At 44.7% G+C, this 57,671-nt stretch carries 46 protein-coding genes, 1 tRNA gene and 2 other annotated features (2 of these 49 only partly in view); of the genes, 34 read left to right on the plus strand and 13 right to left on the minus strand.

The features are described from left to right. Positions 1-708: the 3' portion of a DUF2877 domain-containing protein gene (locus IGK61_RS04205; protein ID WP_074534909.1), read on the plus strand. 156 nt of this gene lie to the left of the window's left edge; the window shows 708 of its 864 coding nt (coding positions 157-864); its start codon lies off the left edge, out of view; the stop codon is at positions 706-708. Continuing rightward, on the plus strand, positions 681-1,616 hold the full coding sequence (gene arcC, locus IGK61_RS04210; RefSeq protein WP_074534910.1) for a carbamate kinase: 936 nt from the start codon (positions 681-683) through the stop codon (positions 1,614-1,616). The genes IGK61_RS04205 and arcC (IGK61_RS04210) overlap by 28 nt, the downstream gene beginning before the upstream one ends. Before the next feature lie 30 nt (positions 1,617-1,646). On the opposite strand, the gene IGK61_RS04215 is transcribed toward arcC (IGK61_RS04210), so the two are convergent. Beyond that, a complete protein-coding gene (locus IGK61_RS04215) occupies positions 1,647-3,278 on the minus strand; it encodes a PucR family transcriptional regulator (protein ID WP_060791737.1) in 1,632 nt (543 codons plus the stop codon). A 130-nt stretch (positions 3,279-3,408) separates the two neighbouring features. On the opposite strand from IGK61_RS04215, the gene IGK61_RS04220 reads away from it, so the two are divergent. The 4 genes from IGK61_RS04220 to abc-f all read left to right on the plus strand — a co-directional run bounded on the left by IGK61_RS04220 (position 3,409) and on the right by abc-f (position 9,141). After that, positions 3,409-4,623: a pyridoxal-phosphate-dependent aminotransferase family protein gene (locus IGK61_RS04220; RefSeq protein ID WP_074534911.1), complete on the plus strand. Its 1,215-nt coding sequence runs from the start codon at positions 3,409-3,411 to the stop codon at positions 4,621-4,623. Positions 4,624-4,774: 151 nt separating this feature from the next. After that, positions 4,775-6,025: an MFS transporter gene (locus tag IGK61_RS04225; protein ID WP_074534912.1), complete on the plus strand. Its 1,251-nt coding sequence runs from the start codon at positions 4,775-4,777 to the stop codon at positions 6,023-6,025. A gap of 18 nt (positions 6,026-6,043) precedes the next feature. Then, the gene (locus tag IGK61_RS04230; RefSeq protein WP_074534913.1) at positions 6,044-7,312 is read left to right on the plus strand and encodes a dicarboxylate/amino acid:cation symporter; all 1,269 of its coding nucleotides are present in this window, start codon (positions 6,044-6,046) and stop codon (positions 7,310-7,312) included. A 359-nt stretch (positions 7,313-7,671) separates the two neighbouring features. After that, positions 7,672-9,141, plus strand: a complete 1,470-nt coding sequence (gene abc-f, locus IGK61_RS04235; protein WP_074534914.1) for a ribosomal protection-like ABC-F family protein — start codon at positions 7,672-7,674, stop codon at positions 9,139-9,141. Positions 9,142-9,297: 156 nt separating this feature from the next. Here the strand turns inward: abc-f and IGK61_RS04240 are convergent, their stop codons facing one another. The 3 genes from IGK61_RS04240 to IGK61_RS04250 form a co-directional block, all read right to left on the minus strand. Then, positions 9,298-10,443, minus strand: a complete 1,146-nt coding sequence (locus IGK61_RS04240; RefSeq protein ID WP_060791741.1) for a cation:proton antiporter — start codon at positions 10,441-10,443, stop codon at positions 9,298-9,300. Positions 10,444-10,646: 203 nt separating this feature from the next. Continuing rightward, positions 10,647-11,444, minus strand: coding sequence for an alpha/beta hydrolase (locus IGK61_RS04245; protein WP_016610618.1), 798 nt, complete (start codon positions 11,442-11,444; stop codon positions 10,647-10,649). Further along, the gene (locus IGK61_RS04250) at positions 11,441-13,018 is read right to left on the minus strand and encodes a PucR family transcriptional regulator (protein ID WP_010747680.1); all 1,578 of its coding nucleotides are present in this window, start codon (positions 13,016-13,018) and stop codon (positions 11,441-11,443) included. The genes IGK61_RS04245 and IGK61_RS04250 overlap by 4 nt, the downstream gene beginning before the upstream one ends. A gap of 116 nt (positions 13,019-13,134) precedes the next feature. Here IGK61_RS04250 and fdrA point away from each other — a divergent pair, with 116 nt between their 5' ends. The 11 genes from fdrA to IGK61_RS04305 all read left to right on the plus strand — a co-directional run bounded on the left by fdrA (position 13,135) and on the right by IGK61_RS04305 (position 28,825). After that, positions 13,135-16,143, plus strand: coding sequence for a DUF1116 domain-containing protein (fdrA, locus tag IGK61_RS04255; RefSeq protein WP_015509195.1), 3,009 nt, complete (start codon positions 13,135-13,137; stop codon positions 16,141-16,143). Beyond that, positions 16,133-16,954, plus strand: coding sequence for a DUF2877 domain-containing protein (locus IGK61_RS04260; protein ID WP_074534916.1), 822 nt, complete (start codon positions 16,133-16,135; stop codon positions 16,952-16,954). The genes fdrA and IGK61_RS04260 overlap by 11 nt, the downstream gene beginning before the upstream one ends. Before the next feature lie 15 nt (positions 16,955-16,969). Next, positions 16,970-18,220, plus strand: coding sequence for an MFS transporter (locus tag IGK61_RS04265; protein ID WP_005225376.1), 1,251 nt, complete (start codon positions 16,970-16,972; stop codon positions 18,218-18,220). Next, positions 18,217-19,149: a carbamate kinase gene (gene arcC, locus IGK61_RS04270; protein ID WP_074534917.1), complete on the plus strand. Its 933-nt coding sequence runs from the start codon at positions 18,217-18,219 to the stop codon at positions 19,147-19,149. The genes IGK61_RS04265 and arcC (IGK61_RS04270) overlap by 4 nt, the downstream gene beginning before the upstream one ends. Before the next feature lie 13 nt (positions 19,150-19,162). After that, on the plus strand, positions 19,163-20,380 hold the full coding sequence (locus IGK61_RS04275; RefSeq protein WP_081343838.1) for a dicarboxylate/amino acid:cation symporter: 1,218 nt from the start codon (positions 19,163-19,165) through the stop codon (positions 20,378-20,380). A 48-nt stretch (positions 20,381-20,428) separates the two neighbouring features. After that, a complete protein-coding gene (gene allD, locus IGK61_RS04280; RefSeq protein WP_074534918.1) occupies positions 20,429-21,490 on the plus strand; it encodes an ureidoglycolate dehydrogenase in 1,062 nt (353 codons plus the stop codon). Between the two features lie 228 nt (positions 21,491-21,718). Next, positions 21,719-22,201, plus strand: coding sequence for a single-stranded DNA-binding protein (ssb, locus tag IGK61_RS04285; RefSeq protein WP_074534919.1), 483 nt, complete (start codon positions 21,719-21,721; stop codon positions 22,199-22,201). Between the two features lie 293 nt (positions 22,202-22,494). Beyond that, positions 22,495-23,205 (plus strand): gamma-glutamyl-gamma-aminobutyrate hydrolase family protein, encoded by a 711-nt coding sequence (locus IGK61_RS04290; RefSeq protein WP_074534920.1) that lies wholly within the window; start codon positions 22,495-22,497, stop codon positions 23,203-23,205. Between the two features lie 28 nt (positions 23,206-23,233). After that, positions 23,234-24,877, plus strand: coding sequence for a peptide ABC transporter substrate-binding protein (locus tag IGK61_RS04295; protein ID WP_074534921.1), 1,644 nt, complete (start codon positions 23,234-23,236; stop codon positions 24,875-24,877). 461 nt (positions 24,878-25,338) lie between these two features. Continuing rightward, positions 25,339-27,093, plus strand: a complete 1,755-nt coding sequence (locus IGK61_RS04300) for an ABC transporter ATP-binding protein (protein ID WP_074534922.1) — start codon at positions 25,339-25,341, stop codon at positions 27,091-27,093. Beyond that, positions 27,077-28,825 carry an ABC transporter ATP-binding protein gene (locus tag IGK61_RS04305; protein WP_074534923.1) on the plus strand — a complete coding sequence of 583 codons (1,749 nt, stop codon included), beginning with the start codon at positions 27,077-27,079 and terminating at the stop codon, positions 28,823-28,825. The genes IGK61_RS04300 and IGK61_RS04305 overlap by 17 nt, the downstream gene beginning before the upstream one ends. A 137-nt stretch (positions 28,826-28,962) precedes the next feature. Here the strand turns inward: IGK61_RS04305 and IGK61_RS04310 are convergent, their stop codons facing one another. Then, on the minus strand, positions 28,963-29,874 hold the full coding sequence (locus IGK61_RS04310) for a LysR family transcriptional regulator (protein WP_074534924.1): 912 nt from the start codon (positions 29,872-29,874) through the stop codon (positions 28,963-28,965). Positions 29,875-30,012: 138 nt separating this feature from the next. Continuing rightward, positions 30,013-30,852, minus strand: a complete 840-nt coding sequence (locus IGK61_RS04315) for a MetQ/NlpA family ABC transporter substrate-binding protein (protein WP_074534925.1) — start codon at positions 30,850-30,852, stop codon at positions 30,013-30,015. Between the two features lie 49 nt (positions 30,853-30,901). Further along, positions 30,902-31,133, minus strand: a binding site (T-box leader). A gap of 201 nt (positions 31,134-31,334) precedes the next feature. On the opposite strand from IGK61_RS04315, the gene IGK61_RS04320 reads away from it, so the two are divergent. After that, positions 31,335-31,940: a short chain dehydrogenase gene (locus IGK61_RS04320; protein WP_010747693.1), complete on the plus strand. Its 606-nt coding sequence runs from the start codon at positions 31,335-31,337 to the stop codon at positions 31,938-31,940. A gap of 81 nt (positions 31,941-32,021) precedes the next feature. Here the strand turns inward: IGK61_RS04320 and IGK61_RS04325 are convergent, their stop codons facing one another. Beyond that, positions 32,022-32,606, minus strand: a complete 585-nt coding sequence (locus IGK61_RS04325; RefSeq protein WP_005225388.1) for an SOS response-associated peptidase — start codon at positions 32,604-32,606, stop codon at positions 32,022-32,024. 218 nt (positions 32,607-32,824) lie between these two features. After that, positions 32,825-32,971 (minus strand): hypothetical protein, encoded by a 147-nt coding sequence (locus IGK61_RS04330; protein ID WP_005234527.1) that lies wholly within the window; start codon positions 32,969-32,971, stop codon positions 32,825-32,827. Positions 32,972-33,693: 722 nt separating this feature from the next. Here IGK61_RS04330 and IGK61_RS04335 point away from each other — a divergent pair. From IGK61_RS04335 to IGK61_RS04345, 3 genes are read left to right on the plus strand one after another with little or no spacing between them, the layout of a single operon-like run. Then, complete coding sequence (locus tag IGK61_RS04335) at positions 33,694-34,551, plus strand: PRD domain-containing protein (RefSeq protein WP_074534926.1); 858 nt, start codon at positions 33,694-33,696, stop codon at positions 34,549-34,551. Continuing rightward, positions 34,541-36,412 (plus strand): beta-glucoside-specific PTS transporter subunit IIABC, encoded by a 1,872-nt coding sequence (locus IGK61_RS04340; protein ID WP_074534927.1) that lies wholly within the window; start codon positions 34,541-34,543, stop codon positions 36,410-36,412. Before IGK61_RS04335 ends, IGK61_RS04340 begins: the two co-directional genes overlap by 11 nt. 28 nt (positions 36,413-36,440) lie before the next feature. Then, the gene (locus IGK61_RS04345; RefSeq protein ID WP_081343839.1) at positions 36,441-37,871 is read left to right on the plus strand and encodes a glycoside hydrolase family 1 protein; all 1,431 of its coding nucleotides are present in this window, start codon (positions 36,441-36,443) and stop codon (positions 37,869-37,871) included. Positions 37,872-37,988: 117 nt separating this feature from the next. On the opposite strand, the gene IGK61_RS04350 is transcribed toward IGK61_RS04345, so the two are convergent. Next, positions 37,989-39,593 (minus strand): amidohydrolase, encoded by a 1,605-nt coding sequence (locus tag IGK61_RS04350; protein WP_074534929.1) that lies wholly within the window; start codon positions 39,591-39,593, stop codon positions 37,989-37,991. Further along, the gene (locus IGK61_RS04355) at positions 39,594-40,673 is read right to left on the minus strand and encodes an ABC transporter substrate-binding protein (protein WP_074534930.1); all 1,080 of its coding nucleotides are present in this window, start codon (positions 40,671-40,673) and stop codon (positions 39,594-39,596) included. Positions 40,674-40,940: 267 nt separating this feature from the next. Between IGK61_RS04355 and IGK61_RS04360 the strand changes: the two genes are divergently transcribed. The 4 genes from IGK61_RS04360 (at position 40,941) to IGK61_RS04375 (ending at position 44,209) form a co-directional block, all read left to right on the plus strand. Further along, positions 40,941-41,909 (plus strand): NADP-dependent oxidoreductase, encoded by a 969-nt coding sequence (locus IGK61_RS04360; RefSeq protein ID WP_015509211.1) that lies wholly within the window; start codon positions 40,941-40,943, stop codon positions 41,907-41,909. Between the two features lie 14 nt (positions 41,910-41,923). Beyond that, the gene (locus IGK61_RS04365; protein WP_010747697.1) at positions 41,924-42,286 is read left to right on the plus strand and encodes a TIGR02328 family protein; all 363 of its coding nucleotides are present in this window, start codon (positions 41,924-41,926) and stop codon (positions 42,284-42,286) included. Positions 42,287-42,438: 152 nt separating this feature from the next. After that, entirely contained in the window at positions 42,439-43,500 is a 1,062-nt protein-coding gene (locus IGK61_RS04370; RefSeq protein WP_015509212.1) for an LLM class flavin-dependent oxidoreductase, read from the plus strand. Continuing rightward, on the plus strand, positions 43,493-44,209 hold the full coding sequence (locus tag IGK61_RS04375; protein WP_438844973.1) for an NADPH-dependent F420 reductase: 717 nt from the start codon (positions 43,493-43,495) through the stop codon (positions 44,207-44,209). The genes IGK61_RS04370 and IGK61_RS04375 overlap by 8 nt, the downstream gene beginning before the upstream one ends. A 235-nt stretch (positions 44,210-44,444) precedes the next feature. Here IGK61_RS04375 and IGK61_RS04380 read toward each other — a convergent pair whose 3' ends face one another. Further along, a complete protein-coding gene (locus IGK61_RS04380; protein ID WP_005225396.1) occupies positions 44,445-44,897 on the minus strand; it encodes a DIP1984 family protein in 453 nt (150 codons plus the stop codon). A 562-nt stretch (positions 44,898-45,459) separates the two neighbouring features. Between IGK61_RS04380 and IGK61_RS04385 the strand changes: the two genes are divergently transcribed. Continuing rightward, positions 45,460-47,112: a peptide ABC transporter substrate-binding protein gene (locus IGK61_RS04385; protein ID WP_074534932.1), complete on the plus strand. Its 1,653-nt coding sequence runs from the start codon at positions 45,460-45,462 to the stop codon at positions 47,110-47,112. Between the two features lie 93 nt (positions 47,113-47,205). Here IGK61_RS04385 and IGK61_RS04390 read toward each other — a convergent pair. Further along, positions 47,206-47,287: transfer RNA gene (locus IGK61_RS04390), tRNA-Leu, on the minus strand. Positions 47,288-47,917: 630 nt separating this feature from the next. Further along, positions 47,918-48,157, plus strand: a binding site (T-box leader). A 91-nt stretch (positions 48,158-48,248) separates the two neighbouring features. Between IGK61_RS04390 and IGK61_RS04395 the strand changes: the two genes are divergently transcribed. From IGK61_RS04395 to IGK61_RS04420, 6 genes are all read left to right on the plus strand, one after another. Then, positions 48,249-49,097: an SAM hydrolase/SAM-dependent halogenase family protein gene (locus IGK61_RS04395; RefSeq protein WP_005225399.1), complete on the plus strand. Its 849-nt coding sequence runs from the start codon at positions 48,249-48,251 to the stop codon at positions 49,095-49,097. Continuing rightward, a complete protein-coding gene (locus IGK61_RS04400) occupies positions 49,094-49,648 on the plus strand; it encodes an ECF-type riboflavin transporter substrate-binding protein (protein ID WP_074534933.1) in 555 nt (184 codons plus the stop codon). Before IGK61_RS04395 ends, IGK61_RS04400 begins: the two co-directional genes overlap by 4 nt. 26 nt (positions 49,649-49,674) lie before the next feature. Continuing rightward, positions 49,675-51,384: an ABC transporter ATP-binding protein gene (locus IGK61_RS04405; RefSeq protein ID WP_438844696.1), complete on the plus strand. Its 1,710-nt coding sequence runs from the start codon at positions 49,675-49,677 to the stop codon at positions 51,382-51,384. Then, positions 51,374-52,204: an energy-coupling factor transporter transmembrane component T family protein gene (locus IGK61_RS04410; protein ID WP_438844697.1), complete on the plus strand. Its 831-nt coding sequence runs from the start codon at positions 51,374-51,376 to the stop codon at positions 52,202-52,204. The genes IGK61_RS04405 and IGK61_RS04410 overlap by 11 nt, the downstream gene beginning before the upstream one ends. 444 nt (positions 52,205-52,648) lie before the next feature. Next, positions 52,649-53,533 (plus strand): ABC transporter ATP-binding protein, encoded by an 885-nt coding sequence (locus IGK61_RS04415; protein WP_438844698.1) that lies wholly within the window; start codon positions 52,649-52,651, stop codon positions 53,531-53,533. Next, a complete protein-coding gene (locus tag IGK61_RS04420) occupies positions 53,530-54,345 on the plus strand; it encodes an ABC transporter permease subunit (protein ID WP_074534937.1) in 816 nt (271 codons plus the stop codon). The genes IGK61_RS04415 and IGK61_RS04420 overlap by 4 nt, the downstream gene beginning before the upstream one ends. A gap of 285 nt (positions 54,346-54,630) precedes the next feature. Here the strand turns inward: IGK61_RS04420 and ypfJ are convergent, their stop codons facing one another. Further along, positions 54,631-55,521: a KPN_02809 family neutral zinc metallopeptidase gene (ypfJ, locus tag IGK61_RS04425; RefSeq protein ID WP_010747705.1), complete on the minus strand. Its 891-nt coding sequence runs from the start codon at positions 55,519-55,521 to the stop codon at positions 54,631-54,633. A 201-nt stretch (positions 55,522-55,722) separates the two neighbouring features. Here ypfJ and IGK61_RS04430 point away from each other — a divergent pair, with 201 nt between their 5' ends. Together IGK61_RS04430 and IGK61_RS04435 are read left to right on the plus strand one after the other, a co-directional pair. Then, positions 55,723-57,363: a BglG family transcription antiterminator gene (locus tag IGK61_RS04430; protein WP_074534938.1), complete on the plus strand. Its 1,641-nt coding sequence runs from the start codon at positions 55,723-55,725 to the stop codon at positions 57,361-57,363. Next, positions 57,360-57,671, plus strand: partial view of a PTS sugar transporter subunit IIA gene (locus tag IGK61_RS04435; RefSeq protein ID WP_074534939.1) — the 5' portion only. Its footprint extends 117 nt past the window's final position; only the first 312 of its 429 coding nucleotides appear in the window; the start codon lies at positions 57,360-57,362; its stop codon lies off the right edge, out of view. The genes IGK61_RS04430 and IGK61_RS04435 overlap by 4 nt, the downstream gene beginning before the upstream one ends.

Raw genomic sequence — 57,671 nt, forward strand, 5'->3', positions numbered from 1 at the left:
AAAGGGATGATTTTAGCTGCCGACGATTATGCAACGTTGGCGACAGGCTTAGTTGCTGGTACCACTCTTTTGGTTCAGCAACGGGTGATCCATTTTCCGCATCATCGTCTGTCTTTTCAAAAGGCAGCCAAATTTACAACCACATTTCCAGCTGGCACAGTCCCATTTGATCGAGAACTGTTTTGGTCAACCCTTCAAAACGTCACGGAAAAGACGGGGATTCAAGAAGCTGTTTCAGAAACCATCCGCAGCAATCATCCGTTTTATGACGCAATCGATCAGCTATGCACGCCTTCATTTAAGGAACAACGGCAAGCAGTCGCTTATTTAGTCGGACGGGGTGTCGGATTGACCCCCACAGGCGATGATATGCTAGTTGGTCATTTACTGGCTCGTCGAGTGATGGGGCAAGAAGATACCCGCTTGGTGGCTTATCTACAAAGAAGGCTGTTGACAGTCAATGATTTAACGACTGACGTCAGTAAACACTATCTTCTTCATGCACTGACAGGCGCATTCAATCAATCGGCATTATCCTTGACCAAGTGTACCGATTCAGTGGCTTTTTCCCAAGTAATTAAAGAGATACTAGCGATCGGTCATACCTCGGGGGCCGACTTTTTGGCAGGGTTTGCTCGCAGTATCGATCAATTTCAAAACAATAGAAATGAGGAATTCATATGGCAAAACGAGTGGTCATCGCTCTAGGGGGCAATGCAATTTTAAAACCGAATCAACCAGCGACCGTAGAAACACAGCTTGCAAATATCCAGTTAAGTGCGGAACAAATCGCTAAAATCGAGAAGCTTGACCATCAAATCGTCGTGACGCACGGCAATGGTCCGCAAGTCGGCAATATTTTACGACAAAATGAAGAAGCCAAAGAAGTCGTGCCGCCTTTTCCACTGGATGTCTGCAATGCAGAGTCACAAGGCTTTATCGGTTATTTAATGGAGCAAAGTATCAAAAATAAAATCGAGCAAGAAGAACTGACCAGCAATGTCGTGACCTTATTGACCCAAGTGGAAGTGGCAGCGGATGATCCCGCGTTTGAAAAGCCAACGAAGCCGATCGGCTTGTTCTACTCAGAAGAAGAAGCAAAAAAGATGGCTGAGGAAAAACATTGGGTGATGGAAGAAGATGCTGGACGTGGGTACCGTCGCGTCGTGCCATCTCCACAACCTGTGACGATCCACGGCGTGGAATCAATGGTTCATTTATTGAATCAAAATACCATCGTGATCGCTGGTGGTGGCGGTGGGATTCCAATCGTAAAACAAGCGGAAGGCTTGAAAGGGATCGAAGCAGTCATCGATAAAGATCGAACTGGGAAAAAACTGGCAGAACAAGTGGATGCCGATGTATTTATGATGCTGACCGACGTCAACAACGTTTATATCAATTATGGAACACCGAAACAAGAAAAATTAACGGGCTTATCCGTAAGTGAAGCGCAAGCATATTTTGATGCTGGGCATTTTGCAGAAGGTAGTATGGGGCCGAAAATGGAAGCGGCGATTGCGTTTGCCAAACAAGGAAAGACAGCAATCATCTGCTCATTGGAAGAAGCGGACTTAGCATTGTTAGGTGAAGCAGGCACAAGGATCGCTGGGTAACACCAGCGATCCAACTGCTTGATTCGCCTATTAGTCGCCTTCTTCCGACAGCTCAAGGGCTAAACGCAGATCCAGGCTGATGCTAGGATCATGCACGTTTTTTCCTAGTAGCTTTTGGCACTGTTCGATGCGGTATTTGATCGTGTTGCGATGAACGAACAAGGCTTTGGCGGTGCGGGTGATCTCACATTGATAATCCAAGTAAGCCCGTAAGGTTTTGCGCAATTCGATGGTGGCATCTTCTTGCGGAAACGCCAATTCTTTAAGAATCGTACGGCAGAAATAATGGATATCTTCAGGGCTCATTTTTTCAAATAGACTCCGCATTCCCCGTTGATGGTAGAAAGAGACGATGGAAGAATCATGCTGGCCTCTTCGCTCTTCATACGCAGTCTTTGCTTCGATGTAGGAGCTGGCTAAATCATTGATACTTTCACAGACACTCCCTACCCCAAAGGCCATTCGAAATGGCAACCGATTGGTCAAAGCATTGGCGGTCTCGATCAAATGGTCTTCTAAGGCATCACACTTGTGCTGCACGAAAATCGCAAAGTGATTGCTGCCCTTTAAGCGAAAGAGACAAACATCTTTGATGCGATAAGGCAGTTGTTCACTAAACCACTGATAGACCAGGTCACTTTCTTCTTTTAGGTATTTGTCTTTGCCTTTGGTTTCTTTAGTTGGTTCACAGGCACCATAGATGACACGATAATGGCGGGCTTTGACCAACCCGTAAGTCTTTCCGAGATCTAACCAATCTTTTTGTTCTTGCTTGGTGGATTGCTGGTATTCGATCATCCGTGTTAAAAAGTCACTTTTTAAATCTTCAAAAGATTCTTGCACTTTTTGGTTCTTGTAAAGCATAAACGACAAGACCAAGGCTGCTTGTTCCAGTGCAAAATCCGAGACAGGATAAGGAATCGCCTCAGGATTCAAAATGACTAAATAATGGGGGAAATAAGTGGAGGTTTCAATAGCATAATAAGAAATTTGTGACGTTTTTTCATGAAGATCTTTGATAGGGATCGCCCCGCTTTTTTCACCAGTAAAAACCCCTTTCGTTTGTCCTAATTGGTGGATGTAGTACTCCGCGGGTTTTGACATGCGGGTGAAATGCTTGGAGTGGGCAATCACTTGTTTAAAAGGATTCAACAAAATGATCGGTGTATTGACCATTTGGCCAAAATCAGCGATAAAGCGAGCGATGCTGACATCCTTCATCAAGGAAGCAGAGAACCGTTTTTGAATGTCTAACGCATAACTCAGCTGCTCGGTTTTGGTGTTCCATAGCAAATTCAAAAGCTGGTGCATCAAACGACCTAGCGGCATCGTGGCAGGTACTTCTACGATGGGGAAACCCAAGCTATCGGCGTAGGCGATGACTTCAGGATCGATGACATCCAAAAAACGACCGATCTTGATGCCTAATCCAGCGGCATTTTTGGCTACGAGAGAATCGATCAGCTCTAGAAGCGCTCCTTGATTATCTTTATAAACCATCGCCGTGCTTAAGATAAAGGTATGCTCAGGAATATAGTGGGCGATATCGGGGGTCTCGGTGATTTCGATACTGTCGACGGGAATTTCCGCAGTCAGGGGATCTGTCAATAAACGCAAATTGGAAAAGCGTGGTATAGCAAGCAATTCAGCAACTAACTTCATAGAGAAACTCCTTTTGGAATTGAACAAAACAAACAAAAACATGTCCTTTTTTAGCTTTATTGTACAACAAACTTGGAAACGTTGACAAGGCGTTGGACAGTGAAATCAAAAAGAGAAATGAGGGAAAAAGATGTATAAAGAGTTAACGATCGCACAACGTACGATCATGACACCTGGGCCTGTAGAAGCCCATCCAGCTGTTCTACAAGCAATGACCAATCGTATTTTGGGGCAGTTTGATCCGAATTTCTTGGCGATCATGGATGAGGTCAAAGAAATGATCAAACAACCGTTTGGAACCAAAAACAAAGAGGCATTTGCCATTGATGGGACTTCCCGAGCTGGTTTAGAAGCGGCGCTGATCGCTTTGATCGAACCAGGGGACAAAGTCTTGATCCCAGCCTATGGGCGCTTTGCTTTCTTACTGGGAGAAATCTGTGAACGTGCCCAAGCGCAAGTCAAATATGTAGAAAAAGAATGGACGGCTCCTTTTGCACCCGCAGAGGTCATCAAAGAAATCGACGCATTTCAACCCAAGATCGTGGCGATGGTCCACGGGGAAACTGCCAATGGGCAAATGCAGCCGTTAGCAGAAATCGGGCAGTATTGTCGCGCAAAAGATATTTTCTTTGTCGTTGACATGGTGGCGACTTATGGTGGCGTGGCCCTGTCAGTCGATGATTGGTGTGTCGATTTAGCGATTGCCGGCACTCAGAAGTGTTTAAGTGTGCCGTCTGGTCTTTCATTAGTGACCTACAACGAGCGAGTCGAAGCCGTCCTTAATGCCCGTTACCAAAAAGAATTAGGCTTGAGCAAAACGGATCGAAACAAGCGGCACATTATGAGTAATTACTTGGATATGAGTCAATTGCAACGCTACTGGAACAAAGAGCGAATCAACCATCACACAGAAGCGACGAGTATGATCTATGCGCTTCATGAAGGATTACGGATGTTGCTAAACGAAGGCCTCGATGCAGCCTATCAACGTCATTTGACGAATGAAGGGGCGTTGGTCGTTGGACTGGAGGCAATGGGGCTTTCGATTTATGGCGAAAAAGCAACCAAAATGCCGACAGTTACCCCCATCTTTATTCCAGAAGGTGTTGATGGCGAAGCTGTCCGAGAAGAGATGCTTCACTCCTTTGGTGTAGAGATCGCTAGTTCATTTGGTGATCTAAAAGGAAAAATCTGGCGGATTGGAAATATGGGCTACAGCAGCCGCAAAGAAAATATTTTACATGTCCTAGCCGCGTTAGAAGGGGCACTATTGTACCAGCAAGCACCAATTTCTGCCGGCAAAGCGCTCATCGCTGCGTTAAATTACTACCAAAAAACGACTTAAATTTTTAGCACAAATGCACAACGACTGAAAGCGCTTTGTGAAAAATGACAAATGCAATCTTTGGCAAAAAAACGTACACTAATACTATCTTAAAGCGCTTTCGTTGGCGTGCTTCACAAACTTTACTTGTGTAACTGATGGAGGGAAAAAAATGGAAATCAATAAAGAACGTGGTGGGCTTGCCTACTGGAAACAAATTATTATCTTAATGTGTTCAGGCTGGGTCACTATCTGGATTTATCGCGCTGCGTTATCGCCAGTCTATCCGCAAATCAATGAGTCACTTGGCGGCAATATTTCTGATACAGCGTTAGGATCGATTGCCAGCTTTTACTTTTTTGGCTATGTAATCATGCAGATTCCTGCCGGCTTTTTGGTGGATAAGATTGGGAAGAAAACAGTTCTGCTTCCAGGATTCGTGGTATTTGCACTGGCAGCTTTACTGATTTCACAAGCCTCTTCAATCTCCATGATCTATACCGGTAGCTTTTTAGCAGGGATCGGCTGTGGGTCATTTTACGGCTCAGCGTATTCTTTGACCTCACAGAACATTCCGAAAGAAAAGAAGAGCTTCTCAACAGCGATCGTCAATAGTGGTTCTGCCGTTGGTTCAGGGTTTGGGATGATCTTATCAAGCTTTATCGTTATTCAGATGAACATGCCTTGGCAAACAATGATGTATTTATCCGCTTTCTTGATCGTTTGTATGACGATCGCTTTTGCATTGGTGATCCGCAGTAACAAAGAAGACATGGCTTTCTTGGAGAGCCAAGCAGCAGCTGAAGAAGAAACAACGGATCAGCCGAAAGAAAAAGTTTCCCTTTCGACCTTGTTCTCACTGCGGATGCTCTTTACGTATGTGTTATATTTTGCGACGTGTTATGCCTACTATATGACGGTTACTTGGCTACCAAACTTCTTAGGAACAGAACGAGGCTTCCAAGGAGTCGCGATCGGCTTCTCTTCTTCATTGGTAGCATTTGCTTCGATTCCTGGGGCATTGTTCTTTAGCCGCTTGGCAGACAAATACATGCACAAAAAAGTAACTTTTATCGTTATTTTAGAAGTATTGGCGGCGTTGATGTTACTAGTAACGGTGCAAGCGACAAATTCGACATTCTTAATGATCGCGTTGATCTTGTACGGGTTCCTTGGGAAATTAGCGGTTGAACCAATCATCATTTCTTGGCTAGGGGAAAATGCACCCAAAGTTGGGGTCGGTACGACATTAGGGGTCTTCAACTTTTTCGGCATGATGTCTTCCGTTATCGCACCAACATTGACCGGATCGATCTCGGATGCAACAGGGTCAAAAGTAATGGGCTTTTATATCGCAATTATTTTGTTGATCGGTGGTACATTCTTATTCTTGACTGTAAACTCTAAGAAAACAGCAAAGTAGAAAAGTGAGGCACAAAAGATGAAAAAACGATCCTTAAAAATCAGTTTGACCAACCAAATCATGATTGCAACGGTATTGGGGATTTTTTGGGGCGTTTCCTTTCCCGGTTTAGGTGATCAAATGCAGCTAGTCGGGGACTTTTTCTTGCGACTGATTCAAATGTCTGTGGTCGTACTGGTCATGGGCTCGGTGATTGAAGCGGTGGGGGGACTTGATCCAAAAGAATTAGGTGGGATCGGCGGGAAAGTCTTCCTCTGGTTTACTGGATCGACCCTCGTCGCCGCTATTTTCGGTCTCTTGTTCGCCTTGATCCTCAAGCCTGGCGCAGGCCTTGATCAGTCGCTGCTGCAAAGTACAGAAACTGCATTAAGTACCAGCAGCATGGAAGAAGTCATCTTAAACTTTGTTCCACTGAACATTATTCAAGCCATGGTGGAGCAGAATATGATCCAAGTGATTATTTTTTCGCTCTTCTTTGGCCTTGCCTTGAGCTTGATCAAGCATGAAAAAAAGAATCAGCTGTTTCTAGATATGATCAGTAGTTTTAATCATATTTTGTTAAAAATGGTCAGCATGATCATGAAGTTGGCGCCGATCGGGATTTTCGGCCTTGTTGCTTCCTTAGTAGAAGATACCGGTATTCGTGTTTTGGGAATGTTAGCCAGTTTTTTATTGACGTTAGCAGCAGCATCTTTGCTCTTTTTGTTTCTTTGGTTTCTCTTGACGTCACTCTATTGCAAAGTTTCCTTGTTTCGTTTGATAAAGAACATGTGGCGCCTCTCGGTGATTTCCTTTACGACTACCTCTTCTGCTGTTTCATTACCGTTTCAAATCGAAGATGGCAAAGAACGATTTGGAATCAGTGATCGAATCAATAAGCTCGTGATGCCTCTGGGCATGACCTTAAATAGCAATGGGCTCTCCTTATTTTTAGCCCTGGCAATCGTAACCGTTGCTCAGGCGTACCAGATCCAATTGAGCTGGGGGGATCTTTTGCAAGTGGTCTTGTTGTCCTCGTTGGCATGCTTGGGAACGATCGTCGTTCCAGGTGGCGGATTAGTCACACTGGCCACGGTTTTACCTATGTTAGGACTGCCTAATGAAAGCATCGCCTTACTGGCTGGGATCGATTGGTTTTCTGGGATGTTTCGGACCCTCTTGAATGTTGACCCTGACGTCACAGTGGCGTTGATCGTTGCTCATGATGAAGGAGAACTGGATCATGCAGTCTTCAATGGTGAAAAAGCCTCGGTCAAATTAGCAGAAAAAATCACCGATGGCGTATAAGACCAATCATTCATGTGATGAAACTTTACTCTTTTTTGAAAACGTGCTACGATTGATTCGTTGATAGACTAAGGAAGCTTCCTGAAATACCGTAAACGGTAAACAGTAGCGGCTGATTTTCCGCTTGTCATTCAACAGACAACTACGACAAAAAGAGGAGGAAAAAACATGACAGCATCGATGAAATTGTGGATTGACCTTTTGAATAGCTAACTTAAATCTATTTCAAAAGTCTAGGCAATCGTGATTTCAAGGGATGAGTGTCCTCTTTTTTCCAATTTCTTATTAAAATCAGGGTATAGCGGTAGGCTATGCCCTTTTTTTGTGCTTGCGTTTTCCTAGACGGGAAGGACAGACTGATGGAACAATTAAGTGTAAAAATAAACAATCTAATCAAAAATTATGGGGCCAAAGAAGTACTGAACATTGAAGAACTGAGTGCCTATCAAACGGATCGTATCGGGATCGTGGGCGCAAATGGGCAAGGCAAGTCTACCTTGCTAAAATTGATTGCGGGAGTGATCGATCCTGATTCAGGAACGATCCAAAGAGAAAATTCGTTTCACTATTTCCCGCAAATCGCTGAGGTGACTGAAAAGACGGAGGCCCTTGACTGGGCGCTGTTTGGTCGTTTTTCGATCCCAACAAATGAATTGGCGACACTAAGCGGCGGGGAGGAGACCAAATACCGGTTGGCACAAACGTTATCTTCCTATCGGTTAGGACTTTTGCTCGATGAGCCAACGACCCATTTAGACCAGCAAGGAATTCAATTCTTGATTGAGGAATTGCAGTATTATTATGGCACCCTGATCGTGGTCAGTCATGATCGGTACCTATTGAATCAGCTGGCAACGAAAATCTGGGAAGTCGATCAAGGCAAAGTCACCGAGTATTCTGGCAATTATGACAGTTACCGACAGCAAAAAGAGCAAGCGACACAGCGTGTTGCCTGGGAGGCGACGCAGTATCGGCAACAAAAACAGCAGTTGACCCAAGCAATCCAAAAGAAAAAAGAACAAGCGATCAAGAGCAGTCGTATTTCTGAAAAAAAGCGGCAGCAGAACATCCGACCAGACCGTTTGTCGTCATCAAAACAAAAAGACACGGTGCAAAAGTCATTGCAAAAAACAGTCAAAGCCATGGAAAGCCGCTTGGATCAGTTGGAAGAAGTGAAGGGCGTCGCCCGGCAGCAGGTGATTCGTTTTCCAGTAGTCCCTGCAGTGGAACTGCATAATAAACGACCGATTCGTGGGGAGCAAGTAACCATTCAAAGAGGGGCGAAATGTTTGTTAGACAGCAGCAGTTTCCAGTTTGCTGCCGGGAAGAAAATCGCTATCGTGGGTCCGAATGGTTCGGGAAAGTCGACTTTACTAAAAGAAATCATCGCAGGTGGAGAGGGAATCTATGTATCACCGAAAATCCTCTTTGCGGTCTACGAGCAAATGGGCTATCGAAAAAACAGCACCACCCCGCTTTTGACGGAATTGATGGCTCAAACAGACTATCAGGAACCACTGGTCCGCAGTATTTTACACAATCTGGGATTTAGCCAGATTGACGTGAGGAAGCCAGTCAATGTGCTGAGCGGCGGAGAAGCGACACGGGTCGAGCTCGCACGCATCTTTACTCAACCTGCCAATGTCTTGATACTTGATGAACCGACGAACTTTATTGATCTACCGACAATCACGGTCTTGGAACAATTGATTCGCAGCTATCGAGGCATGGTTTTGTTCACATCGCACGATCAAGCGTTTATCGATGCCGTCGCGGATGACGTGTATCAAATCGATCATGGGAAATTAACATTGGTTTCTAGTAACTAGCAGCATTGTCGCTTTTATACCTGTATAGAGAAAAACAGCGCGGGAAAGGAAATGACCGCCCAACGTTCGATCAACAATCGGCCGTTGAGCGGTCACTACAAAACCCGTGCTGTTTTTTTCGCAATCATCGGTATCGCCTAGCTGTTGCTACATCGCTTAATAAATCTTTTTCGTAAAGTATTTTAAGATCAGGGGAGAGATCAAGGTACTCAACAAGACAACGATCACCAAAGGGGAATACAATGCGGACGAAATCAATTGGTTTTGTTGACCAATCTGCAAAATGATCAACGCCATTTCACCTCGGGAAATCATTCCAGCTCCCACCATCCAAGCACTGTTGTTCGAGAATTTCGCGATTTTCGCCCCGACATAGCCGCCGACCAGTTTGGTCAAGATCGCGACCACGGTAAAGGCAAGAATAAAGAATAATTGCTCATTTAAGCGGGAAAAATCAACTTCTAAGCCAACGCTGACAAAGAACACCGGAATGAAGACGGCGTAACCTAATGCTTCGACACTGTGTTCCACTTCCTCACGAACCTTCGTTTGACTGACAGCGATCCCTGCGAAGAAGGCACCAATGACAGAGCTTAACCCAACGAGGTCAGCAAGATACGCCATTCCTAAGCAGATGATCAGTGACATGATGATCACCGCGGAATTTGCAAATAGCTTTTCTGCAAGCGCCAATAAGAACGGAGCGATCCATTTCACTAATAGAAAAATCAACACAAAATAAATCAATTCTACCAATAAGGTGACCGGCAGTGGTGTTGCTTGGCTGCTTTCGCCGCCTAAAAAGGAAAGGCTAAGACTCAAAACCAACACGACCAAAATATCATCCACGACGGAAGCACCAAGAATCGTCGACCCTTCTTTCGTATTCACCACATTCAACTCTTTCAATACTTCGACAGAAATACTGACTGAGGTGGCAGCTAATACGATCCCGAAAAAGAACGCTTCTGTGGGACTGCTTTGAAAACCGACCCCCGTGGCATACCCGAAGAGCATTGGGAACACGATCCCCAAAAGGGCAACGAGCATCCCAGGACGAAAATAGCGTTTCAATAAAGAAATATCACTTTCCAGTCCCGCTAAAAACATCAGCAAAATAACACCAATCTCTGAAAAATCATGAACCAGAATATCTGGATGGACCCAATTGAGTCCTGCGCCTCCTAATAAAACCCCTGCTAACAACTGCCCGATAACAGCAGGAACGCCCATCCGTCTCGCCAGATGCGAGAAGAGGGTCGTCGTGATTAGGATCAAACACAAAATCCCGACAAAATGCATAAAACCTCATCCTTCTTTCCTATAACATACTCCCTTTTAGTATAGCATTCTCTCTTGAATTGAGCCTGTATCAAGCCTTTTTTATTAAAAGAGTTTCATTAAACCGCACGTTTTTTGAGATAAGGAGGAAGCGAAGGCAATCAGAGTTTTTCTGTGCACTCGTCGAAATAAAAAAACATTATTTTCACTTTACTTGTATCAAATTATTGTTTGAGCCAACGGGCGAGCTGCTGAAACACCATTTGGACTTGCGGCTCCTCGACGTTTTTCAAAAAGTCGTGGGGCAAATCATAGACAGGGACAAATTTGCTTTTAGGCACTTTCTTCAAGCCTTTGCTGTAACGAAAAGGAACTTCCTCATCGGTACTGCTGGCACTGCTGAAAATTGGAGGAAATTGAGCAAGCAGCTCAGGATCAATGGCATAGTCAGAAAGAGCTTCAGCTGTTAGACCATAGATCGTGGTGAGTTCTTGCTGTTGAACCCAATAAACATAAGGCAAATAGCGCTGAAACTGCGGATCATCCCAAACGATCTCGGTTTGATCCAAAGAAGGGACTTGCTCTTTGCTTAAGAGCGGCTGCTGCAAGACTCGTTTGTTTTCAATAAAAGAAAGATCGGTATACCCATAAAAGTTGACCAGTTTTTCAGGCAATCTCTGTTGTTCCTTCAGTAATTGCTGGGTCAGCGCCAGCATCAAATAACCGCCAGCTGAGCGTCCGCAGAAACAAAACGGGTTATCTTTAAGCACAGTTGCTTGCAATTCTTGAAAATTTTGCCAGTTCAGCGCCAAAATCTCCGCTAACGAGGAATTGGGCGCCAGTAAATAATCGACTGTGAGGACGCTGTATTGCTGCTCTTGAAATAGTGCGATCAGTGATGCGGGAATGTCTTGACGGGTTCCATAAACAAAACCGCCGCCGTGAAAGTAAATCAGGTATTTCTCCGAAGCAGGATAAAGGGACACCGAAGCACCGGTGGTCAATTGCCATTCTTTTTTCATTTTGCTTGACTCCTTTTCTGAAGCTCTAATAAATAGGTGCCGATCTCGTAATTGACTAATTGGATCGGACTTGTCAGATCGATCTCTAGTAGCTGTTCGATTTTGCTTAGTCGGTAGCGAATCGTTTTGGCATGAAGAAACAAGGTTTCAGCCGTATTTTTGTAATTGCGATTCGTGATAAAAAAGGTATACAGCGTTTTGAACAGCTCTTCATTTTCTTCCGAAAGTTGATACAGCTTCGGGGGAATGCTTTGCTGCAGCTTTTCTAGTTGGTTCTCCTTGATAAAGGAACTAAAGATACCTAAGTCGCTATAGGCAATGATCGGCGCCAAATAAAACTGCCGATTGAAGCGGATCGCATCCAAACACTCTGGCAGGATCTCTTTGATCTGTTCCTTGCGCAAGACTTCGCTGACCACCAAGCAGCCATGTTCATCGGCTAATAGGGCATTATCAAAATGTGTCTGCAGCATCTGTTTCGTCACCTGATGGGCGATCGATTGGAAATTATAGAGGATCACCAAATAATTGTGGTGTTCGAAAAAGACGTGGGGTGTTTTCAACGCCCGCAGCTTGTGCAAGACGACGGACTTACGCTCCTTATCTTTAAAGCTGTTGGAAGCAAAGGCAATGCCTTGGTAGAAATCGTAGCGATCCAGTTGCGCTTCTTCTAACAAAAGATCCAGCTCAGCCAAATTACTAGGAGTGTTTTGTAAGATCGCATCGGCCAGATTGTTCATGCGATTGTAGCGTTCTTTCTTCAACAAATACTCCATTTGGAGGCGTTCATAAATGACGTCGATCACATTTTCAATGATCATGACTTTTGCCTCAGGGATCTGCGAATCTTTCTGATAAACGATCAAGGTACACAGATCATTGTAAGGATTGATGATCTCTACTTTTATGGCAGTCACATATTGATTGTTCTCATGAGAAAATAATTCCAAATATTCGTAGTGGTTCTTGGTAAACTCGATGGTTTTCATGGGTTCTTGTTTGGTCACCACGAAATTCTTAAAGGATTGACCGACGGACACATGCACATCTAAATGAGGAATGCGCAACGAACAAGGCTTTTCGATCAATTGATAGAACTCCTGCATGATCTGATCGAAAGAAGAGTGGTTGCGCTCAACTTTCATGAAGCGCTGGCGAACTTCGTAATAGGTGCGCAGCAGCTGGGTTTGGTGATTTAGCAATGGTTCGTAAACCGCTAGCATGATGGCTTCATAGCTGACTTCTTGCTGCACTTTGATCAAAGGGATCTGATAAGCAAAGCTAAGCTCGATCACCCAATCTGGGATCATAGGGATCAAGCGATCCACTTTGATCACTAAACCGCTGACACCGATTTGCTGCATTTTTTCAAAAAAAACACGCAGTTCCTCAGGGGATTGGTCTTTGAAGGCATAAAAAGAAGTCAAAATCAATTGATGGGCTTTGCTCCATTTCTCGATGTCCATCGCTTCCAGCACCATGACGGAACCGACGGAATTTGTTAAACCAATGGAGCCAGTCAGGACTTTACTTTTTTCAAAAAGCGGCAGTTCAACCAATTCTTTTAATTTCATAAAATGCTCCTTTTTTCTCTTTTGGATAAAAAGTATAGCATTTTTTTAGAACTTTATCCAATGAAAACGCAAACAAGGCTCGTTAGAATGAGAGTATAAGAAAAGGAGGAGAACAAATGCTGCATACAGTAATCTTAAAGAATAACTACCAAGATTCCATTAACTTAATGCTGCTGACGAATACGATCAATGATCTAGGCGATGTCGAAATGAGTCAAATCATGATGGGGACGGATGCAAACAAAGACATATTAAATAACACTGGCTTGCTTTCTGAAGAGGCTGAAGGTGCTTCACCCAACGATATGATGATCGTAGTCGATAGCCAAAACGAACAGATCATGGATCAAGTAATGCCAGCGATCGATTCATTTTTAGCTGATCTTTCAGCAAAAGATCAAGGCAAAGAAACGCCAGCGGCGGCTTCATGGCAAGAAGCCTTGAGCGCAATGCCGGATGCCAATGTTGCATTATTTAGTATTCCTGGGGAATATGGCGCAGCCGAGATGGAAAAAGCCTTGAAAAATGACTTGCATGTTTTCTCGTTTACGGACAATGTCGCTATCGAAGATGAAGTGCGTTTGAAAAAGCTGGCTCATGAAAAAGGCTTATTGATGATGGGGCCAGACTGTGGGACCGGTATTATTTCCAGCATTCCGATTGCCTTCACGAATGTCGTGGCACCAGGAAACATCGGCGTCGTTGGTGCCTCTGGTACGGGGATTCAAGAAGTGACGACGATCATTGACCGATTAGGCGGTGGTGTCGTTCATGCCATTGGGACCGGCGGACGTGACTTAAGCGACAAAGTTGGGGCGATCACTGTCAAAGATGCCATCGTTGCTTTAGAAAATCATGAACCGACAGATGTGATTTGCGTGATTTCGAAACCACCTGCAAAAGAAGTGCGGGATGAAGTCGTTCAATTGCTGCAAAGTATCAGCAAACCTGTGGTAGCGATTTTCTTAGGAGAAAAACCAGAAGCCCATGAAGGAAAAGTCTATTTGGCACATACTCTGGAAGAAACAGCGCGCATCGCTGTTGATCTTGCCAATGAAGAACCCGTCAAAGCGAACTATTTTGAACGCGTGGCAACCCCAGATGTGCCCAAACTCGCTGAAGACAAAGTGGTCAAAGGTCTTTATTCTGGCGGTACATTAGCTGCCGAAGCAGGAATGCTGATCTCCGAAGCCTTGAATCTAGAAGGCCTTGTAAAACAAGAAGGCTATATCTTGCATTCCCACGGCTATGATGTGATCGACCTTGGTGATGATATCTATACCCAAGGCAAACCGCACCCAATGATCGATCCTGAAGTGCGCATCAAAAAAATCGAAGACTATGCGCAAGATGAGCAAACCGGGGTCATTTTATTTGATGTGGTGTTAGGTTACGGCGCACATGCAGATATGGTAGGAGCTTTGTTACCAGCCATCGAAGCTGCACAGCAAACAGCCCAAGCAGCCGATCGCGCGTTGTACTTTGTTGCTACCGTCTGCGGAACTGAAAAAGATCCGCAAAACTATCAAGAAGCAGTCAACCGTTTGAAAGCAGCTGGCGTCTATGTGGCACCAAGCAATGCTCAAGCAGTGCAATTAGCCCTCGCCTTAAAAGGGGCGACTCTTTCTGAAGCAGACAAAGCGGTCAATGACTATACTGGTAGCAAAGTTGAGGTGCCGACAGTTAGCGAGAAAGTGATGGAGCTGTTGACCACCAAACCACGGATCATCAATGTTGGCTTGCAAAGCTTCAATGAATCGATCCTGCAATATGGCGGGAAAACAGAACAATTTAACTGGCGTCCTCGTGCCAACGGCAACAAGAAAATGATCCGTATTTTAGACGCGTTAGAAGAATTTGACGAAAAAATCACAGCTGAAAACCAAGCAGTGACGGATAAAATCAAAAATGCCCAACCATTCTTGATTGATGTCGTTCCAGCTAAATCAGTGATCGCTGAATTAAACGAAAGCCAGAAAACCTTGCTGCATGCAGGACCGCCGATCCAATGGTCGGAAATGACGGGACCGATGCAAGGGTCTTGTATCGGCGCTGCCTTGTTTGAACGCTGGGCGAAGGATGAAGACGAAGCTCGCCGCTTACTCGAAAGTGGGGAAGTCCGCTTTATGCCATGTCACCATGTCCAGGCAGTTGGACCAATGGGGGGAATCACTTCTGGGAATATGCCTGTCTTTGTGGTTGAAAACCGCCTTGTCGGCAACAAAGCCTACTGTATTTTGAACGAAGGGATCGGTAAAGTCTTACGATTTGGTGCCTATTCACAAGAAGTCATCGATCGTTTGGATTGGATCAAAGACGTCTTAGGACCAACCATTGCCAAGGCATTACAATTAACAGAAGAAGGCATCAACTTGAATGTATTGATTGCCCGGTCGATCACAATGGGGGATGAATTCCATCAACGAAATATTGCAGCATCATTGAACTTTTTGAAAGAAATCGCGCCGTTGATCATCCAAACAGAGATCGATGAAAAGCAAAAATATGAAGTGATCAAGTTCTTAGCAGATACCGATCAGTTCTTCTTGAATATCATGATGGCAACTGGCAAAGCCATCGTTGACGGTGCCCGTGTCGATGCCAAAGGAACGATCGTGACCACCATGACGAGAAACGGTGTTAACTTTGGGGTTCGTGTCGCCCAAACAGAAGACCAATGGCATACTGCACCAGTCAATACGCCGAAAGGTTTGTACTTTACTGGGTTTACCGAAGCAGATGGCAATCCCGATATTGGGGACAGTGCCATTACTGAAACCGTCGGTGTCGGAGCAATGGCAATGGTAGCCGCACCAGGGGTAACACGCTTTGTCGGCGCTGGTGGTTTTGAAGATGCGCTAGAAACTTCCAATGAAATGGCAAAAATCTGTTTCGGTCATAATCCGACCTTCTCGATCCCAACATGGGATTTCCAAGGGACTTGTTTGGGGATCGACATCCGCAAAGTCGTTGAAACAGGCATCACCCCAATCATTAATACTGGGATCGCCCATAAAGAAGCAGGTGTCGGTCAAGTCGGCGCAGGCACGGTGCGTGCACCGTTAGGCTGTTTTGAAAATGCCTTGACGGCTTATGCGAAGGATCTGGGGATCGATGTTGACTGAGAAAATCAAAATCAGTGATTATCTAGACCCACTGCAACGATTCGGTCGTACCGGTCGGGTGCATAGCGTGTTTGATCGTTCATTCAATGTGATGATCGGGCAGCAGCTGGTCAATATCAACAACTATCGCAACTATTTGACTGGCTTCGGGGTCTTTTTACCCAATGCATTGTTTGAACAAGTCTTGCCTTTGATCGAAGTCGGCAATCGCGTGCAAGTCCGAGAGCATGGTCTGACCTTTTACAGCACAAAAGGAACATTTTCTCTTTCATTAGAGGAGAAAGAATTGGTTTCGCTGCAGGTGAAGGAGTTATCCTTCACCTCTGCGGAATTGCAGCTTTTGAAAGAAATACTGCTTCAGCAAGAACTAGAAACCAAGATTGGGTTGCCAGAAGATGAGAAAACCCAAGCAGTGTTTGCGGCATTGCGGCAGCCTGTCTCAGATTGGGAACCAATCATTGACCACCTGATTGGCCGCGGCAAAGGATTGACACCTAGCGGCGATGATCTTCTCGTTGCCTATCAAGCGATGCTCTATGCCTTGCAGCAGCCAGAAGCCGAAACGTTAGCGCAAGCATTGGCAAAACCGCTGTCTACGACGGATGTCAGCCTTGCATATATTCAAAGTGCCAGTCAAGGGTATGTCAATTCGGTAATGCTGCAATTATTCCAAGACGTAAAAAGTAAAAACCCGCAGGTGCTGGAAAACGATGTGCAGCAGCTGATGTCCATCGGTCATTCGTCAGGCAAAGATCTTAGCTTTGGGTTGTTGTTAGCGTTGGAGTCATTGTCACTTGAGGAGAAAGAATAGAAAAGGGGAGAAATCATGGAAATCAGTAACCAGAAAGATGCGGTCAAAGTAAGCAATTCTTACTGGAAAAAAGTCGTTGCTATTTTCTTTGTCGGCTGGATTTTAATGTACGCCACACGGACGATCTTCAATCCAATCATGGGTGTGATCGGTGAAGAATTCAATTTAAGTAACACACAACTAGGACTTGCCAATAGTATTTTCTTTTTGACTTATGCCGTTGCGCAAATTCCTTTTGGGATCATCGGCGACAAAATCGGTCGCAAATTAGTGATCGCTCTAGGCTTTGTTTTATTGGCGGTGACTACGTACTTCAGTGGGCTAGCCACAAGCTTTGTTTTGTTTTTAGTGATTCGTGCCATTGCAGGGATTGGTCAAGGTGCCTATTACGGTCCGCAATACGCATTGTCTACCGAAGCGATTCCCGACAACAAACGAACCGTCGGAAATGCCATTATCAACAGTGGGATGGCGTTTGGAACGTCTGGCGGGTACTTGCTTTCTAGTAAATTAGTCTTGGATAACGGGGGCCATTGGAGCCAACCCTTCTTCCTAATGGCAATTCCGACCTTGATCGTTGGTGTCTTGTTCTATTTTGTTTTGAAAGAAAAAGTGATTCGTCCAGAAGATGAAGGACAAGAAATAAAAGAAGAAGGGCCAAAAGAAAAGATTTCCTTGAAGCAGATTTTTTCAAACCGCAATCTCGTGGCAGCCTTTGTTCTTTGCTTTACCAGCATTTATGCAAACTTTGTAATCATTACTTGGTTGCCGCAATTCTTGATTGCCGAGCGTGGCTTTGAAGGGGCGAGTGTCGGCTTTATTGCTTCCTTAGTCCCATGGGCATCGATTCCAGGTGCGTTGATTTTTGCTCGATTGAATGATAAAACAGGCGCAACGAAAAAATTAGTCTATTTATTGGTCCCATTGGCGACCCTTTCCGTATTTGCCATTGCCTTTGTAACGGATCGTACCTTACTGATCACTGTTTTGATTTTGTATGGATTGACTGGCAAGCTGGCGCTTGATCCAATCGTCGTGACCTTTGTGACGAAAAACGCACCAAAAGGCGCCTTAGGAACGACCTTGAGTGCCTATAACTTTATCGGGATGTCGGGGTCGATCTTAGCACCTTATGTTACTGGCTTTTTAGCCGATTCTTTAGGATCGATGCAGGTCGGGTTTTACCTGTCTTGTCTATTACTGCTGATCGGATTAGGTGTTTTTGCCGTATTAGCAAAGGAAAATCAGAAGGAGAGCATAAAATGAGTTTGAATGTGATCGCGTTAGGCGGTAATGCTATTTTAGATAAAGACCCCAGTGATGAAGGACAAAAAGCAGTTGTTGCGCAAGCAGCACGTTATATTGCCGATTTTGTCGAAAAAGGGGAAAAAGTCATTGTTTGTCACGGCAATGGACCACAAGTCGGCAACTTGCTGTTGCAGCAAAAAGCCGGGGAAAGTGAAAAAAATCCCCAATTGAAATTAGACAGCTGCGTAGCGATGACCCAAGGAAGTATCGGTTATTGGCTGCAAAATGCCTTGATCAATGAGTTTGCCACACGTCAAGCACATCCATCGGTGATCTCATTAGTCACCCAAGTTCGTGTCGATCCAGCAGATCCATCGTTTGAGAGACCTTCCAAACCAGTCGGACCTTTTTATAGTGAAGAGGAATCCAATGCTGCGATGGCAGCCAATGGCGGGGTGTATCAAGAAGACGCTGGGCGTGGTTACCGCAAAGTGGTTCCATCGCCGAAACCGCAAGAAATTGTTGAAAAAGAAGCCATCAAAACATTGGTCGATGCAGGTGTGATCACGATTTGTGCCGGTGGTGGTGGCGTACCTGTCGTTCGCAACGATAATGGGTTTACTGGCGTGGAAGCCGTCAACGACAAAGACTTTACCGCCAGTGTCTTAGCAAAAGATGTGCAGGCCGATCGCCTGATCATTTTGACCGGTGTCGACAATATCTACATCAATTACAATCAGCCGAATCAGCAAGCCTTAGGGGAAATCAGTGTGGCACAAGCCAAGGGCTACATCGAGGAAGGCCATTTTGCAGCGGGAAGTATGTTGCCAAAAATAGAAGCTGCGATTGATTTTGTTGAAGAAGATGCAGCCAGAACCGCGATTATTACCTCAATCGAAAAGTTAGCTGAACTAGATCAGCATACAGGAACCATACTTCGAAAATAAAGAGGGGATCAAAGTGAAAGCAAAAAAACTACCGATGGTGACGCAGATCGTTATTGCCGTTCTTCTAGGGATTCTTTGCGGTTTGTTCTTTGGGCAAGCCGCTTCATTCCTAAAAATCTTGGGCGATCTTTTCTTGCGTCTGATGCAAATGGCGATCCCGTTATTGATCGTTGGACAAATCATTCAAGCAGTTGGGGGGATTGCCCCGAAAGAACTCACTCGTTTGGGTGGAAAAACGATCGCTGTCTTTGGGATTTCCTCCTTATTCGCTGCTGCATGGGGCGTGCTGATGGCGCTCTTCTTTGCTCCAGGCAAAGGGATCGACTTTTCACAAGCTGCCGGCGAACCTCTGCAAGCACAAGAAATTTCTATATCAGAGACAGTGATCAACTTTATTCCCACGAATATTTTCGATGCGTTGAGTAAAGGGTCAATTATTCAAATCATCGTTTTTGGGTTGTTCTTTGGTGTTGCCCTCAATCGCTTTATGCAAAAGAAACCTGAGTCATCTCTTTATGGGCTGATCGTGGATCTGAATGAGGTCGTCATTGCCATCATTCGTTACGTGATGATCGTGGCACCAATCGGTATTTTTGCATTGATCGCTTCAACGATCAGCTCCCTGGGCTTGCAGATCATTTTGCCATTAGGCAGCTATTTGCTCGTCTACGGTCTAGCCACCGTCACGTTCCTTGGGCTGTGGCTAGTCTTATTGACCGTGTATTGTCGGATCAATCCGTTACGATTGATCAAAAATATGAAGAATATGTCGGTCATGGCATTGGCGACAACCTCCTCTGCCATCACGCTGCCGATCGCTATGGAAGAATCCCAGAACAAATTAGGACTCAGTAGCCGCATCACCAATTTGGTATTGCCATTGGGCATGTCTTTGAACAGCAATGGGTCAGCGATGCATATGGCGATTACCGTCATGACAATCGCCCAAATGTATCAAATCAACTTTGACGGGATCCAAATGGTGACGGTAGCTGTAACTGCGACTTTCGTTTCTTTAGCCAATGCAGTTGTTCCCGGAGCGGGGTTAGTTTCCTTGGCAATCATCGTTCCCCAGCTTGGTTTACCAATCGAAAGCATTGCGCTATTTGCTGGTGTCGAATGGTTTGTTGGCATGCTGCGGACAATTTTGAACGTGAACTCAGACGTCTATTCAGCGCTGCTGATCGCTAAGTCAGCCGATGAACTGGATTATCGCGTGTTTAATCAATAAGAGAAGCCGTTGCCAAGCGTGCTTCTCTTTTTCTAAGGAGGAGAAAAGATGGAAGAAATGAGCAGACGTTCTCTGCTGGAATTAGAAGCATTGATGAAAAAGAAACTATTGGCTGCTGGTTTGCCAGAAGCCGCTGCCAGTGAAACAGCGGCGCATTTGACCTTTGCGGATGCTTGCGGGATCCATTCTCATGGTGCCGTGCGGATGGACTACTATGCCGAGCGTTTAGTAAAAGGTGGCATCACGCTGGAACCAAACATGTCTTTTGAAAAAACAGGCGCCGCTACCGGAATTTTCCACGGAGATAACGGCATGGGGCATTATGTGTGCAATGAAGCGATGGCGATCGCCATTCATCTGGCAAAAGAAGCCGGGATCGCTGCAGTAGGAATCGAGCAGACCAGCCATAGCGGGACGATGGCGTATTACGTCAAACAGGCTGCTGAAGCCGACTTAGTAGCGATCGCCATGTGTCAATCGGATCCGATGGCGGTGCCTTTTGGTGGGACCGAAAACTATTTTGGCACCAATCCAATCGCGTTTGCTGCACCACGAGCCAATCATCCACCGGTGGTTTTTGATATGGCGACGACGGTTCAAGCGTGGGGCAAAATTTTGGATGCTCGCTCGAAGAAGCAGCAGATCCCCGATACTTGGGCAGTAGACGAGCATGGCTTGCCTACCACCGATCCCTATGCTGTCCAAGGATTATTGCCAATCGCTGGTGCTAAAGGATATGGCTTGATGATGATGGTGGATATTTTAGCTGGCTCGATGCTAGGCTTGGCTTTTGGTAAACAGGTCACCTCCATGTATGCGGACTTGACGGAAAAACGCCGCTTAGGACAATTCCTTCTTGTGATCGATCCATCTCGTTTTACCAACACCGAAACCTTCAAGCAAAGCATCGATCAGATGGTGACTGAGCTGCATGCAATCCCGCCAGTAGAAGGGCAATCACAAGTCTACTATCCTGGAGAGATCAGCCAAATACACTTTGAAAAAGCCCAGCAAGAAGGGGTCATAATCCCCAAAGCGATCATCGATTATCTCGAAAGCGAAACCCTCCATTTTGATCGCTATGGTAGTCAAGATTCCTTTGCTAAATAAAAATCCGCAAAAGGCAGTTGGTTCAGAGGGGGATTGAACCAATTGTTTTTTTGCTGTGTGGAGCAAAGAGAAGTTTTCAGTCAGAAAATCGCACATTATTGGAAAGATTAGACGAATTCTTTGAGTTGGTTCATTTTGTTCAAAGCATTTCTTAAGCCATTCGACCTTTGATTGCTTGTTTTTTGTAATGTGGTAGAATAGGTCGCATAAGGTAAGATCACTCAAGAAATGAGAGAAAAGCGAGGATGCAACGTGGCAATGAATAAAGTGGTTCTTACTGGGAAAATCGCAGAGATGCCTAGTAAAGAAGCGTTTGATGCGGCGGACGATCAGGGCGTACGTTTTGATCTTGTCATTGTGTCTCAATGGCAAAACAGTGAAGAAGTGCACCATGAATGGTTTGCTTGCGTCATTCATGGAAAACAGGCAGAGACCTTTTTACGGTATACTCAAAAAGGGGCAAGTATCAAAATCAATGGACACTTGCAAGGCTGTCCTTATGAAACACCAGAAGGTCAGAGACTTTGTGCGGCAGAAGTGGTGGTGGATAGCTTCCAAATCATAGAGTTGGCAGAAGAACCAGCGGCGCCTTTTCCTAAAACGCGGCCATCGACACTTGATGAAACGACGCAAACAAAGTCGATCCGTAATGAAAAAGATCCCCTAAAAACACAGATGCTGGAGTTTTTAAAAGACAATCGATTATTTTAATGACGAAACATGCGGAAAGCAACGGCTTCTCGCATGTTTTTTTACGTAGAGAAAGCATTGGCAAAATTCAACTATATCTGACTAGCGGTGTTCTTTATTGCTTATCAAAGAGGGGGTTAAATAGAATGGTGATTGTAATAAATGATCGCGAAAGTGAAAATAGTGTTTCACAAAAAGTGCGGATTGGTTTAGAATAGTTGAAACATATCTTGAGGAAAAGAGCGGCGCTTGCCTTGTTCAACTGCTAGATACCGCTTTTTTCTTAAAAAATCGTTAATCAGGGAGGGAAGTCGATGGGCAAACCAATTATAGGGATCGCTGCGAATGAAGTGCAAGATGCTGGCGATGTGCTGCATCATTTGCCGATCGCCTACACACCATTAGGGTATGTGCGAGCGATCCAGCAAGCGGGCGGACTGCCATTGCTCGTGCCAATCAGTGAGCCAGCTGCAGCCAAGGACTATGTTTCACAGATCGATAAACTGGTATTAGCTGGTGGACAAGATATTTCACCCAAGTTTTATGGGCAGGAGGCCCATCAGGCAACTGGAAGCGGCTTGTTGGCACGGGATGAGTTTGAACTAGCGCTGATCGATGAAGCGCTGCTGCAAAAGAAACCAATTTTTGCGGTTTGTCGGGGAATGCAGCTGGTCAACGTGGCATTCGGTGGCACGCTGCAGCAAGACATCAGTACCTTCAGTGAGATCATTCATATGCAGGCGCCGATTCCGAAAGAAGTGCCGACCCATGCCATCGTGACGGCTGAAAAAAGCATGTTGGCTCGTGTTTACGGTCAAAAAACAAAGGTTAATTCCTTTCATCATCAAGCGGTGGATCGATTGGCTCGTCCATTGCAAAAGACAGCTTGGAGTCCTGATGGCATCATTGAAGGCATTGAACACGTGGGTCAGCGCTTGTTGGCGGTTCAATGGCATCCTGATTTTGCCTATGATGCGCTTATACAAGAACAAGCGGTTTTCAAGTATGTCGTTGACGTATTGTAAGAAAGAGGGTCACGCAAGGAGGAGAAAAATGAAAAAGAAAATGATGGGTATCACTGCTTTCACAGTATTGGTTTTAAGTGCCTGCAGTACCACGAGCCCCACGACGGATTCTGGACAGCAAGAGGAGCAAGGAGCCGTTGCGCAAGAAATTCAAGTGTCAACCGCTGGCGCCTTATCAACCCTTGATAGCGGACAATACACGGATGTCAATAGTTCCGATATGATCGGACAAGTGGCAGAAGGGTTATACCGTCTGGATCAAGAGGGGGATCCTGAGCTTGCGATGGCCGCTGAAGAGCCTACGGTATCAGAAGACGGACTGGTTTATACCTTCACCATTCGTGATGCAAAATGGAGCAATGGCGATCCTGTTACTGCGGATGATTTTGTCTACGCCTTTCAATATGTTGCTAATCCAGAGAATGGTTCTAGTAGCAGTAATCAAATGGATGTGTTGAAAAATGGCAGTCAAGTGCGTCAAGGGGACGCTGAGGTGAGTGAGTTAGGTGCAAAAGCATTGGACCAGCAGACGTTAGAGCTGACATTGGCAAGTCCAATCTCGTATCTGGATCAAATTTTGGTCGGGACACCTTTTGTGCCAAAAAATCAAGCGTTTGCTGAAGAAAAAGGTGCCGATTATGGGTTATCAGCGGAAAATTTTGTTGGCAACGGCCCATTCTTGATCGAAGGGTGGAACGGAACCAATGAATCATGGACGTTAACGAAAAATCCTGATTATTGGGATGCTGAGAATGTCCAATTGACCAAGATCGACGTGCAAGTAGTGAAGGAAACGGCAACTGGTGTCAGCCTTTTTGAAACAGGAGAACTGGACTACACCACCTTAACGGATACGTACGCGCAGCAATACCAAAACTCAGCTCAAGCCAACTATGTGCCAAAGGCGCTGGTGGGGTATTTAAGTGCCAACCAAAAACGAGAAGTCACAGGCAATGTCAAGGTACGTCAGGCGATTTTACAAGCCATCGACAAAGAGGCATTTGCTGAAAATATCTTAGGCGATGGATCCACTGCATTGAACGGCTTTGTGCCAAGCAACTTTGCCAAAGATCCTGAAACAGACCAAGATTTTCGTGAAGAAAATGGCGATTTACTGCCGTATGATCTAACAGCCGCACAAGCGCTTTGGGCACAAGCCAAAGAAGAGTTGGGACAAGACGAGATCACTTTGGAACTGTTGTCAGCAGATACAGCAGCAGCCAAGAAAACCATCGAATTTGTCCAAGGACAGTTAGAAACCAATTTGCCTGGATTAACCATCGATGCCAAGTCGATTCCTTTACAAAACCGCTTGGACTTGCAATCCCAAGGTGAATTTGATCTCGTCTTCGGGACTTGGACACCAGATTACGCGGACCCGATCAACTTCTTAGAATTTTATGATTCGACAGGTGGCTTGAATACCTCTGGGTATGCTAGTGAAAGGTACGACCAAGGGTTACAAGAAGCACGGACGACTTTAGCAAACGACCCAGCTGCCCGTTGGGACTTATTGAAAGAACTCGAGAAACAATTGATCGTTGAAGATACAGCCGTCTTGCCGTTATATCAAGGAGCGGTAGCGTATTTGAAAACAGATCGTTTGCAAGGGGTGCAAGTGTTTCCTTTTGGACGAACAGTATCCTATCGCCTAGCATCTGTCACAGAATAAACAGGCAGTAAGAAAACAGAGGAACTTTTTTCAACCAAGTGTGCTGACCAAACAACGCTTGTTGAAGAGAGGGGCATCTGTTTTTTTATTTTGCCAGATTCCTTGCAACGCTTAGGATAAACCGAGAATTCGTTTTCAAAAAATAGTTGTTAAAAAGCGAAAAATTGAGAAACGCCTTTTTAGAAAAGTCAATCTTTTTGAAAAAAATTAATAAAAGTTGTTGCATTCTCAGAAACTTATCTGTAAAGTGTTAGGTGTAGTCAGCATAATAAAAAAGAGAAGGAGGGATTACGATGCAAAAAGTATTTGATAAAAAAACAACCAAATTGAATAAAGTGAATCCCTCATTCGGTAACCATTAGTGTACAGATAATGTCTATAATAACGACGTTTATGCTCTGTCCTTTTTCCGAAGGGACAGAGCTTTTTTGTGTACTTTTTTAGAATGTGAGGGATAAAACATGAAGTATGTATTAAAACAATTAACAACGTATTTTAAAGAACATAAGGTGCGCTATACCTTTGTATTCGTCTTTATGGTGATCGCTAGTGCGATGTATGTTGCACCGATCTATATTCTGCGCTTGTTCATCGATGCGTTGATTCAAGATAATTTTGATTACTCCGTACTGATCCAATATGTGAGTCTCTTCGCGGGAGCTATCTTGTTAGGATATTTGGCGGAATTTGTTTGGACGTTTAATTTATTTATTGGTTCCTACGATTTGCAAAAACAATTACGGGAACAATTGATGAGCCACTTTCTCAAAATGGGGGCGCCGTTTTACCATCGTTTCCGAACAGGTGATTTAATGACCCGTTCCAGTGACGATGTCCAAGTGATGGGGATGACCGTTGGGTATGGTCTGATGGTTTTCTTAAATACTAGTTTGTATCTAAGCTTTATCGTAGCGATGATGGCTGGGACGGTTTCTTGGTTATTGACCTTGATTGCCTTGATTCCAATGCCGCTTTTAGCCTATTACATTTTCAAATGGGGCTCGCAAGTCGATAAGGCGTTTACGGAAGCGCAGAATTCTGTTTCTGAGATGAACAGTGAAGTGCTGGAGATCATTGATGGCATTCGGGTCGTCCGAGCTTATGGACTAGAAGGAGCCACCACGGAACAGTTTCAAAAGAAAACACTGGAAACACGAGCGAAAAACAATATCGTTTCTGAGATCGATTCCCGTTTTGGGCCGCTGATTACCATCATCTTAGCAATCAGTTTTGTGATGAGCTTTGGTGTCGGGGCGTTTCTTGTTGCCAACCAAACGATCACCATCGGTGCGATGGTCTCTTTCCAAGTGTACTTGACAATGGTCGTTTGGCCGATGATCTCAGCAGGAGATCTTGTGAATGTGATGCAGCAAGGTGCCGCATCCTGGCGTCGAATCAATGAAGTGCTGCAGACGGGGGATGAATTAGAAACGCCAGGTGAAGCCGACCTGCAAGCCATCAATACGATCCGTTTTGAAGCATATCATTTCCAATACCCGCAAGCAGCTCGTTATGTGTTAGAAGGACTGGATTTGACGATCACTCGTGGAGAAGTCTTAGGGATCGTTGGGAAGACCGGCAGCGGAAAAACGACGCTGCTAAGACAATTCGGTCACCGCTATCCATACTCTGATCAAGTCCCCTTGATCAACGAGCAGCCGTTGACGGCCTATCAAACAACAGCAGTGCGCAACCACTTTGCAGAAGTACCGCAAGAACATACCTTGTTTTCACGAACGATTCGCGAGAACTTGTTATTCGGACAACCAGACGCTTCCGAAGAAGTATTGTGGGAAGCACTGGAAGCTGCTTGCTTTAGCGAAGACATCAAGCGGATGCCAGAAGGGCTCGAAACGGTCGTCGGTGAGAAAGGCGTTTCCCTTTCTGGTGGACAAAAACAACGCTTGTCCTTAGCACGGGCGTTTTTACGAAACAGTGAAGTTCTCTTACTGGATGATGCCCTTTCGGCAGTTGATGCCAAAACGGAACAAGCCATCATCACGAATTTGAAAACGATGAAGCAGGCACCGACCTCCATTATCGTGACCCATCGATTGTCCGCCATCACCGAAGCGGATCAAATCATCGTCTTAGAAGACGGACGGATCACACAGCGTGGTACCCATCAGGAGTTGATCGAAACCCCAGGCTGGTACCAAGAACAGTATTACCATCAACAGTTAAAGGAGGACGATACAAGTGTTCTCAACGATTAAGCGCTTGCTCACGTATTTGAGCTATTATAAAAAACAATTTACCGTGGGCGCGATCTTGCTGTTGCTGGCAGCAGCGCTCGAACTGACTTCACCACTGATTGCCAAACAGCTGATCGACCGAGTGATGACACCGGCGGTTGACAGCAGAAACCTAAATACGATGCTTTTGATCCAATTACTCGCTGGGTATTTGCTGGTCAATTTGATTGGTTCCCTCTTTCGTTATATCAGCTTGCTGCAATTGCGAAAAATGTCCAACAGTATCGTCAAAAAAATGCGGGATCAGCTTTTTGACCATATGCACAAATTACCGGTTTCTTACTTTGACCAGATCCCAGCAGGTAAAGTCGTTGCACGAATCACGAATGACACCGAAGTCTTGCGGTCTAATTTCTACGTGATCGTGATCAGTAATTTGTTAAGCAACATCATCCAAATCATTGGTGCGTTTATTGCATTGTTTCTTTTGAACCGTACCTTAGGAGCAGCGATGCTGATTTTGATCCCGATTTTAGGAATCTGGCAGCATTTTTATACCAAATATGCCTCTCGTTACAATTTAGCAATGCGGGAATACATCTCACAAATCAGTGGGCAGTTGAATGAATTTGTCCAAGGAATGGCGATCATCCAAGCCTTCCAACGAGAAAATCAGTTGCAGAAAGAATTTAATGAAACAGTAGAGAAATGGTTCAAAACTGGACGTAAATACCTCTTGCTCGATTCAAGTATCGCTTGGGGATTAGGCAATTTGTTGCGAAATTCAACGATCTTGATTTTGATCACCACCTTGGCCGCCTTTTTCCTTGATGGCCGCTTGGCGATCTCAGCAGGCTTGCTGTATGCCTTTATTGATTACATCAACCGCCTGTATGATCCCATCGAAGGGCTTGTCCAAACCATCACCAATGTGCAGCAATCATTAGCTGCTGGACAGCGGGTCTTTGAGTTTGCTGATCAGCCGGTTGAAAAACAACAAAGTGAGCAGCTGACTGTCACGAATGGCGATGTTTCATTCCAACAAGTGACCTTTGGCTACGACCCTGAGCAAGCGATCTTGCACGATATCAACTTTGACGTTGCCGCAGGAGAGACCATTGCTTTAGTTGGTCATACTGGTTCTGGAAAATCGAGTATTTTGAACCTGTTGTTCCGTTTTTATGATCCGCAGCACGGAAAAATCGTTGTGGATGGACAAGTGATCGCTGATTATGATCGTCATAGTTTAAGAGATTCAATGGCGATCGTCATGCAAGATCCCTATCTATTTACTGGAACGATCGCCAGCAACATCGGGATGAACGATCCAACGATCACCGAAGCGATGATTATCGATGCCTTGAAGCAAGTCGGCGCTGACTACCTTTTGAGCCGCTACGAAAAAGGCATCCATCATCCAGTCGTTGAAAAAGGCAATGAGTTTTCTAGTGGAGAACGCCAGCTGATCAGTTTCGCCCGTGCGCTGGTCTTTGATCCGAAAATCTTGATTCTGGATGAAGCGACGAGCCATGTGGACACTGAAACAGAGTCCATCATTCAAAAGGCGATGACCGTCTTGCAAAAAGGGCGGACGACCTTCATGATCGCTCACCGTTTGTCAACGATCAAACAAGCCGATCAAATCTTGGTCCTAGACCAAGGGAAGATCGTGGAACGGGGAACCCATGCAAGTCTTGTCCAAGGGCAGGGAATCTATCAGCAAATGTATCAAATGCAGGCAGAGCAGCTGTAATCAGCGGTGATTGCCGACAACGTTAACCGTAAAAGAAAATCCTTGAGCCTCCTGCATGGGAAGTGGCTCAAGGATTTTTTATATAATGCGAAGGTGCAGCCAATCATCTATGGGGAGTAGGAAGAGGAGGCCTTCGCTTATATATCAGTAGGAAAAGCGGCAAGGTGTTGTCGTAATTTTGTTAAGAAACGCTCGCCGATCACTGATAACGGGCGAGCGTTCTTTTTAATGAGGATGATCTCACCCTCGGACGCGTCGATCAAAGGAAGAAAAGCCAAGCCTTGGCGTTCTGGTTGGGCAACGATCCCCGAGCCGGTTCCATAAAGATCCGTCTGCTGTAATAGCTGGACCATCGTGCCTCGATCGCTGACATGCACCACTTGAGGGCTTGGAGCAAAGTCGATCAAATCTTCGGAAAAAAACGAATAGCGTTCATCTTCTTGCAAAAAGCGTACTTGTGGATAAGGGGCGAGATCTCTTAAGGAAAGCTGCCTTTTTTCTGTCAAGGGATGAGCTGCTCGCAAAAAGACATGGGGGCGAAACCGTCCCAACGCCTCGAAGGACAATTGGGCGCCTTGCAGCAGTCGTTCCAATCCTGCTTGGTTTTGCTCATTCAAATAAAGGATCCCAAATTCACTTCGATATTGTTGCACGTCCGTGATCACCTTTAAGGTCGTGGTTTCTAATAAGCGAAACTGGCGGTAGTCGGGAAATTCCTGCAGCAGCTCACTGAAAATTCCAGCCGTGAAATCATAGTGCTGGCTTGCGATAGCGAAGGTTTGACTCGCTGCTTGCTTGCTGGAAAAACGCGTTTGCAGCTGCGCCACTTGACTCAAGATCGGCTGGGCATGGTCTAGAAATTCCGAGCCTTCGGCAGTCAAGCGGGCGCCTTGATTCGTACGCTCGAAAAGCTGGACCTCCAATTCTGTTTCCAACTCTTTCACGGCTTGGGAAAGACTTGGCTGCGAAAGATACAGCCGTTTGGCTGCTTCACGAAAACTTCCATGGTCAGCGATCGCTTGCACGATGCGCATTTGTTGAATATTCAATTTTTGACCTCCTTTACAAAGATTCAGACGGGGAATGGTCCGCTAATCAATAGTAGTCATGTCTTTTCCTTCTATAGTAATAGAAGCTTCTTTAAAAAATACGACGATAGTTGCTGCTTATTGCTACTTGTGAAGCGGTTATTGCAATTCTTCAGGAATAAACCAATAGCCCGTTTGATTCTCTTCTGCCAGCAGTTCTTTAAAGGCTTCAGAACGATATGCTGCCACCACTGCCTGTGCCCAATCACTGTCTTGGTTGGCTTCTTTGACCGTTGCCACCAGTTCATACTCTTGCAAAATGTCTTCACTTAATAAGCTTTCCTCTGCAGCAATTCCAGCACTATAAACGATGCTGCCGGGAATCACCGCGTAGTCTAAGTCTGCTAAGCTGCGGGGGATTTGCGCAGAATCCATCTCGACGATATCCAGGTTATAAGGATTGTCAGTAATGGTTCTTAACGTCGCGTCAATGGGCGCCACTTCGGGGTCAAGTTCGATCCAGCCAGCTTTTTGCAGCAGCAACAGGGCCCGGGCGCTATTTGACGGATCATTGGGAATCCCGATGGTATCGTTTGCTTCAATCGCTGCTAAATTGTCCTTTCTGCCAGGATACAAGCCAGCTGGAACGGTAGGGATCGGTGTGATACCCACCAAATCGGCACCCGTGTTTTCATTAAAGTTCTCTAAATAGGCGGTATGCTGATCGACGTTTAAGTCGATTTCGCCATCGTTCAGTGCAATGTCTGCTTCCAATACCCCAGTAAAGCCAATATCAGTCACGGTATAGCCTGCTTCTTCTAAAATCGGTTTGATTCCCTGAAGAAACAGTTCGCTGTAAGGTCCTGGTGTCGTACCAACTCTGATTTCTGTCTGCTGCTCTTCGGCATTTCCGGTCACTTCTTCTTGGTTGCCGCAGCCAGAAAATAAGACCAAGGACAACAGACCAATGCCCATACCTAATCGAATCCATCGTTTCATACCTCTTCCTCCTTTTTTATAAAAAAAACCTTCCCAAAGACAATTCTTTGGGAAGGACGATCATTTCGCGGTACCACCTTCATTTGTTTTTTGTTGAAACAAAAAACCTCAGTCAGTTCATCAAATAAACTGCATTGCGCTATCGGGCTTTCTCCGTCGGGGATTGTTCGTCCACGAATGCTCAAAGGTCATCTTCGGATCGTCTTCCTTACTCGTTTCCACCAGTTCCGAGCTCTCTTGAAAGAAAGGGGGGATCGTACTCTTCTTCTCACTGCATGTGTATGAAATTAGTAGTATCTTAGAACAAGATGAGAAAGTTGTCAATTGCTTTCGTGATAGGTGATTCCAATCACTACGCAGGTAGTAGGGGAACAAATGGGGAAGGGTAAGAATAGATCAATAAGGCAGGAAAAGCAGATGAATGGTCGAAATCGCTTGGTTGGGTTAGAATCGAAGCACAAAACAAAAAAAGAGGCGAGGAAATGAAATTACTTTTGATTGGACATACCGGCACACTTGGGCAGCTTTTAGTTGAAGGCTTTCAGCAGCTACCAGAGGTGGAGCTGATCACGGCTAGCCGTAGCAGCGGCGATCATCAAGTCGAAATTGCGGATGCAGACAGTGTCAGCCAGCTATTTGCAGCTACTGGGAAAGTGGATGCCATTGTTTCCGCTGCGGGAAGCACAGTGTTTAAACCCTTTGAGGAATTGACGCCAGCAGATATTCAACAGTCGGTGGCTTCGAAGTTGCAAGGACAAGTCAACCTTGCGTTGATTGGCCAGCATTTTCTCAATGAAGGCGGCAGTATCACACTGACTTCTGGAATTATCAAAGACGAATTTATCCCAATGGGCACGCCTTCAGCACTGGTCAACGGCGGTTTAGAAGCCTTCGTGGCATCGGCAGCTTTTGAGATCGGTCATGGGGTACGAATCAATGCAGTCAGTCCCAATGCACTTGTGGGCTCTTGGGAAACCTTCGCCGATTCTTTCAAAGGCTTTATTCCCGTTGGTGACGCACCCGTTTTTGCAGCGTATCAAAAAGCAGTCTTTGGGATCATGACTGGCAAAACCTTCACTGTGTATTAAGAAAAAGCAGAAGTAGGAAAAACCGCCAAATCAAAGCTGACTTGGCGGTTTTTGTTCTGCTGAAAAAGAAGTAGCAAGCAGTTAAGAAGAGAGCAATTGGGTTTTCAGCTTGGGCATTTCTGCTTTGAGTTGTTGGCGAGCAAAAGCCAAGTCATTGATCCAAGAAGCAATCGCTTCTTTTTCTAAGAACAGAGGCATTCGATCATGGACTGGTTCAACAGAATCGTTCGCGGCAGTCGTTAGAATGATTGATTCGGTTTCGATTTGATCCTCTTTTTGAAGGATGCGATAAAAACCAGCAGCATAAATCACGTGATCTTGCGAAAAGAGAAACTTTTCCTTTTCATGATTCCATTCATAGAAACCAGACATCGGAAAGACACAGCGATGCTCTTGGAAAGGTTTGCGAAAAGTCGGTTTTTCTTCAACGGTCTCAGAACGGGCATTGATCATCAAATGCCCTTTTTTAAAGCCGGTAAAGCCCCATCTTGTCACACCAGCTACAACTTGTTGTTGTTGATTTGCACCGATGGTTACGACATGATTGGAAGGGAAAACATCATTGACAGCGACAGTCTGTTGGCGCTTGCGGGCTTTCGCCGCGGCTTCTTGATAATATTCTGACAATTCGCCAGTTGTTGGGTCAAATAAGTATCGGCCGCACATGGACGGGTCACTCCTTTTTTTGGATTGGCTGGTGCCTTTGTTTCAGTATAAAGACTCAAGGCGTCAAAACCAACTAACTTGCTTCACTTCTCGATTCAACAAGAAAAGGAGCTTAAACATATGTAAAAAGTCAGGAGTATCGCTTGATTTGCTGGAAATCAGATAACAAAAAAAGGCAGTCACCTACTGAGGTTGACAGCCTTTTTTATTCTAGTTGGTTAGCCAATTTTTTTAACTCTCCCGCCGATTTTATTTGCGAAACGTTCAGCATCTTCTCTGCAAGTATAGGTCAATGCAATTGTTTTGTCCCGTGTTCTTTTTCCTTCGGCGGTTAGATAACCATGAAAGATTTTAATCGCATACAATAGATAAACACCTCCTTATCCTTGGTAATAATAACAAATTTACCGCTTACATTCAAGGGATATAGTAAAAGTTTATTTTTTGTTAGTTATTTTATTAAGAATTTATTCAAAGGTTTAAGAAACGATTGAAGGAGAAAGGGAGGAGAGTGGAATAGACCAATTCGTGTTTGAAGGAAAGACGAAGGAACGGAAACGTATAAAATTTTTGCTACTTGCTTTCCAGCATAGAAGGACAAAGAATGAAAGCTATTTTGTTTTGACATTTCAACAAATAGACCAATCGAGGAATAACTAAGATATGTGTCAAAAGTAGAGAATAGAAGCTATTTTCGTTTTTTGCGTGTTATTGATACATTTTCCCCTCAAAAAATGATTTGTAGAAAGAAACGATGACTCAAGCGCTATATAAGCACGAAGCTTGTTGTTTATTGTGTTGGTAAGTTGCTGGTTTTTGGGGAATAAAAAAGCAAAAGTTGTTCTTGAAATGTCCGTCTGACAAAGGCAGCTTTTGTGAGAAGCTCAACGGGGGCTTAACCGATCGTGTGAAAAATTTTAAGGAAGCGATTGACAAGTTTTTTTTGAAGTGCTATGATACCGATGTAATTAGATAACGGTTACAGAAGTGCTGTGACCAAGAGGCGTGTTACTGTAAGAAGGCAAACCTCATATTCCACCAAGGGTGGAGTATGAGGTTTTTTAGTGTTTTTAAGGTGGAGGAAATCATGAAAATAAAGAAGTTTTTAAATAATAATGTTGTCTTACTAAAGAAAGGCAGCAATGAAATTATCGGATTTTCTACAGGCATCAGCTTCAATAAGAAGGTAGGAGATGATGTAGAAGAACAAGATTTTGAAAAGATTTTTGTATTGGATACCCATGCAATGCTGGAACATTTTAGCTATCAATTAGGAAAATGCGATCCGAAATACGTAGCGATCGTTGCTAAAATCGTGGCTTATGCCAAACAGAATTATCGCTTAGCAGTCAGCGACTATATTTATTTGACTTTGCTGGATCATATTGATTTCACTGTTCATCGGATCAAGCAGCAAATGACTTTTCATAGTCCTTTGCAATGGGATATTCGGCGATTTTATCCCGATGAATATGCTATTGGGGTGTATGCTGTCCAGCTTATGGAGCAAGAACTAGCGATCGATGTACCAACAGAAGAAGCGATCTCCATCGCATTGCATTTTGTAAATGTCCAATCACAAAAGAAGGATATGGCGGTTACCAATCAAATCGCGAAGTTTATAGAAGATGTACTGACGATCGTAAAGTATGAGTACAAACAAAATTTTGATGAGAATAGTTTCCATTATTCTCGCTTTGTCACGCATCTGCACTATTTCGCACAAAATGTGATCAATCATACACTTCCCAGCTATGAAGCGTCGACGCTCTATGCACAAATTGAAAAGATGTATCCGCAAGCATTTCACTGTGTGGAAAAAATCAAGGTTTATATCAAAAATACGTATGATATCAATATCTCAGAAAATGAAGAAATCTATCTATCACTCCATATCCAGAAATTGACGGAACAAGGAGAAAGGGAGAAAAACAATGGACTATAAACAACTAGCCAATGAAATTTATGAAAATGTCGGCGGTGGTAAAAATATCCAGCACGTGACCCACTGTGCAACAAGACTGCGTTTCACGCTGGCCGACGACAAAAAAGCTGACAGTGAAGCAATTAAACAATTAAAAGGAGTAACTGGACTCGTTCAGGGAAATGGTCAATACCAAGTGATTATTGGGCCGGATGTATCGAGTGTATACGCGCAACTTCCGACGACAGAAGCGACGGCTGATCAAAGCAACAACGATCAATCGATCATCTCACGACTCCTTGACTTTATCGCAGGTTGTTTTACACCGATGATTGCAATCATTGCAGCTGGAGGAATGCTGCAAGTGGTCCTTTCACTGTTGGAGTTATCAGGCATTTTAGCAGCAACTGATGATACGTATCTCGTATTGTATCAAGTATCGCAAGCAGCCTTCTTTTTCATTCCCGTTTATTTAGGAAATTCTGTGGCCAAACGATTAAAAATTGATCCTTTCTTAGGAAGCTACGTCGGAGCGATTTTTGTGATGCCTGGATTGACGGCCCTTCTTAGCCAAGAAGGAGGAATCTCATTATTTGGGTTACTCGTACCGAATGTGAGCTACAATGCCTCCGTTTTACCAGTCTTATTAAGTGTCTGGGTTATGTCTTATGTTTATCGGTTCGCCGATCGGATTTTACCGAACAGTGTCAAATTTATTCTACGTCCTTTGATCGCCATCATCGTGATCACACCGCTGGCTCTATTACTAATCGGACCATTAGGTGTGACGATCGGTAACTATGTGTCACAGTTTTTGAACTACTTAACAAACAATTTTGGTCCGTTAGCGGTCTTGTTTATGGGTGCCTTTGCTCAATTGCTAGTAATGACGGGCATGCACACGACGCTGACCCCTATTTTATTAACTTCTCTGGCGACCTACGGGTATGATGATTTGATCGTCCCTGGTATGCTGCTTGGATTGGCTGCCGAAGCAGCGATTTGTTTAGCGGCTGGAATCAAAGCTAAGGATACGGAATTTAAACAAGTGAGTTTTTCATCAGCAATTACTGCCCTGATGGGTGTGTCTGAACCTGCTTTGTACGGAGTAACACTACGTCTGAAAAAACCGATTGTCGGAATGATCCTTGGGGGTGCTGCTGGGGGACTTTATTTCGGTTTGATGAAAATCAATACGCCAGTAGTCATTGCTTCATTTGTGGCGCTTCCATCATACAGCAGTGTGTTTCATGCGCTGATCGGCTCGTTGATTACTTTTGCGATTGCCTTTGCCTACACCTGGCTCATGGTCAAAGATGCAGATTTTCCTAACAATAATCAGCCACAAGCAGTAAAATCTGGAGCGCAAGATGCGACACCCGAAGCAACTGATGTTTCTTCTGAAACGAAGAAAGAACAACCAGCGATTGAAAAAATTGTATTATCACCTTTAAAAGGGACTGCTGTTCCATTGACAGAAACCAATGATCAGGCGTTTGCTTCATTGGCATTAGGTAAAGGAATTGCTGTTAAGCCACACGATCAACAGGTGATAGCACCATTTACGGGACAGGTTTCTGCCGTTTTTCCAGGAAATCATGCGATTGGACTTACCAGTACCGAGGGGATTGAACTACTGATCCATATCGGTATCGATACGGTGAATATGCAAGGAAGTGCCTTTGAACGACTAGTCAATGAAGGTGATCAAATCACAGTGGGAGAAACGTTATTGCACTTTGATTCAGAAAAAATCGCTCAGGCTGGGTATGAAGATACCGTTATGATCACTGTTACTAATACGGCAGACTTCTTAGATGTTGTGGCACTTGCCCAACATCAAGAAATTCAAGCTGGCGATCAGTTATTAGCCATTTTTTAACCATTAGAAAGAAGAAAGGATGACAGCAATGAGTTTCCCAAAACATTTTTTATGGGGCGGCGCTTCGGCGGCAAACCAATATGAAGGCGGTTATAATGAGGGCGGAAAAGGGCTCGCTTGTGCTGACTTGATCAGTGGTGGCAGCCATACGACTTCTCGGAAAATCACAGCGAAAATTGAAGAAGAGTTGTTGTATCCGAGCCACGAAGCAACTGATTTTTATCATCATTATCAAGAAGATATTGCATTGTTTGCAGAAGCTGGATTTAAAGCTTTCCGCATGTCTATCAACTGGACACGGATTTTTCCCAAGGGCAACGACGCTGAACCGAATGAAGAAGGACTGGCCTTTTATGACCGTGTGTTTGACGAGTGTCGGAAGTACGGGATCGAACCAATTGTAACCATTGCTCATTTTGATGTTCCCGCATATTTGAGCCAAGAATACAATGGTTGGGCGAGTCGTGAAGTGATCGACTTTTATGCGAGATATGCGGCGGTGTTGTTTGAACGCTATCACGAAAAAGTAAACTATTGGATCACTTTTAATGAAATCAACACGGCCACTTTAAGTATCGGAAACTTTTTATCACTGGGACTGCAAGTTGGTGAATCTGAATTTATCAATCAGCCGGATAATCTACGGCAACGATACCAAGCCCTGCATCATCAATTTGTTGCCAGTGCAAAGGTTGTCGCTTACGGACATGAACACTATCCAGATCTGAAAATCGGCTGTATGATTTCTTATATGCCACGCTATCCTTATACCAGCCATCCAAATGATGTATTACTAGCCAAACAAGAAGAAAATATGCACTCGAAGTTTTGTGGCGATGTGCAGGTCACAGGGAAATATCCTTATTATGCAAAGAAATATTTTGCTGATCATGGCTTTACAATCGAGTTTGCACCAGAAGATCAAGCGATCCTAGCTAAGGGAACAGTGGATTACTACACGTTTAGTTACTATCTAACGCTTTGTGTCTCTGCAGATGAGAAAGTTACCAAAAATGGACACAGCATGATTGGCGGCTCTGGCGTAAATAATCCTTATCTAGAACAGACGGAATGGAATGCGATGATTGATCCAGTAGGATTGAGAATTGCGTTGAATGATATTTATGATCGCTACCAACTGCCATTGATGATCGTGGAAAATGGGATCGGGGTTTCAGAAACTGTTGCTGAAGATGGACAGATTCATGATGATTATCGCATCGATTATTTAGAAAAGCATATTGCTGAAATGGAGAAAGCCATCGATGATGGTGTCGAGTTGATTGGTTACACGATTTGGAGTGCCGTTGATATTGTCAGTGCTTCTACAGGAGAAATGAAAAAAAGGTATGGCATCATTTTTGTGGATAAATATGACGACGGGACAGGGACTTTAGATAGAAAGAAAAAAGACAGTTTCTATTGGTATCAAAAAGTGATTGAACGAAACGGCTTATGATTAAATACTCCAGTACTTGCGGTGAACAAGTGCTGGAGTTTTTTTGCGCATCAATTTCAGCGCGTACAAAATAAAAACCACGCGTAGCTCACGCGTGGTCCCTATCGGTGGTTCATGTCAATTACGCCGATAAACAAATCGCCCATCAAATACGGTCGCTTCAACAGTCGTTTGAAGCAATTCTTCGTCAGTCAAAGGCAAGATGTTTTGGGACAAAATACAAAGATCGGCTAAACAGCCAACTTCTAATCGCCCGATATCTTGCCGACTCAAGGCTTTAGCGGCGCCTGCGGTGTGGGCATAGAGGGCATCGGCGATGGAGATTTTTTCTTGTGGCATCAATCCGCCTGCTGGCTGGCCGTTTTTCTCTTGCCGAGCAACCGCATAATACAGCGAATCTAAAGGGGTCACGTCGATCACGACTGGCGTATCAGTCCCAAAAGCCAAGGTTGCGCCTTGCTCTAGAAAGGACTGAAAAGGAAACATTTGACTGGCACGCTGAGGTCCTACTTCTTCATCGAGGGTCTCATAACCGACCAATAAATGGCTAGGCTGTACGGAGAGTACCAGTTGTTCTTGGCGAACTAGTGGCAGATCAGCGGCATCCATCACTTCCAAGTGTTCCAAGGTATTGGCTTTGCCTTTAGAAAGCGGGTGAGCAGCAGCACTTTCTTGATAAAAGAGGAGTGCTTGTCGAATCGCTTCATCACCGATGGTATGGATGCGCATCGGCCAGTCTTGCTGGTTGGCTTGTAAAATAAAGCGGCGCATCCGTTGGACATCGATCAAGGGCATCCCGACATCACCAGCAAAATACGGTGTTTCATATTCTTCTTTTAAAAAAGCCGTGTGCGTACTCGTCACGCCATCAAAAAATTGTTTGACGCCGCCCATTTGTACTTTTTCGGAGCGATACGTACGGTAAGTTTCTTTCAGTTGCGTGATGTCTTCTCGCATGGCTGGATAAAAGACAGCGCGCAAGGTCGCTTCTGCTTCTGTTTGTCGATAAAGAGTGGGGTAGACCAAATCGTCCCAGCTTTCTCCTGTCAAGGCAACATCTCCAATCGTCGTAATGCCGTATTGATTGAGCTGCTTCATATAGGTCAGAAAGGCAGCAGGGCTTTGTGCCTGAAATGACTGTAAGACCTTTGCTAAATAATGAATGGCGATCGCTTCTAAAAAGCAGCCGCTTAATTGTCCGCTGTTTTCGTCAAGCAGTGCCTCCCCGCTGATCCCTGCTGGTAAGTTCTCAGGTGTGATCCCTAAAGCAGCGATCCCTTGGCTATTCAACCAAATACTGTGGGCATCACCTGAAATCAGCATGACAGGCGTATCGGCACAATAGTTGTCGATCGTATCTTTCGTCGGGTAGACTTGCTGACCAAAATCACTGCTGAACCAGCCGATGCCGATTTTCCATCCATGGGTGATGGGCAAGGCGGGCACTTGCTGGGCAACGGCTTCTTCTGTCACTCCCGTAAGATGGGTCAGTGCCCCTTGATGGAGTAATGCAGAAAGATAAAAATGAACATGAGCATCAATAAAGCCTGGGATGATCATTTGTTCTTTGAGATCAATGACCTGGGTGTCTTCAGCAAGTGTTGGCAGCGCTGAAAGAGGACCTACAGCCGTGATTTTCTGGTCTTCTATCAGGAGAAAGCCCGCAAAAGTCGTTTTTGTTTTGGTATCAAAGATGTGTTCAGATTTTAGTAATAGTGACATTTATAATCCCAACTTCCATTCAAGGAAAAGGTCGTTGTAAAGCTCAACCGCTTCTTTTCCTAAGTATTCATAATGTTCCATTTGTTCCATCGCACTTGGCTCAGGGTAGAAAGCCTTGTCAGCAGTCAGTTCTGCTGGCAGCATGGCTTTGGCCGTTTCACTCGGCGTGGCATAGCCGACGTATTCGGCATTTTGTGCGGCATTTTCTGGCCGCAGCATAAAATTGATGAAGGCGTAGGCTCCCTCAAGATTGCCAACGGTTTTCGGGATCGCAAAATTGTCTGTCCAAATCGCACCGCCGTCATTGGGAACGATATAGGTGACGGCAGGATTTTCCGCCATCACATAAGCGGCATCGCCCGAATATCCGATTCCTAAAGGGGCATCGTTGTTGATCATCAAGATTTTGATCTCGTCGGTCAAAACTGCTTTGACATTGGGACGGATACTTTCCAGCTTCTTCAAGGCTTTGGTGACCTTGGTCGGGTCTTTTTCATTTTGGGAAAGACCGAGCGTCTGTAACGCGATTCCTAAGGTTTCGCGAGCACCATCCACCATCAATACATCATTTTTAAATGCAGGGTCCCATAAATCACTCCAGCCATGGATCGAAGAAACATCGACTTCTTCAGTATTTGCCATGATTCCGATCGTGCCCCAAAAATAGGGGATCGAGTAGGTATTGTCAGGATCAAAGGCTTGATCCATCAAAAAAGGCGACAGATCTTCCGTTCCCGTCAATTTCTGATGGTCTAAAGGCACTAACAGTCCTTCTTCGATCATTTTCGGAATGATCGATTCGCTAGGGAAAACCAAATCATAGCGCGAGCCGCCTTGCTTGATTTTCGTTTCCATCGCTTCGTTGGAGTCAAATGTATTATAAATCACTGAGTAACCAGTCTCAGTTTCGAATGTTTTGATCAATTCGGGGTCAATATATTCGCCCCAATTGTAAATAATCACTGTATTTTTGTCGGACGACGTTGCTGCCCCCGATTCTTTCGTTAACACCGAAGCACCTAAAAATAGCAACGCGGTGATGCCGATCACACCGCCAAAAAATACCCACAACCTTTTCAATTCATCAATTCCTTCTTTCTCTACAATTTCGTATTTCTTGAGTAGCGTAATTGATCTTTAAAGAAAAGGCAATAAAAAAATGAAGAAAAAATAAACCCGTTTCTTTCAAGGTTTAGAAGGAGGAACGGCCAGGTGGCTGGGGCAGTTTCCAAACATATCATTTGTCAAATTCCCTCCTTTTGCCTAAGCTAGGGAAGTGAGAAATCAAGGGATGGAAAAACAGGAACCTCTCTTTGATGAAGAATGAATGTAAGGAGTGAAGCATCAATGGAAACACGTGCTGTCGTTATTGAAGCCTATGGTGGAAAAGACCAATTAAAAGAAGCAACGGTCCAATTACCAGAATTAAAAGCAAATCAATTATTAGTCAAAGTTGCCGCAACGTCCATCAACCCGATCGATTGGAAATTAAGAGAAGGCTATTTAAAACAAATGTTTCCGTGGGACTTCCCAATTATTTTAGGCTGGGATGTCGCAGGGGATATCGTAGAAATAGGTGCTGACGTGACAGAATTCAAAGTTGGTGATGCGATCTATGCCCGCCCTGAAACGACTCGTTTTGGGACGTATGCTGATTACGCCATCGTGGATGCTGAGTTAGCAGCGATCAAACCAGAAAACCAAAACTACGCAGAAGCAGCTGCAGTGCCATTAGCTGGTTTGACTGCTTACCAAGCGTTGTTTGAACACGGTCGTTTAAAAGAAGGGGAAAAAGTCTTGATCCATGCCGGAGCAGGCGGAGTTGGTACCTATGCGATCCAACTAGCAAAAGCAGCTGGCGCTTACGTCATCACGACGGCTAGTCCTCGTAACCATGAGTTATTGCAAAAACTTGGTGCCGATGAGATCATCGATTACCATACGACAGATTTTGAAGAAGTCTTGCAAGACATCGATTTGGTCTTTGATACGATGGGGGGCGACACCCAGAAGAAAAGTTTCACTGTCTTAAAACCTAAGGGCCGTCTGATCTCGATTTTGAGTATTGAAGACGAAGACTTGGCAAAAGAAAAAGACATCTTCGCCAAAGCAATTTGGTTACGAACCAACGGCAAACAATTGGCAGAATTGACAGAGCTGATCGAAGCAGAAAAAGTCAACAGTATCATCGGTGCAACCTTCCCATTGACAGCACAAGGAATTTACGATGCCCACGCATTGAGTGAAACACACCATGCAGTCGGCAAGATCGTTATTGAAAACCAAGACAATTTCATCAGCCAAGACGCAGAATAAAGGAGGCTGAACCGATGCGCTTATGGCATGAAGCGCTGATACCTGCTTTGCCTCGGCAGCAGCTGTTAGGCCAGCATCGTGAAGCAGCAGCCTTACGGGGGCTAGGCTGGGGCAAGAAGCACGCAACGGTCGATTACGTTTTTACCCATCCGCCCTATAAATTGTTTCAATACCATCAGTTAGTGCTGGATGAAATGACCTATCGAGGCTATCGGCCAGCACCTGAATGGTACGATCCAGCGTATCGTGGCAAAAATCTGCCGCTGGAACCCTCCGTTCAAGCTGTTCCTTTGACTACCCCGATCTATCCAGAACATGATGAAGCATACTTGGAAGAATGCTTAGTGAATCTCCATAGTAAAGGAATCTATCTTTAAAGACCAAACACTTTCCTGAATTTTTGTTCGGGAAAGTGTTTTTTTGCTTTAAAATCGTCAACTTACAAAAAGTAAGCATATTGTTCGCAACTTTTTTTGTTCCTTGTTATAGTGAGAACAGAGAATCAGTAATGAGAAATGAGGAAAAGAAAATGACCATCAATCACAGAAATCTTGAATTTGGGTTAGATACTTTTGGCGATCTAGCCTTTGATGATACAACGAAAGAACGGATCAGTTACAGCGAATCGTTGCGCAATATCGTAGCGGAAGGAAAATTAGCCGATGAAGTCGGCATCGATGTCATTGCCTTAGGGGAGCACCATCGGGAAGAATATTCGATCTCAAGTCCTGATACGGTACTAGCGGCGTTAGCGATGGTTACCAAAACCATCAAATTAGGTACCGGTGTAACTGTCTTGAGTTCGGATGATCCCGTGCGGGTCTACGAACGGTTTGCGACCGTTGACGCGTTGTCGAACGGTCGTGCACAAATCATGCTGGGACGAGGATCTTTTACTGAATCATTCCCTCTATTCGGCTATGACTTGCAAGATTATGAAGAACTATTTGAAGAAAAAACAGCGATGTTCAGTGAATTGAGAAAAGGCAAACCATTAACTTGGGAAGGCAAGTTCACGCAATCCTTAAAAAATGCCGACGTTTTTCCAAAAATCGAGGGACACCAATTAGATACCTATGTAGGTGTCGGTGGAACCCCTGAATCGATCATTCGTGCCGTCCGTTATGGGTTTCCCGTTATGTTAGCGATCATCGGTGGCGAACCTGCTCGTTTTGCGCCCTATGTTGATCTGTATAAAAAGGCAGCGCAGCAACTGGGACAACCGATTTTGCCAATCGGCATGCACTCCCATGGTGTGATCGCCGACACCGACGAAGAAGCCTATGAAATCGGCTGGAACTACATTAAAAAGAGCATGGACAAAATCGGTCTTGATCGCGGCTGGCCAGCCATGAGCAAAGAGCGCTTTGACTTTGAAGTCGAACATGGGTCTTACTATGTAGGCAGTCCAGAAACCGTGGCGCAAAAAATCGCTCGTATGATGCCGCAAGTCGGTGTAGAACGCTTTGATCTGGTTTACGGTACTGGCGGCCAGCTGCAAAAAGACCGTTTCAAAACGATTGAATTGTATGGAACCAAAGTGATTCCACGAGTGAAAGAATTGTTGGCAGCAGGTGATGGCAATGCCTAAAACCATCGGTATTTTAGGCGCAGGCAAGTTAGGCTTAGCGCTCGCAAATCTTGGTGCCCAGGCGGGCTATCGGGTCTTGATCGCTAGTACGAAGCCAGCAGAAAAAATCGCCTTGTCCGTTTCTGTGTTGGCTCCGGGAGCGATCGCAAAAAATGCCGTTGAGGTGATGGCAGAAGCCCAAACAATCATTTTGGCAATCCCATTGAGTAAGTACCAACAGCTGCCAGCAGAAGCTTTGGCTGGCAAGCTAGTGATCGATGCCATGAATTATTGGTGGGAAGTCGATGGCAAAGAAACAGAATACTCATCCATCGAGCAGACTTCTTCGGAACGTGTGCAACGCTATTTTTCCCAAAGTAAAGTAGTCAAAGGATTCAATCATATGGGGTACCACGACATCCAAGAGGAATCCTTGCTGACGAGAACGGCTACTCAAGGAACTGTCAAAAAAGCCATCGCCATTGCTGGTGATGACCAAACCGCCCTCGATCAGACAGCAGAAATCATTGCTGCCTTCGGCTTTGATCCCTTTCCTATCGGTGCTTTAGCTAATGGCATCATGTTAGAACCCGGTAGTCCTTTCTTTGGTGCCAATCAAACCAAAGAGGGATTGACGGCATTGATGAAGGAGTTTTGGAGCAGTGAGAAAGGGCGAGCGTTTCTGGCGCGTCCTTCCGCTGTGAGTAACAAGCAACAGGCTCCCCAGTAAAAGTGCCGCCTCAATGTACGACTGGATACGATAAAAACAACCCTCTTCTCAAAAAAGAAGAGGGTTTTTCCCATCCAGTCAAATCAGCACGTGGTCGCTAAAAAATGCAATGTGATTGTTACGATTGTGATTCGTAAGCAGTGGTTGTTACGTTTACGTCTCTGCCAGACGTTCCATAGTGTACATATTAGCCTGTACCTGCTTTGTGCTCGCCTTTGACACCCACCCATGTTTGTTAAAGATCGACTAGCCAGTTGGTTTGTTGGATCTTTCCATCTAATTCTCGCAGCTGTTTGGCGGTCGCATTCAATTGCTCCGTTAGCGTTTTTGTATCGATCGTGCGCACCAGTCGAATTTCGTTGCGACCCATTCGGGGAGCTGCTTTGGTTTCATCCAGTGCTTGCGTAAGCAGTGCATGCTTACGGCGCAGCTGTTCTCGCTGTTCTAGTGCTTCCATCAGTAATAACGCACTATCTGCTAAAGAGGCAGTCGCATTTTTCCGATTGATGGCAACGACTAATTCTGAATACTGTTGATTGATCTCATCGTATTCCTTGAACAATTCTGTAATACTGCGATCCAAGGTATCGCCTTCTTGGACTAACACACTACTAGAGATTTCGTTGCGCAATTGAAACAGACGATTGTTCAAATCCCGTCTTAAAAGTAACGCTTCTGCTAATTTCATTTTGGTACACTCCTTTTTACAAATGAGAACGGCTTATCTAGTTCTTATCCTAGAGAAGAACGTGATGAAAGGCAAGCAAGACGCAAAACAAGCTCTGATAGAAAAATCATAAAAAACTGAATATTCGCAATTCTTGTTGACTTCCAAAAACACCAATAGTATACTTTAAAACAATCATGAAATTGACAAAAAAACGTCATTTGCCTGTTTTTTAGATAAAAAGAAAGACGATGAAGAGAAGAGTAGCTTTGGAATCTGTTAGAAGAGAACCCGGATGGTGAGAAAGGGCAGCAGAAAAAAAGTGAAGATGAGCTCTGAGTGATCTGATTTGTTCACGCAAATCAGACGGAAAGCAGCCGTTACCGTGCCAAGTATCTTAGCGTACTGTTGAGGTGCCATTTGTGAGAATGGTGCGAAAAAGGGTGGTAACACGAAAATCTCGTCCCTTTGTTTGTCAAAGTTGATAAGCAAAGGGATGAGGTTTTTTCTTTTTATCGTTGAATGCGTTTTTTGCTGTCATGAAAAACACTTGCGTTGGTTGCGCAATCACATAGGAGGAAGAATGAAAATGATCTGGAAGAAGCGTTTATTGGTGGCAGCAGGAGTGATTGGGTTGACCCTTTCTGGCTGCACGTCAACAGGAAATACCGAGGGATCAGAGGCTGAAACTAACGGAGCGCCGAATCAAGCGATTGCGGTGAGTCTACCAGCTGAGCTGACGACTCTCGATACGACCCAAACGACGGATAAAGCAACGTTTACCATCGTACAACATTTATTCGAAGGGCTTTATCGTTTCGATGAAAACAGTGAACCAGTTCCAGGCTTGGCAGAAGGAGTCGAAATCAGTGAAGATGGCAAAACCTATACCTTTACTTTGCGAGACGATGCGAAGTGGAGCAATGGCGAAGCGATCACTTCGGCTGACTTTGCATATGCGTGGAAAAAGTTAGTTGATCCAGCAACTATGGGACCAAACGCCTATTTGTTGGATAATGTAGTCAATAGTAAAGACATTCGTGAAGGCAATGCAGACGTAGAAACGATTGGTCTGGAAACCCCAGATGACGCGACCTTTATCGTGCAGTTGGAGCAGCCGCAGCCTTCGTTTTTATCCTTGATTTCCATCGGCTGGTTGGCACCGCAAAATCAAGCCTTTGTTGAAGAAAAAGGCGAGACCTATGCCCGGACAAGTGAAGATTTGTTGTATTCTGGTCCCTTTACTTTAACCGATTGGCAACAGACAGGAGACGAGTGGACGCTAGTGAAAAACGGCCAATACTACGATGCTGATGTCGTTCAATTGGAGGAGATCAAAGGCTCCACCATCAAAGAAGAAAATACGGGGATCCAATTGTTTGAAAGCGGCGACCTTGATTTGCAAAAAATCAGCGGGATCTACGTCCAACAATACGGGGACAATGAAGAACTAGTTACGCAAAACGATGTGGCGAACTTTTTCTTAGACTTCAATAAAACCGCCAACGATGCCTTAGCAAATGTTCATGTGCGTAAAGCGATCGCGTTGGCGATCGACAAAGAAAGTCTCGTGGATAATGTGTTGAACGATGGAGCGAAAGTTTTAAATGGATTGATCCCTACCGGCTTAGCTGCGAATCCAAATACTGGCGAAGATTTTCGAGCATATAGCGGTGATTACAACCTGTATGATTTAGAGGCTGCCAAGGAAGAGTGGGAAAAAGCCCAAGCGGAAATTGGCGAAAGTACGACGCTGCGTTTGTTAGTGACAGATGATGACAATGGCCAAAAAATCGGGGAGTACTTGCAAAGCCAACTGCAAGAAAACTTGCCAGGCTTGTCGATCTCCATCAACAAACAGCCACGTGCCAGCTTGAATCAATCAAGAGCAAATAGTGATTATGAGCTTTCCGTTTCTGGCTGGATCGCTGGAAGCAGTGACATGGATATGTTCTTTATCTTATACAAAAACGGCGCTTCCTTTAACTACGGCGGCTATGTCAATGAAGAATATACGGCGTTGACGGAAGATGCGCGCACCGTTCATGCCAATGACCCCGATCAATATTTTGAAGATTACAAAGCGGCAGAAGAAATTTTGTTGGAACAAGATGCTGCGCAAGTCCCTCTTTACCAAAGTGCTTCAAATTATCTGATCAAATCAAATGTTAAAGACATCCAATTCCCAGCTTATGGTGCGCATTTCTTTTTCCGCACCGCCTATGTTAGTGAATAAGGGGAAAAATAGTTGAATGAAACGCGCATGTTTATTCGATGAACATGCGCGTTTTGCAACAAAAAAAGCAGTTCAGAAAGCTGAACTGCTAAATGCGGAAGATGGGAGTTGAACCCACACGAGATAAACTCACACGCGCCTGAAGCGTGCGCGTCTGCCATTCCGCCACTTCCGCATAAGATAAAGATAATCCTTTCTAGGAAGAAATGCAAGTCCAATCTCACAAAAAGGAGCCCGCCAGCGGGGACTGGCGGGATAGGAGTAAAAATGAAAAAGTGTTAGGGTTGTTTGTTGGTATACATTTATAATAGCGTGTAAATGTGAAAAAAAATTGACGAATCAAACAGAATTCTGAGAAGAAATCGCCAAGAAAAAGTGAAACCATCTAAAACAGTCAGAAGACAAAAAGGAGCCCGCCAGCGGGGACTGGCGGGAAGGAGTAAAAATGAAAAAGTGTTAGGGTTGTTTGTTGGTATGCATTTATAATAGCGGGAAAATGTGAAAAAAAATTGACGAATCAAACAGAATTCTGAGAAGAAATCGCCAAGAAAAAGTGAAACCATCTAAAACGGTCAGAAGACAAAAAGGAGCCCGCCAGTGGGGACTGGCGGGAAGGAGTAAAAATGAAAAAGTGTTAGGGTTGTTTGTTGGTATACAGGTATCATACCGAGAAAATATGAAGAATTTTCGCGTGAAATTTAGAAATTGCGTGAATCTTTTGACAAATTATGGCTTCTGTTTGAATTTTTTCTTAAAAGAGAATTGACAAAAGGCACAAGCTTTGATAATTTTAATGAAACAAAATGCAAACGCGATGAAAAAGAAAGTAGAATCACGGGCGTTGTCTAGCAGAGAGTTCCAGCAGGTGAGAAGGAACGACAACAAATGATTTGAAAATGACTTTGGAGCGGATTTTCTGACTAATTAGGAAAATACGGTTGCCCCGTTAACAAGCGACAGTCTCCGAGTGTTCTCGGGTACTGAATGAGGTGAGGCCTGTGAAGGTTTTACAGATTAAGGTGGTACCGCAGGTGATGCCCTTAGCTTTGGCTAAGGGCTTTTTTTGTGTCTGTAGGGTCAGCTGTTTCATGCGAAGGTTTTGTTGAAAAGGAGAAAGGTTGTTGGGAGGAGAGAAAATGCACAAATTAGTGGTTCAAACCGATTTTGGTTTGCAAGATGGAGCGGTCAATGCGATGTACGGGGTAGCCTACCAAGTGGCACCAGAGCTGGTCATTGCGGATTTGACTCATGAGATCGAGCCATACAACATTCATGACGCCAGCTATCGCCTGCTGCAAAGCGTCACCTATTGGCCAGCAGGAACAGTCTTTGTTTCAGTGGTCGATCCTGGCGTAGGGTCTGATCGACGAAGTGTGGTTGCCAAGCTGGCGACCGGGCAGTTGGTTTTGACACCAGATAACGGCACCCTGACCTATTTAGCGACTTATATCGGAATCGCTGAACTTCGGGTGATCAATGAGGCAACTGAGCGCTTGGCAGGATCAGCCGAAAGCCATACGTTTCATGGTCGGGATGTTTATATGTATAATGCCGCTCGGCTCGCCAGCGGTGCCATCAGCTTTGAAGAGCTAGGAACACCTGAACCTAAAGAAGCGATCCAAGTTTTTGCCATTGAAAAGCCAAGCCAAACAGCTGAAACGATCACAGGGACGATCGATATTCTCGATATCCGCTTTGGTTCGTTGTGGACGAATATTCCCCACACGTTCTTTAAGCAATGGCAGGTCCAATACAATGAGTCGCTGCTCGTCAGTATCTACTACCAAGATACCCTGCGTTATCAAGAAGAAGTGCGTTTCGGACGCTCCTTTGCGCAAGTGGCAGAACAAGAACCCGTCTTATATGTCAATTCCTTGCTGAATATCGGTTTAGGACTCAACTTGGCTTCATTTGCTGAAACCTATAAAATCGGCACTGGCACAAATTGGAAAATTACCCTCAAAAAAAGGAGAAATGAAAAATGAATCAATCAAAATTTACAGTAAAACACATTGTTGCAATCGGTATCGGTGCTGCGGTCTTTTTCGTCTTAAAACGTTTCGTCACGATTCCGACGGTTTTCCCAAATACAGATATCGCCACAGCCTATCCTTTCTTGGCGCTATTAGGCGTTGTCTACGGTCCGATCGTGGCTGGTTTAGCAGGCTTTATCGGTCATGCTCTAGGAGATTTAACGACTTATGGTCCATGGTGGTCTTGGATCGCCGCCTCTGGGATCTTAGGGGTGTTCTTCGGACTTTTGACTCGTTGGATTCCAATCCAGCAAGGAACCTTTGGCGCTAAAGAAATTCGGACCTTCTTGATCGGTGAAACGATCGCAAATTTGGTCGTCTGGGTGATCATTGCCCCGATCGGGGATATTTTGATCTATGGCGAACCAGCGAACAAAGTCTTTACGCAAGGAGTCATTGCGGGATTGACCAATGCAGTCGTAACTGGGATAATCGGAGTGATCCTGCTAAAAGCCTATGCCCAAACCAAAACCAAAAAAGGCAGCTTGAGCAAGGAATCCTAACCAAAGAAATGTGTGAAGGCTAAAAAATGAAACAAAAAATCATTCAATTTACGAATTTTTCTTTCCAATATGATGCACAAGCGGAACCGACCTTGAAAAACATCGATCTAACGATCTATGAAGGAGAAAAAGTCCTGATCGTCGGTGCCAGCGGTTCTGGCAAAAGTACATTAGGAAAATGTTTGAACGGTTTGATCCCGCAAAACGACAAAGGCAGTAGTACTGGAGAATTGACGATCGGTACCAATACCTTTGGGCAAGCTTCCATCTACGAGCTGTCTTTGACCGTCGGCACGGTGCTGCAAGACACCGATAGCCAATTTGTAGGCTTGACCGTAGCAGAAGATATCGTGTTTTCATTGGAAAACGATCAGCGCAGTCAAGCAGTGATGCAAGAGGCGCTGCATTTTTGGGCAGAAAAGACCGACTTAATGGATCATTTGGCGAAAAAACCGCAGGAATTATCGGGTGGCCAAAAGCAGCGTGTTTCAATGGCAGGTGTTTTGATCGATGAAACACCGATTCTACTGTTTGATGAGCCGCTAGCCAACTTGGATCCGCAAACAGGTGTGGAAGCCATCAAAATGATCGACCAGCTGTATCAAGAGAAGCGTTTTACCACCATTATCATTGAACACCGCTTAGAAGAAGTGCTAGCCGCCGCTGTCGATCGCATCATCGTGATGGAAGAAGGCCGCATCCTTGCCGACAGTACACCGAATGAACTATTAAAAACGGACATGCTGCAGCAAGTCGGCATTCGTGAACCGCTGTATTTAGCCGCCTTAAAAAAAGCGGGGGTTCCCGTGACCGACGCTGCTGATTTGGTCGCGGTAGAAGCGTTTGCATCACCTGAGATTGCCGAAAAACTGACTCAGTTTCAAGAAAAATTTCCGAAACCGGCGCTTCCTAGCTACCAGCCGCCGTTGTTGGAAGCAAAAAATCTATCGTTTTCCTACCAAGTGGGCAAACCCATTTTGCAGGCACTGGATTTTACCATCCATCAAGGAGAAATGATTAGTTTGGTCGGGCATAATGGCGCAGGAAAATCGACCTTGTCCCATTTGATTACCGGCTTTTTGACTCCGACTTCTGGCAAATTACTTTGGCAAGGAACGGACATGGGCAATGATTCCATCAAAGAACGAGCGCAAAAAATCGGGTATGTGTTGCAAAACAGCAATCAAATGCTGTCAAAAAACTTCCTGTTTGACGAAGTTGCCTTAGGCTTGCGCAACCGAAACGTTCCAGAGTCTGAAATTACAGAAAAAGTTCATCAGACCATAAAAATCTGTGGTCTTTATCCGTTTCGCTCATGGCCATTGTCGGCACTAAGTCATGGGCAAAAACGCCGAGCCGCCATTGCAGCGATCCTCGTCTTAGATCCTGAACTCATTTTATTGGATGAGCCGACAGCGGGACAAGACTATCGCCATTACACCGAAATGATGCAATTTTTACAGGAGTTGAACCAGCGGGGATTAACGATCGTTATGATCACCCACGATATGCATTTGATGTTGGAGTATACACAGCGGACGATCGTTTTGACAAAAGGAACGATTTTGCTGGACGCACCGCCAGAAGTTGTTTTAGCAGACAAACAAGTGGTGAGTGCCGCGAACCTCAAAGAAACCAGCTTGTACACACTGGCGACCCTTAACCAGCTGACAGATCCCGCCGCTTTTACTGCCGCCTTCATTGCCAGCGAGAAGGAGGGACACGATGGAGAGTAATCTAATCGGCTATCTTGACTGCAAAACATGGATTCACCAATTAAGCGGTGCCGCAAAACTGATTTGTTTTTTGCTGCTATCCATCATCGGGATGATCTCTTATGATACGCGCTTTCTCATTGGACTGGCATTGTTTTCGGTCTTTCTATTTGCCAGTGCTGGAATTCGCTACCGAGATATCGCTTTTGTATTGAAATTTATCATCTTCTTTTCGCTTTTGAATTTGGTGGCGGTCTATCTTTTCGCACCAGAATATGGGGTGGAGATCTACGGTACGCGCCACGTGATTTTCGAAGGGATCGGTCGGTATACATTGACCCAAGAGCAAGTGTTTTATGAGCTGAATCTGTTGATCAAATATTTTGTCACGATTCCTCCAGGGTTGATTTTCTTGTTTACCACCAATCCTAGTGAGTTGGCGTCCAGTATCAACCGCATCGGGATTTCCTACAAGATCGCCTATGCAGTCGCACTGGCTTTGCGTTACATTCCCGATATTCAAGATGATTTTCGGACGATTGCCAAAGCGCAACAAGCACGGGGCGTGGAGCTTTCTAAAAAAGCACCTTTGCGCAAGCGAGTGGCAGGCAATGTCGCGATCGCGATTCCTTTGATTTTTTCCAGCTTGGAACGGATCGACCATATTTCTGCTGCCATGGAGCTAAGAAGGTTTGGCAAGCATAAGCAGCGTACCTGGCTGAAAGCTAAGCCGATCCAAGGCAAAGATCTCTTGGCGATTGCTGTCGTTTGCTTGATCGTGGCGCTCGGATTGTCCTTGATGGTCCTTAATGGCGGACGTTTCTACAATCCGTTTCGTTAACAAATCACCCTTTGAAAACTTAAAAAAAACGGACGCATTGTCAATAATGAAAGTGGGACGGATGAGTCAACTCTGATTTATCCGTCCCAGAAATGATCGAGCAAAAAAACGCAGGATAGTCAGTCAATTGACTTTAGCGAGTGCTACAATTGCTAAAGTCAGTTGCTACTAGGTCTGCGTTTTTTTGCCGATAAAAAAAGGAGCCCGCCAGCGGGGACTGGCGGGATAGGAGTAAAAATGAAAAAGTGTTAGGGTTGTTTGTTGGTATGTATTGATAATAGCGGGAAAATGTGAAAAAAATAGGAAGAGAAAGCAATAGAAGTGTGTCAATCTGTTGATGATTTTCGTAAAACATTCCAGCGGAAGCCTTTTAGATCTTTGATTGACGGAAATGCGAAATAAGGCTACACTGATGGCATCAAAGCAGTACAAGGAGGGGACAGGATGGATGCCATTACGATCAACGGACTAAGCAAACAATACAACAAGAAGTACGCCATCGAGAACGTATCATTGCAAGTGGCAGAAGGAGAGATTTTTGGCTTTATCGGACCAAATGGTGCGGGAAAATCAACGACCATCAAAGTATTGTTGAATTTTATCAAACCAGATGCAGGACAGGCGGCGATTTTTGGACTAGATTGCCAACAAGCAGCCAAAGAGATCAAAACGTTTACTGGGTATGTTTCCAGTGATGTACGGTTTTATTCAAAAATGACGACAGCAGAACTACTGGCATTTACGGCGGATTTTCATCAAGTCAAGCAGCCAAAAAAAGAGATTCAGGAGTTGATGGAGCTTTTTCAAATTGATCCAAACAAATCGATCGCAGAACTTTCTTTAGGGAACAAGAAAAAAGTCGGGCTTGCGAGCGCCTTGATTGCACAACCGAGAATGTTGATTTTAGATGAGCCGACCAATGGCTTAGATCCCTTGATCCAAAAACGGCTGTTTGAAGAGCTTCTCAGAAGAAACAAACAGGGGATGACGATTTTTCTATCCAGTCATGATCTGCATGAAATTCAGACCTATGCCCATCGTACCGCCTTTATTCGTGAAGGACAGATCATCACCGTGAAAGAATTGAGTGAGGAAGAAAATTTCGGCAAAGTTGTAACGCTCACGAATGAGGACAGCCTCTCATTAGCCGGCTTGAAAAATGTACAGGTTCTTGCTCAGGAATCACACAGCCTGCGTTTTTTCTATCAAGGGGACATGAATCAGCTGGCACATTTTTTAACCAATCCTGCCATTAAAGAGTTCACGATCGAACACCCAACCCTTGAACAGCAATTTATGCTCCTGTATGAAGGAGGTTCTCAAAAATGACTTTAATGAAAATCGATCTTAAAAATACCTTCAAAGGCTGGCTAGTCTGGGCGATCCTTTTTGCAGCAATCATTTTTTCATTTACGGCTATCTATCCTCAAATGATTACGCCAGAAATGAAAACGTCGTTAGACCAGATGTTGGGCTCTTTCAGCCCAGAATTACTAGGCATCTTTAACATCCAACTGACAGGACCCTCAAGTTTGGTTTCTCCAACAGGTTTTTTCGGGTACTACTTTCAATACTTATTTATTGCTGCGTGTATTTATGGGATGCTTTTAGGCTTGAACAGTCTGATCACTGAAGAATCAGAAGGAACGATCGAGTATTTATATGCTCAGCCTATTAGCCGCAGAGAAATCGTTGGGTGGAAGTTCTTCGCTCGATTGTTGTTGCTGACTGGCTTTTGGCTGATTGCTTATGGCAGTAGTCTGGCCTCTTTTGCTCTGTTCAAACTGCCTGAAGACGACCTGTCCGCTTTTATAGAAGAAATCAGCAAAATCTTCGTTGCCGAGTATGGTGTCTTAGTCTTCTTCCTCTGTCTAGGTTTCTTTTTATCCACGATCTTGCGTTCCAGCAAACAAACCGCCAGCGTCGGCTTAGGCTGCGTGTTCGGTCTGTATTTGCTCGGCATCGTGGGGGAACTCTACGATAAATTGGAATGGCTGGCAGGACTTTCACCCGTCCGTATAGCATTACCCGTCCAACTCATGGATAACGGCGCCACATCAGTCCTATGGGTACTGCTGCTCGGTATCATCTGTTTCTTTGGCACCTTTTCCCGTTATGAGCGCAAAGACTTGCAGGTCTGAGTATATCAATCAAAAGACAAAAAAAGAGCCTGTCAGCGGGGACTGACAGGCAAAGGAGTAAAAATGAAAAAGTGTTAGGGTTGTTTGTTGGTATGCTTATATAATAGTCTCGAAATGTGAAAAAAGTATGACGAAGCAGGCACGTTTTTGCGAAAAAATCATTGCGAAAGTTAAGAAAGCGTAAAGCGTCCCTTCACCAAAAGGCTTGAAGGGGCAACAAGAACCTAAAATCACTCCGAAGCAGCAGGCGGTTCATGCTGTTTCGGAGTGATTTTTTAGTTGAAGCTACTTGCTCAAGTCAAGGCTATCGACATTAAAGGTGTCGCCATGTGCTAAGTCACCATAACGATAGCCACGGTTAAACCAGTCCACGCGTTGCTGCGATGTGCCGTGCGTAAAACTATCTGGAACAACATAGCCTTGGTATTCTTTTTGCAGTGTATCATCCCCGATGGCATTGGCAGCTGTGATTGCTTCTTGAATGTCGCCAGCTTCTAAGATCGGTTGTCCTTGATAGGTTTCGCCTTGCAAGTATTTCGCAAAAGTACCAGCTAAGTAGTCAGCTTGCAGTTCCAAGCGAACGCTGTACTGATTGTATTCCTTCTCTGAAACTTGCTGGCGGATTTTGTCCAATTGTTGGGTAATCCCCAGCTCATTTTGCACATGATGACCGACTTCATGGGCGATGACATAGGCCATTGCGAAGTCGCCGCTTGCGCCATATTTATCGGAAAGCTCATTGGCAAAGCTCAGATCAAGGTACACATTCTCATCTGCTGGGCAATAAAACGGACCAACCTGTGACGTGGCATAGCCGCATGCCGACTGCACGCTTCCCGTAAATAATACGAGTGTCGGGTCTTGATAGGTTTCTTGCCGCTCTTGAAAAACGTCTTGCCAATAATCTTCTAAATAGCCGAACACGACTGCGGAAAATTCTTTTTCCTCCGTGTACTCACTAGTGCCCACATTTTCTGTCTGGTAATTGGCTGCTTGACCGCTGCCACCCAAGACATCCGGCAGCGAATTTAAATCACCACCGCTAAACAGGAAAAATAAAACAGCGATGATCACCGTACCGATCCCGCCACCAGCAGCCAACATCCCGCCTGAGCCAGATGATCGCCCCGTTCGATCATCGACATTTCTGCTTTGTCTACCCCCACGCCATTTCATGTTATCTCCTCCTATATAAATCCTAGCTTAATTATAAGAGAAAGGCGGCAGATTGTGAAAAAAAGCGCCTTGAAATTGTTATAAAATGCCTTCAGGAGCCTTGAAAATCAAAGTGTACACTCCTTTTAATCATTCTTTAATCTAACAATTAGCCTTCTAATTTGTTACAGTAGCAATAAAATAGAGGTAGAGGGTGAGCGTATGAAAATGAATTATTCGGGGACATCGGAACGAAGGATTTTGATTTTTAAACGGTTGATTGCTGGCGAGCACCTCAGCTATCAGCAGTTAGCAGAGGATTATTTCGTTTCCCGCAGCAGTATTGCAAAAGATATTTCTTATTTAAAAGAACTGTTTCAAAAAGAAAGCTTACGTCTGAGATTTGATAATTCAGGTACATTTTTTGAAGGAAGTGAATCCCAGATTCATCGGGTGCTGAAACGCTTTTGCTTAATGATGCTGGATCAACCAGCGGCGTTTTCCTTGTTGGTGGAACCTGCGAAATACCAGGAAGTAAATCAGGCGTTTCGTCGAGCGTTAGTGGAAAAACAAGTGGAAATGCCCGACAGCTATATCCAAAGTATCGTCCTTTCCATCGTGCTGCTGATCGAACGGGCGAGTCATGCGGAAAACTTAGTGATTGAAGAAAATCGCCAAGTGGGGAAACTGTTTTTGGAGTTCGACAAATATCCGTTAGTCTATGAGCTACTGAAAGAAATCGAAGAACAGCACATTTATCAATTTTCACCAAAAGAAGTGCAATATCTAACCTACCTGATTGTCGGTAGCGGCTTGAAATTTTTTATGAAAAGTGAAAAAGTTCCTTTCGTCTTTCGGGGAAAAGTGCGCAACTTGATTCAAAAAATCAGCGAAGGCTTAGGCACCGACTTGACCCAAGACAATCGATTGGAAGAAGATGTGACGATTCATCTGTATCAACTGCTGTTGCGGATCGAAGCGCAAACCACAGTCATCAACCCTTTGTTAGAGGAAATCAAACAAAACTATCCTGCCTTGTATGGCGTGGTCTGGTTCTCGCTCCATGATTTCTTGAAAGCGTATCAAGTGGGGATCTCTGATGATGAGATCGGATTTGTCACGATCCATTTTCAAGCAGCGATCGAGCGAATGCGCCGCATGAACAAAATCATTTTTGTCTGTCCCAATGGCGTCGGCACTAGCTCGTTTGTCTCTGCGAAAATTCGTCGCATTCTGCCAGAGATCGACAGTATCGAAACCGTTTCAGTAGAAAAATTAAAGCAGATGGACATCTCGGCGATCGATTTTATTATTTCAACCATCGATCTCGTCGAGATTCAAAAACCTGTGGTGCGGATCTCGCCTATGGTGACCAATCGCGACATGAAGCGGATCATGAATCACTACATCGATTTAGTCATCGATAATGAGGCGGCGGTCGATCAAAATAGTTTACTTCTTCAAGCCCAATCGATGATCCAGCCAACCGTCTTTTTCGAGCGATTTGCCAGCAAAACAGAAGCCATCAATTTTTTGATCGAACAAACCCCTTTTAGTGATGAAAAACGAAAAGCGCAGTTTCAGCAATCCGTCATTGAAAGAGAGCAGCTACAATCAACCTATTTAGATAATGGCTTTGCCATCCCTCATGGCAATCCGAATTATGTCGAAAAAACAGCCATCTCGATTTTGCTTTTGGATCAGCCAGTAGAATGGGGCAACCAAAAAGCCGACATCATTATTTTATTGATGATCCGAGAGGATGAGACGCAAAAGGTGGAACCAATGATGAAATTGATCATGCAAGGAATCGAAAACAAAGAATGGTTCCTATCAAAAATGTTGGAGGTTAAATCAGAATGAAAGTGAAGGATTCTTTGCCTGAAAAGCATATACAAACGGATGAGACAGTGACAGATTGGCGCTCAGCCGTAAAATTAGCCAGCCAGCCCTTGCTGGATGAAGCGCTAATTACGTCAGAATACATCGAAGCGATGATTCAAAGTGTGGAAGAAAATGGTCCTTACATGGTGTTGGCGGATTACTTTGCGCTGATGCATGCCCGTCCTGGAGAAGGGGTTTTGGAACAAAGTATGAGCCTTTTAGTAACGAAACAGCCCATCGATCTTGAGGGCAAACCGGTGCGGATATTTCTTGTCTTAGCCGCCGCA

Source organism: Enterococcus sp. AZ063 (assembly GCF_051715045.1).
In the GTDB taxonomy this organism is placed as follows: domain Bacteria; phylum Bacillota; class Bacilli; order Lactobacillales; family Enterococcaceae; genus Enterococcus_D; species Enterococcus_D casseliflavus.

What these genes read in the sequence shown, in the direction of transcription:
- IGK61_RS04410 (WP_438844697.1), top strand. Translation starts at nt 51,374, where the DNA reads ATGGAGAGTAATCTAATCGGCTATCTTGACTGCAAAACATGGATTCAC.
- IGK61_RS04375 (WP_438844973.1), top strand. Translation starts at nt 43,493, where the DNA reads ATGCCTAAAACCATCGGTATTTTAGGCGCAGGCAAGTTAGGCTTAGCG.
- IGK61_RS04325 (WP_005225388.1), bottom strand. Translation starts at nt 32,606, where the DNA reads ATGTGCGGCCGATACTTATTTGACCCAACAACTGGCGAATTGTCAGAA.
- IGK61_RS04335 (WP_074534926.1), top strand. Translation starts at nt 33,694, where the DNA reads ATGAAAATAAAGAAGTTTTTAAATAATAATGTTGTCTTACTAAAGAAA.
- ssb (WP_074534919.1), top strand. Translation starts at nt 21,719, where the DNA reads ATGAGAGAAAAGCGAGGATGCAACGTGGCAATGAATAAAGTGGTTCTT.
- IGK61_RS04300 (WP_074534922.1), top strand. Translation starts at nt 25,339, where the DNA reads ATGAAGTATGTATTAAAACAATTAACAACGTATTTTAAAGAACATAAG.
- IGK61_RS04360 (WP_015509211.1), top strand. Translation starts at nt 40,941, where the DNA reads ATGGAAACACGTGCTGTCGTTATTGAAGCCTATGGTGGAAAAGACCAA.
- IGK61_RS04350 (WP_074534929.1), bottom strand. Translation starts at nt 39,593, where the DNA reads ATGTCACTATTACTAAAATCTGAACACATCTTTGATACCAAAACAAAA.
- arcC (WP_074534910.1), top strand. Translation starts at nt 681, where the DNA reads ATGGCAAAACGAGTGGTCATCGCTCTAGGGGGCAATGCAATTTTAAAA.
- IGK61_RS04365 (WP_010747697.1), top strand. Translation starts at nt 41,924, where the DNA reads ATGCGCTTATGGCATGAAGCGCTGATACCTGCTTTGCCTCGGCAGCAG.
- IGK61_RS04240 (WP_060791741.1), bottom strand. Translation starts at nt 10,443, where the DNA reads ATGCATTTTGTCGGGATTTTGTGTTTGATCCTAATCACGACGACCCTC.
- IGK61_RS04370 (WP_015509212.1), top strand. Translation starts at nt 42,439, where the DNA reads ATGACCATCAATCACAGAAATCTTGAATTTGGGTTAGATACTTTTGGC.
- IGK61_RS04260 (WP_074534916.1), top strand. Translation starts at nt 16,133, where the DNA reads ATGTTGACTGAGAAAATCAAAATCAGTGATTATCTAGACCCACTGCAA.
- IGK61_RS04340 (WP_074534927.1), top strand. Translation starts at nt 34,541, where the DNA reads ATGGACTATAAACAACTAGCCAATGAAATTTATGAAAATGTCGGCGGT.
- IGK61_RS04405 (WP_438844696.1), top strand. Translation starts at nt 49,675, where the DNA reads ATGAAACAAAAAATCATTCAATTTACGAATTTTTCTTTCCAATATGAT.
- IGK61_RS04385 (WP_074534932.1), top strand. Translation starts at nt 45,460, where the DNA reads ATGAAAATGATCTGGAAGAAGCGTTTATTGGTGGCAGCAGGAGTGATT.
- IGK61_RS04420 (WP_074534937.1), top strand. Translation starts at nt 53,530, where the DNA reads ATGACTTTAATGAAAATCGATCTTAAAAATACCTTCAAAGGCTGGCTA.
- IGK61_RS04320 (WP_010747693.1), top strand. Translation starts at nt 31,335, where the DNA reads ATGAAATTACTTTTGATTGGACATACCGGCACACTTGGGCAGCTTTTA.
- IGK61_RS04215 (WP_060791737.1), bottom strand. Translation starts at nt 3,278, where the DNA reads ATGAAGTTAGTTGCTGAATTGCTTGCTATACCACGCTTTTCCAATTTG.
- fdrA (WP_015509195.1), top strand. Translation starts at nt 13,135, where the DNA reads ATGCTGCATACAGTAATCTTAAAGAATAACTACCAAGATTCCATTAAC.
- ypfJ (WP_010747705.1), bottom strand. Translation starts at nt 55,521, where the DNA reads ATGAAATGGCGTGGGGGTAGACAAAGCAGAAATGTCGATGATCGAACG.
- IGK61_RS04395 (WP_005225399.1), top strand. Translation starts at nt 48,249, where the DNA reads ATGCACAAATTAGTGGTTCAAACCGATTTTGGTTTGCAAGATGGAGCG.
- IGK61_RS04230 (WP_074534913.1), top strand. Translation starts at nt 6,044, where the DNA reads ATGAAAAAACGATCCTTAAAAATCAGTTTGACCAACCAAATCATGATT.
- IGK61_RS04245 (WP_016610618.1), bottom strand. Translation starts at nt 11,444, where the DNA reads ATGAAAAAAGAATGGCAATTGACCACCGGTGCTTCGGTGTCCCTTTAT.
- IGK61_RS04250 (WP_010747680.1), bottom strand. Translation starts at nt 13,018, where the DNA reads ATGAAATTAAAAGAATTGGTTGAACTGCCGCTTTTTGAAAAAAGTAAA.
- IGK61_RS04225 (WP_074534912.1), top strand. Translation starts at nt 4,775, where the DNA reads ATGGAAATCAATAAAGAACGTGGTGGGCTTGCCTACTGGAAACAAATT.
- IGK61_RS04430 (WP_074534938.1), top strand. Translation starts at nt 55,723, where the DNA reads ATGAAAATGAATTATTCGGGGACATCGGAACGAAGGATTTTGATTTTT.
- IGK61_RS04380 (WP_005225396.1), bottom strand. Translation starts at nt 44,897, where the DNA reads ATGAAATTAGCAGAAGCGTTACTTTTAAGACGGGATTTGAACAATCGT.
- IGK61_RS04415 (WP_438844698.1), top strand. Translation starts at nt 52,649, where the DNA reads ATGGATGCCATTACGATCAACGGACTAAGCAAACAATACAACAAGAAG.
- allD (WP_074534918.1), top strand. Translation starts at nt 20,429, where the DNA reads ATGGAAGAAATGAGCAGACGTTCTCTGCTGGAATTAGAAGCATTGATG.
- IGK61_RS04290 (WP_074534920.1), top strand. Translation starts at nt 22,495, where the DNA reads ATGGGCAAACCAATTATAGGGATCGCTGCGAATGAAGTGCAAGATGCT.
- IGK61_RS04315 (WP_074534925.1), bottom strand. Translation starts at nt 30,852, where the DNA reads ATGAAACGATGGATTCGATTAGGTATGGGCATTGGTCTGTTGTCCTTG.
- abc-f (WP_074534914.1), top strand. Translation starts at nt 7,672, where the DNA reads ATGGAACAATTAAGTGTAAAAATAAACAATCTAATCAAAAATTATGGG.
- IGK61_RS04345 (WP_081343839.1), top strand. Translation starts at nt 36,441, where the DNA reads ATGAGTTTCCCAAAACATTTTTTATGGGGCGGCGCTTCGGCGGCAAAC.
- IGK61_RS04295 (WP_074534921.1), top strand. Translation starts at nt 23,234, where the DNA reads ATGAAAAAGAAAATGATGGGTATCACTGCTTTCACAGTATTGGTTTTA.
- IGK61_RS04265 (WP_005225376.1), top strand. Translation starts at nt 16,970, where the DNA reads ATGGAAATCAGTAACCAGAAAGATGCGGTCAAAGTAAGCAATTCTTAC.
- IGK61_RS04220 (WP_074534911.1), top strand. Translation starts at nt 3,409, where the DNA reads ATGTATAAAGAGTTAACGATCGCACAACGTACGATCATGACACCTGGG.
- arcC (WP_074534917.1), top strand. Translation starts at nt 18,217, where the DNA reads ATGAGTTTGAATGTGATCGCGTTAGGCGGTAATGCTATTTTAGATAAA.
- IGK61_RS04400 (WP_074534933.1), top strand. Translation starts at nt 49,094, where the DNA reads ATGAATCAATCAAAATTTACAGTAAAACACATTGTTGCAATCGGTATC.